The organism is Fictibacillus sp. EA-CB0309 (genome assembly GCF_055814265.1).
On record NZ_CP169271.1, the window covers coordinates 468,530 to 526,065 of the forward strand.

At 42.9% G+C, this 57,536-nt stretch carries 55 protein-coding genes and 10 pseudogenes (1 of these 65 cut by a window edge); 47 read left to right on the forward strand and 18 right to left on the reverse strand.

What is annotated here, in order from left to right; translation table 11 throughout:
- Positions 1–73: 73 nt before the first annotated feature.
- Positions 74–697: an AmiS/UreI family transporter gene (locus ACEWFH_RS02730; protein ID WP_473726007.1), complete on the reverse strand. Its 624-nt coding sequence runs from the start codon at positions 695–697 to the stop codon at positions 74–76.
- A 230-nt stretch (positions 698–927) separates the two neighbouring features.
- On the opposite strand from ACEWFH_RS02730, the gene ACEWFH_RS02735 reads away from it, so the two are divergent.
- The 5 genes from ACEWFH_RS02735 to ACEWFH_RS02755 all read left to right on the forward strand — a co-directional run bounded on the left by ACEWFH_RS02735 (position 928) and on the right by ACEWFH_RS02755 (position 3,694).
- Positions 928–1,851 (forward strand): PAS domain-containing protein, encoded by a 924-nt coding sequence (locus ACEWFH_RS02735; protein ID WP_473726008.1) that lies wholly within the window; start codon positions 928–930, stop codon positions 1,849–1,851.
- Positions 1,800–2,093 carry a PAS domain-containing protein gene (locus ACEWFH_RS02740; protein ID WP_473726009.1) on the forward strand — a complete coding sequence of 98 codons (294 nt, stop codon included), beginning with the start codon at positions 1,800–1,802 and terminating at the stop codon, positions 2,091–2,093. Before ACEWFH_RS02735 ends, ACEWFH_RS02740 begins: the two co-directional genes overlap by 52 nt.
- Positions 2,015–2,677 (forward strand): ATP-binding protein, encoded by a 663-nt coding sequence (locus tag ACEWFH_RS02745; RefSeq protein WP_473726010.1) that lies wholly within the window; start codon positions 2,015–2,017, stop codon positions 2,675–2,677. The genes ACEWFH_RS02740 and ACEWFH_RS02745 overlap by 79 nt, the downstream gene beginning before the upstream one ends.
- A gap of 163 nt (positions 2,678–2,840) precedes the next feature.
- A complete protein-coding gene (locus ACEWFH_RS02750; protein WP_473726011.1) occupies positions 2,841–3,032 on the forward strand; it encodes a hypothetical protein in 192 nt (63 codons plus the stop codon).
- Between the two features lie 50 nt (positions 3,033–3,082).
- Positions 3,083–3,694, forward strand: coding sequence for an STAS domain-containing protein (locus ACEWFH_RS02755; protein ID WP_473726012.1), 612 nt, complete (start codon positions 3,083–3,085; stop codon positions 3,692–3,694).
- A gap of 223 nt (positions 3,695–3,917) precedes the next feature.
- On the opposite strand, the gene ACEWFH_RS02760 is transcribed toward ACEWFH_RS02755, so the two are convergent.
- A complete protein-coding gene (locus ACEWFH_RS02760; RefSeq protein ID WP_473726013.1) occupies positions 3,918–4,934 on the reverse strand; it encodes an NADP-dependent oxidoreductase in 1,017 nt (338 codons plus the stop codon).
- Between the two features lie 216 nt (positions 4,935–5,150).
- Here ACEWFH_RS02760 and ACEWFH_RS02765 point away from each other — a divergent pair, with 216 nt between their 5' ends.
- From ACEWFH_RS02765 to ACEWFH_RS02785, 5 genes and pseudogenes are all read left to right on the forward strand, one after another.
- Positions 5,151–5,591 (forward strand): YwiB family protein, encoded by a 441-nt coding sequence (locus ACEWFH_RS02765; RefSeq protein ID WP_394604491.1) that lies wholly within the window; start codon positions 5,151–5,153, stop codon positions 5,589–5,591.
- Positions 5,588–7,255: pseudogene (gene argS / locus ACEWFH_RS02770) on the forward strand (arginine--tRNA ligase). Before ACEWFH_RS02765 ends, argS begins: the two are co-directional and overlap by 4 nt.
- A gap of 278 nt (positions 7,256–7,533) precedes the next feature.
- A complete protein-coding gene (locus ACEWFH_RS02775) occupies positions 7,534–8,100 on the forward strand; it encodes a DinB family protein (protein WP_473726014.1) in 567 nt (188 codons plus the stop codon).
- Between the two features lie 87 nt (positions 8,101–8,187).
- Entirely contained in the window at positions 8,188–8,358 is a 171-nt protein-coding gene (locus ACEWFH_RS02780; protein WP_289494006.1) for a XapX domain-containing protein, read from the forward strand.
- Positions 8,359–8,365: 7 nt separating this feature from the next.
- Positions 8,366–9,139 (forward strand): alpha/beta fold hydrolase, encoded by a 774-nt coding sequence (locus tag ACEWFH_RS02785; protein ID WP_473726015.1) that lies wholly within the window; start codon positions 8,366–8,368, stop codon positions 9,137–9,139.
- Here ACEWFH_RS02785 and uvsE read toward each other — a convergent pair.
- Positions 9,132–10,088 carry a UV DNA damage repair endonuclease UvsE gene (gene uvsE, locus ACEWFH_RS02790; RefSeq protein ID WP_473726016.1) on the reverse strand — a complete coding sequence of 319 codons (957 nt, stop codon included), beginning with the start codon at positions 10,086–10,088 and terminating at the stop codon, positions 9,132–9,134. The two genes, ACEWFH_RS02785 and uvsE, sit on opposite strands and share 8 nt — an antisense overlap.
- 89 nt (positions 10,089–10,177) lie before the next feature.
- On the opposite strand from uvsE, the gene ACEWFH_RS02795 reads away from it, so the two are divergent.
- Positions 10,178–10,321: a hypothetical protein gene (locus ACEWFH_RS02795; RefSeq protein ID WP_473726017.1), complete on the forward strand. Its 144-nt coding sequence runs from the start codon at positions 10,178–10,180 to the stop codon at positions 10,319–10,321.
- Between the two features lie 119 nt (positions 10,322–10,440).
- Here ACEWFH_RS02795 and ACEWFH_RS02800 read toward each other — a convergent pair whose 3' ends face one another.
- Entirely contained in the window at positions 10,441–11,499 is a 1,059-nt protein-coding gene (locus ACEWFH_RS02800; RefSeq protein ID WP_473726018.1) for a phospholipase D-like domain-containing protein, read from the reverse strand.
- 202 nt (positions 11,500–11,701) lie between these two features.
- Between ACEWFH_RS02800 and ACEWFH_RS02805 the strand changes: the two are divergent.
- The 13 genes and pseudogenes from ACEWFH_RS02805 (at position 11,702) to ACEWFH_RS02865 (ending at position 26,591) form a co-directional block, all read left to right on the forward strand.
- Positions 11,702–13,833 (forward strand): annotated as a pseudogene (locus ACEWFH_RS02805) (4Fe-4S dicluster domain-containing protein).
- Between the two features lie 154 nt (positions 13,834–13,987).
- Positions 13,988–15,172, forward strand: coding sequence for an acetyl-CoA C-acetyltransferase (locus ACEWFH_RS02810; protein ID WP_473726019.1), 1,185 nt, complete (start codon positions 13,988–13,990; stop codon positions 15,170–15,172).
- Positions 15,173–15,187: 15 nt separating this feature from the next.
- Positions 15,188–16,039, forward strand: a complete 852-nt coding sequence (locus tag ACEWFH_RS02815) for a 3-hydroxybutyryl-CoA dehydrogenase (RefSeq protein ID WP_473726020.1) — start codon at positions 15,188–15,190, stop codon at positions 16,037–16,039.
- An 89-nt stretch (positions 16,040–16,128) separates the two neighbouring features.
- Positions 16,129–16,740, forward strand: a complete 612-nt coding sequence (locus ACEWFH_RS02820; protein WP_473726021.1) for an acyl-CoA dehydrogenase family protein — start codon at positions 16,129–16,131, stop codon at positions 16,738–16,740.
- Entirely contained in the window at positions 16,737–16,970 is a 234-nt protein-coding gene (locus ACEWFH_RS02825; RefSeq protein WP_473726022.1) for an acyl-CoA dehydrogenase family protein, read from the forward strand. The genes ACEWFH_RS02820 and ACEWFH_RS02825 overlap by 4 nt, the downstream gene beginning before the upstream one ends.
- Positions 16,872–17,266 (forward strand): annotated as a pseudogene (locus ACEWFH_RS02830) (acyl-CoA dehydrogenase family protein); the annotation flags it as partial. The gene ACEWFH_RS02825 and the pseudogene ACEWFH_RS02830, both read left to right, overlap by 99 nt.
- A 15-nt stretch (positions 17,267–17,281) precedes the next feature.
- Positions 17,282–18,423 (forward strand): annotated as a pseudogene (locus tag ACEWFH_RS02835) (acyl-CoA dehydrogenase).
- Positions 18,424–18,663: 240 nt separating this feature from the next.
- Positions 18,664–19,620 carry a methylmalonyl Co-A mutase-associated GTPase MeaB gene (gene meaB / locus ACEWFH_RS02840; protein ID WP_473726023.1) on the forward strand — a complete coding sequence of 319 codons (957 nt, stop codon included), beginning with the start codon at positions 18,664–18,666 and terminating at the stop codon, positions 19,618–19,620.
- Positions 19,621–19,630: 10 nt separating this feature from the next.
- On the forward strand, positions 19,631–20,254 hold the full coding sequence (locus ACEWFH_RS02845; protein WP_473726024.1) for a TetR/AcrR family transcriptional regulator: 624 nt from the start codon (positions 19,631–19,633) through the stop codon (positions 20,252–20,254).
- A 15-nt stretch (positions 20,255–20,269) separates the two neighbouring features.
- Positions 20,270–23,533, forward strand: coding sequence for a fused isobutyryl-CoA mutase/GTPase IcmF (icmF, locus tag ACEWFH_RS02850; protein ID WP_473727191.1), 3,264 nt, complete (start codon positions 20,270–20,272; stop codon positions 23,531–23,533).
- Between the two features lie 205 nt (positions 23,534–23,738).
- Complete coding sequence (locus ACEWFH_RS02855; protein ID WP_473726025.1) at positions 23,739–23,903, forward strand: hypothetical protein; 165 nt, start codon at positions 23,739–23,741, stop codon at positions 23,901–23,903.
- A 121-nt stretch (positions 23,904–24,024) separates the two neighbouring features.
- A complete protein-coding gene (gene rpoE / locus ACEWFH_RS02860; protein WP_473727192.1) occupies positions 24,025–24,540 on the forward strand; it encodes a DNA-directed RNA polymerase subunit delta in 516 nt (171 codons plus the stop codon).
- A 449-nt stretch (positions 24,541–24,989) separates the two neighbouring features.
- On the forward strand, positions 24,990–26,591 hold the full coding sequence (locus ACEWFH_RS02865; RefSeq protein ID WP_473726026.1) for a CTP synthase: 1,602 nt from the start codon (positions 24,990–24,992) through the stop codon (positions 26,589–26,591).
- 314 nt (positions 26,592–26,905) lie between these two features.
- Here the strand turns inward: ACEWFH_RS02865 and ACEWFH_RS02870 are convergent, their stop codons facing one another.
- The gene (locus ACEWFH_RS02870) at positions 26,906–27,448 is read right to left on the reverse strand and encodes a DUF2529 family protein (protein ID WP_473726027.1); all 543 of its coding nucleotides are present in this window, start codon (positions 27,446–27,448) and stop codon (positions 26,906–26,908) included.
- A 162-nt stretch (positions 27,449–27,610) separates the two neighbouring features.
- Here ACEWFH_RS02870 and ACEWFH_RS02875 point away from each other — a divergent pair, with 162 nt between their 5' ends.
- The 10 genes and pseudogenes from ACEWFH_RS02875 to ACEWFH_RS02920 all read left to right on the forward strand — a co-directional run bounded on the left by ACEWFH_RS02875 (position 27,611) and on the right by ACEWFH_RS02920 (position 36,219).
- Entirely contained in the window at positions 27,611–27,991 is a 381-nt protein-coding gene (locus ACEWFH_RS02875) for a response regulator (protein ID WP_171005594.1), read from the forward strand.
- 154 nt (positions 27,992–28,145) lie between these two features.
- A pseudogene (gene fba, locus ACEWFH_RS02880) lies at positions 28,146–29,104 on the forward strand (class II fructose-1,6-bisphosphate aldolase).
- Positions 29,105–29,329: 225 nt separating this feature from the next.
- Positions 29,330–29,980, forward strand: coding sequence for a fructose-6-phosphate aldolase (gene fsa, locus ACEWFH_RS02885; protein WP_473726028.1), 651 nt, complete (start codon positions 29,330–29,332; stop codon positions 29,978–29,980).
- Positions 29,981–30,053: 73 nt separating this feature from the next.
- Complete coding sequence (locus ACEWFH_RS02890; RefSeq protein WP_473726029.1) at positions 30,054–30,224, forward strand: hypothetical protein; 171 nt, start codon at positions 30,054–30,056, stop codon at positions 30,222–30,224.
- A gap of 67 nt (positions 30,225–30,291) precedes the next feature.
- Positions 30,292–31,581, forward strand: a pseudogene (locus ACEWFH_RS02895) (UDP-N-acetylglucosamine 1-carboxyvinyltransferase).
- Between the two features lie 102 nt (positions 31,582–31,683).
- A pseudogene (gene glpX, locus ACEWFH_RS02900) lies at positions 31,684–32,534 on the forward strand (class II fructose-bisphosphatase); the annotation flags it as partial.
- 440 nt (positions 32,535–32,974) lie between these two features.
- Positions 32,975–34,252: a transcription termination factor Rho gene (gene rho / locus ACEWFH_RS02905; protein ID WP_473726030.1), complete on the forward strand. Its 1,278-nt coding sequence runs from the start codon at positions 32,975–32,977 to the stop codon at positions 34,250–34,252.
- Positions 34,253–34,364: 112 nt separating this feature from the next.
- The gene (locus tag ACEWFH_RS02910) at positions 34,365–34,610 is read left to right on the forward strand and encodes a type B 50S ribosomal protein L31 (RefSeq protein WP_066399025.1); all 246 of its coding nucleotides are present in this window, start codon (positions 34,365–34,367) and stop codon (positions 34,608–34,610) included.
- A 211-nt stretch (positions 34,611–34,821) separates the two neighbouring features.
- A complete protein-coding gene (locus ACEWFH_RS02915; RefSeq protein WP_473726031.1) occupies positions 34,822–35,448 on the forward strand; it encodes a thymidine kinase in 627 nt (208 codons plus the stop codon).
- Positions 35,449–35,748: 300 nt separating this feature from the next.
- Complete coding sequence (locus ACEWFH_RS02920) at positions 35,749–36,219, forward strand: hypothetical protein (RefSeq protein WP_473726032.1); 471 nt, start codon at positions 35,749–35,751, stop codon at positions 36,217–36,219.
- Between the two features lie 43 nt (positions 36,220–36,262).
- Here ACEWFH_RS02920 and ACEWFH_RS02925 read toward each other — a convergent pair whose 3' ends face one another.
- A complete protein-coding gene (locus tag ACEWFH_RS02925; RefSeq protein ID WP_473726033.1) occupies positions 36,263–37,597 on the reverse strand; it encodes an FAD-dependent oxidoreductase in 1,335 nt (444 codons plus the stop codon).
- Positions 37,598–37,749: 152 nt separating this feature from the next.
- Between ACEWFH_RS02925 and ACEWFH_RS02930 the strand changes: the two genes are divergently transcribed.
- The 5 genes and pseudogenes from ACEWFH_RS02930 (at position 37,750) to prmC (ending at position 42,338) form a co-directional block, all read left to right on the forward strand.
- Positions 37,750–38,076: a hypothetical protein gene (locus tag ACEWFH_RS02930; RefSeq protein WP_473726034.1), complete on the forward strand. Its 327-nt coding sequence runs from the start codon at positions 37,750–37,752 to the stop codon at positions 38,074–38,076.
- Positions 38,077–38,118: 42 nt separating this feature from the next.
- On the forward strand, positions 38,119–38,760 hold the full coding sequence (locus tag ACEWFH_RS02935) for an MOSC domain-containing protein (protein WP_473726035.1): 642 nt from the start codon (positions 38,119–38,121) through the stop codon (positions 38,758–38,760).
- Between the two features lie 412 nt (positions 38,761–39,172).
- A pseudogene (locus ACEWFH_RS02940) lies at positions 39,173–40,134 on the forward strand (S8 family peptidase).
- Positions 40,135–40,396: 262 nt separating this feature from the next.
- Positions 40,397–41,470: a peptide chain release factor 1 gene (prfA, locus tag ACEWFH_RS02945; protein ID WP_198768691.1), complete on the forward strand. Its 1,074-nt coding sequence runs from the start codon at positions 40,397–40,399 to the stop codon at positions 41,468–41,470.
- Between the two features lies 1 nt (position 41,471).
- Complete coding sequence (gene prmC, locus ACEWFH_RS02950; RefSeq protein WP_473726036.1) at positions 41,472–42,338, forward strand: peptide chain release factor N(5)-glutamine methyltransferase; 867 nt, start codon at positions 41,472–41,474, stop codon at positions 42,336–42,338.
- A 118-nt stretch (positions 42,339–42,456) separates the two neighbouring features.
- On the opposite strand, the gene rbsB is transcribed toward prmC, so the two are convergent.
- The 7 genes and pseudogenes from rbsB to ACEWFH_RS02985 form a co-directional block, all read right to left on the reverse strand.
- On the reverse strand, positions 42,457–43,374 hold the full coding sequence (gene rbsB / locus ACEWFH_RS02955; protein WP_473726037.1) for a ribose ABC transporter substrate-binding protein RbsB: 918 nt from the start codon (positions 43,372–43,374) through the stop codon (positions 42,457–42,459).
- A gap of 13 nt (positions 43,375–43,387) precedes the next feature.
- A complete protein-coding gene (rbsC, locus tag ACEWFH_RS02960; RefSeq protein ID WP_473726038.1) occupies positions 43,388–44,344 on the reverse strand; it encodes a ribose ABC transporter permease RbsC in 957 nt (318 codons plus the stop codon).
- A 1-nt stretch (position 44,345) separates the two neighbouring features.
- Positions 44,346–45,827, reverse strand: a complete 1,482-nt coding sequence (locus ACEWFH_RS02965; RefSeq protein WP_473726039.1) for a sugar ABC transporter ATP-binding protein — start codon at positions 45,825–45,827, stop codon at positions 44,346–44,348.
- A gap of 15 nt (positions 45,828–45,842) precedes the next feature.
- Positions 45,843–46,238: a D-ribose pyranase gene (gene rbsD / locus ACEWFH_RS02970; protein WP_473726040.1), complete on the reverse strand. Its 396-nt coding sequence runs from the start codon at positions 46,236–46,238 to the stop codon at positions 45,843–45,845.
- Positions 46,235–47,113, reverse strand: a complete 879-nt coding sequence (rbsK, locus tag ACEWFH_RS02975) for a ribokinase (RefSeq protein ID WP_473726041.1) — start codon at positions 47,111–47,113, stop codon at positions 46,235–46,237. The genes rbsD and rbsK overlap by 4 nt, the downstream gene beginning before the upstream one ends.
- Positions 47,106–48,094: pseudogene (locus ACEWFH_RS02980) on the reverse strand (LacI family DNA-binding transcriptional regulator). Before ACEWFH_RS02980 ends, rbsK begins: the two are co-directional and overlap by 8 nt.
- Positions 48,095–48,124: 30 nt before the next feature.
- Entirely contained in the window at positions 48,125–48,310 is a 186-nt protein-coding gene (locus tag ACEWFH_RS02985; RefSeq protein ID WP_473726042.1) for a hypothetical protein, read from the reverse strand.
- Positions 48,311–48,503: 193 nt separating this feature from the next.
- Here ACEWFH_RS02985 and spoIIR point away from each other — a divergent pair, with 193 nt between their 5' ends.
- The 3 genes from spoIIR to ACEWFH_RS03000 all read left to right on the forward strand — a co-directional run bounded on the left by spoIIR (position 48,504) and on the right by ACEWFH_RS03000 (position 50,933).
- Positions 48,504–49,160 (forward strand): stage II sporulation protein R, encoded by a 657-nt coding sequence (gene spoIIR, locus ACEWFH_RS02990; protein WP_473726043.1) that lies wholly within the window; start codon positions 48,504–48,506, stop codon positions 49,158–49,160.
- 155 nt (positions 49,161–49,315) lie between these two features.
- A complete protein-coding gene (locus tag ACEWFH_RS02995) occupies positions 49,316–49,756 on the forward strand; it encodes a GNAT family N-acetyltransferase (protein ID WP_473726044.1) in 441 nt (146 codons plus the stop codon).
- 121 nt (positions 49,757–49,877) lie between these two features.
- The gene (locus ACEWFH_RS03000) at positions 49,878–50,933 is read left to right on the forward strand and encodes an L-threonylcarbamoyladenylate synthase (protein WP_473726045.1); all 1,056 of its coding nucleotides are present in this window, start codon (positions 49,878–49,880) and stop codon (positions 50,931–50,933) included.
- A gap of 296 nt (positions 50,934–51,229) precedes the next feature.
- Here the strand turns inward: ACEWFH_RS03000 and ACEWFH_RS03005 are convergent, their stop codons facing one another.
- From ACEWFH_RS03005 to ACEWFH_RS03020, 4 genes and pseudogenes are all read right to left on the reverse strand, one after another.
- Positions 51,230–52,198 carry a PAS domain-containing sensor histidine kinase gene (locus tag ACEWFH_RS03005; RefSeq protein ID WP_473727193.1) on the reverse strand — a complete coding sequence of 323 codons (969 nt, stop codon included), beginning with the start codon at positions 52,196–52,198 and terminating at the stop codon, positions 51,230–51,232.
- Positions 52,168–52,269 (reverse strand): annotated as a pseudogene (locus ACEWFH_RS03010) (hypothetical protein); the annotation flags it as partial. The pseudogene ACEWFH_RS03010 and the gene ACEWFH_RS03005, both read right to left, overlap by 31 nt.
- 26 nt (positions 52,270–52,295) lie before the next feature.
- Entirely contained in the window at positions 52,296–53,138 is an 843-nt protein-coding gene (locus ACEWFH_RS03015; RefSeq protein WP_473726046.1) for a PAS domain S-box protein, read from the reverse strand.
- A complete protein-coding gene (locus ACEWFH_RS03020; RefSeq protein WP_473726047.1) occupies positions 53,066–53,446 on the reverse strand; it encodes a hypothetical protein in 381 nt (126 codons plus the stop codon). Before ACEWFH_RS03020 ends, ACEWFH_RS03015 begins: the two co-directional genes overlap by 73 nt.
- Before the next feature lie 195 nt (positions 53,447–53,641).
- Between ACEWFH_RS03020 and ACEWFH_RS03025 the strand changes: the two genes are divergently transcribed.
- From ACEWFH_RS03025 to ACEWFH_RS03040, 4 genes are all read left to right on the forward strand, one after another.
- Positions 53,642–54,184: a manganese efflux pump MntP gene (locus ACEWFH_RS03025; RefSeq protein WP_473727194.1), complete on the forward strand. Its 543-nt coding sequence runs from the start codon at positions 53,642–53,644 to the stop codon at positions 54,182–54,184.
- Between the two features lie 114 nt (positions 54,185–54,298).
- The gene (locus tag ACEWFH_RS03030) at positions 54,299–54,907 is read left to right on the forward strand and encodes a low molecular weight protein arginine phosphatase (protein ID WP_473726048.1); all 609 of its coding nucleotides are present in this window, start codon (positions 54,299–54,301) and stop codon (positions 54,905–54,907) included.
- Positions 54,908–55,015: 108 nt separating this feature from the next.
- Positions 55,016–55,456, forward strand: a complete 441-nt coding sequence (rpiB, locus tag ACEWFH_RS03035; protein ID WP_473726049.1) for a ribose 5-phosphate isomerase B — start codon at positions 55,016–55,018, stop codon at positions 55,454–55,456.
- A 42-nt stretch (positions 55,457–55,498) separates the two neighbouring features.
- Entirely contained in the window at positions 55,499–56,071 is a 573-nt protein-coding gene (locus ACEWFH_RS03040) for a TIGR01440 family protein (protein WP_473726050.1), read from the forward strand.
- 247 nt (positions 56,072–56,318) lie between these two features.
- Here the strand turns inward: ACEWFH_RS03040 and ACEWFH_RS03045 are convergent, their stop codons facing one another.
- Positions 56,319–56,786 (reverse strand): GNAT family N-acetyltransferase, encoded by a 468-nt coding sequence (locus tag ACEWFH_RS03045; protein ID WP_473726051.1) that lies wholly within the window; start codon positions 56,784–56,786, stop codon positions 56,319–56,321.
- Between the two features lie 178 nt (positions 56,787–56,964).
- On the opposite strand from ACEWFH_RS03045, the gene ACEWFH_RS03050 reads away from it, so the two are divergent.
- Positions 56,965–57,536 carry the 5' portion of a gluconokinase gene (locus ACEWFH_RS03050; RefSeq protein ID WP_473726052.1) on the forward strand. Its footprint extends 958 nt past the window's final position, so 572 of the gene's 1,530 nt are visible here — the first part of the coding sequence; its start codon is at positions 56,965–56,967; its stop codon lies off the right edge, out of view.

Sequence of the window (57,536 nt, forward strand, 5' to 3'; positions counted from 1 at the left end):
CGTCCTCACAACTCAAACAGCAGAGCCCAACACATAAGAAAACCGGCCTCGAAACCATCGAGACCGGCAATAACTAAGCTAATTCTTCTACTAATTTTTCTTTTTTAACCGATTTAACGAACAAAATAGCTTCCACGACAAAATAAACCATTGATCCGACACATACATACGTCCAGATCTCTTGCAGCTTTGCGATCTGCCACATATCGAGAAGCATGAATAGAGAAGGCAGCGTTAACGTTACCCATGACTGAACAAAAGCGACTCTTCCGATGTACGCTTCGTATGGTTTTTTAAGCGCTGAAGATAAGAAGAACAAAAACCATAGAAACGCCCACATCAGCCAAGTCAAAGCATTAACCACATCGTTCTCTTGAACATAAAAAACGAGTGCATAAACGATCGCCATCATCGCAACCCACAATGAATACCACCCAAGGCCGCTTGAATCAAAGCCTTTTAAAATCGTTACCCCTAAATAGAGGTAGGTGAATCCGAACAAGAAAACGGCTCCGTTATTGAACATGGACCAGTTAGATCCATCAGATATAATGATCAAATAGATCGGAGTGATCACTTGCAATAAACCGACTAATATATTAAAAAACGCGACACTTTTTTCTTCTGCTTTACCTAGCAGCATCAAGCTGTTTAGAAATAAAGCTCCACCTGAAAATAGTAATCCGATAGCACCCATAGTAATTCCCTCATCACTTTTAATTAATATTTTTACAAATCACACAGAAGTCAGACCTCTTACATTAATCAAATATAGTAAATTCCTATGTGTAAAGCAATGGAAACTTAAAGAAAAATAGTAAGTTGGAACTGACTTAAACCGTTTTCCGCTGGATTTGTCGAATTTTGTTATATTGTTCAGACTTTTTTGCTATAGTTACAGTAGAGAATTAGAGGGATAAAGGCGGGATGAATGTAATGACAGCGATTTCAAAAAGTTTGAGGCATGTTCAAAATTTTATAGATCAGCTTTCTGACGCTGTATTACTTGTTGCGTCTAATGAGGAGATAACAGCTGTAAATAAGCACTTTCTGAATCTTACAGAACAAGCAGAATTCACAGCTGCAGGAAAAAATATTGATGAGGTCCTTTTACGCCATGAGAACGGAAGTGAAGGAACACTTCTAGCTGTAAATGGTCTAATAAACGTTACAGTTAGTGAGGGCTTGTTTCCGGTTCATGAAGAATTTTACCGCTATTATATCGTGAAAGAACAGCATGCAGTCGTACATTCTTGTCAGGAACCTCTTTTGAAAACGTTAATGAACATTGTTCCGGATTTTATTGGGATTAAAGACGGGGAAGGCAGATTTATTTTTGCAAACGAGTTTGTAGGTGAACTTTTTGAGATGCCTGGCTTTGATTTCACCGGAAAAAATGATGCTGATTTAGCAGAGATCACACCATTCTTCCGTGATGTATTTCAATATTGTATCGAGACAGATGAACAAGTGTGGCAGGCGAAAGAAATCGTAAGGTGCGAAGAGTTCGTACCTGCACGTGATGGCAGCACACGATTTTTTGACGTATACAAAATTCCTGTTTTTCATCCAGATGGGTCGCGTAAGAACTTGCTTGTATTTGGGCGGGAGATAACGGAAAAGATTGAGTCCCGGATGCTTTTAGAAGAAAGTGAAGCGAGATACAGACTTCTTGCTGAAAACGCGATGGACATGATCACAACGCACAAGGTGGATGGGACGTTTACGTACGTTTCACCTGCGTCTTATGCGTTATTAGGAAAAAACCCGAAGATATTCTTGGAGATACAGGTTACGGGATGCTTCACCCTGATGATGAAGAGATATCAAGAAAAGCACATGACGAATTGATTCAAGGACCTTGCACAAAAACGGTTCCTTTTCGACTTCAGCATAAAGACGGTCATTACATTTGGCTGGAAACGTCGTGTAAAAGTATTACAGATGACACTGGAAAAGTGGTCGAGATCATTGGGGTTACCCGTGACATTTCAGAAAGAAAAAATCAGAAGATATGCTTCGTCAGTCAGACAAGCTTTCCATTGTCGGACAGCTGGCGGCTTCTGTGGCGCATGAAATTAGGAATCCGCTAACTTCCCTTAAAGGGTTTGTTCAGTTTTTACAAGAAAGCAAACAGCTCGACCCATCCAACTATTACAACATTATGGATAAAGAACTTAACAGGATCGATCAGATTATGGGACAGTTGTTATTACTTGCAAAACCACAAGTGAGAACGTATAAAAAGATTTGCTTAAAAGAGATCGTTGAATTTGTTAAATCCCTCCTGCAACCTGAAGCAATCGTTCAAAACATACAGTTCAAAACGGAGATGTCGGAGAGTTTGCCATTGATCCATGCCGAAGAAAACGAACTGAAGCAAGTGTTGATCAATCTTTTGAAAAATGCGATCGATTCGATGGCAAATGGCGGAGAGATTACAATACGTGGAGAAGTGGTAGACGGAAATATTTATGTGTCTGTAAAAGATCAAGGCTGTGGAATTCCGGCAGAGCGTATTCATAAAATGTGTGAGCCTTTTTATACGACAAAAGAAAAAGGCACGGGTCTCGGACTAATGGTCAGTTCAAAAATCATGAAAGAACATAAAGGGAAACTTCATTTTAATAGCATAGAAGGTAAAGGAACGACTGTCTCTATGATCTTACCTCTTTAATTGTTTGAGCTGGCTCTGTCATGGAATCAGCTTATTTTCGTATTGAAAATTTATAACACAGAAGTATTTATCTCTTTTATTTTTACAATATCCAAAATTTACTACATAAAAATGATATACTTGTCTCAAATAAGAAATGCTCTTATTTATAGGAGGGGATATTATGACTGATGAGTACGAAAATGAGATTACGAATTATTATTCGTTAAAGTCTGTTTCCCGCAAAATGTTCGACTTAATTAGCAAACAACTGAATGTCAAAACTACATATGTAACAAGGAAGGGGAAAAGGGCGATTACGGTCCTAAGCTCTTTTAATGAAGAAGAGAAATTATTACAGAGGGTTACAGTGTAGAATATGGAGAAACGTATTGCCGTTTAATCATTATGAACGAAGGCAGTACGATGCATACAAGAAACTTAATGACCGATGCAAGAACACGAGAGTTAGAGGTAACAGGTCAACTGAAAATCAAAGGTTTCTTAGGTGTAACACTAAAAGATTTAAAAGGGAATGTCTTTGGCACTCTTTGCGTGATGGATCGAAAGGAAAGAGAGTTTTCGCAAGATGATGTAAACTATCTTCACTCGATAGCGGGGATACTGTCACACATCATCGAACTCGATGAAACGAAACATCATATGGGATTCTTAAGTGTTCCGATCATCCCGCTGACAGAAGGAGTATCCATTCTTTCCTTGCAAGGCATTGTAGATGAAGTCCGTTCAGAACAAATCATAAGTGATGTTCTTCATAATGCGGCAGAAGGTGAAATTCATTTCTTTATTATTGATTTATCCAAACTTTATGTTCAGGATAACCGTTTTCCAAAAGTGCTGTTTTCTTTGATCAACGCTCTTCATTTGATGGGAGTAGAAACGATCATAACGGGAGTGTCTCCTGCATTTGCTCATGAGCAAGTATATCATTTCGATTTGACGAACGTGAAAACGAAGTATGTAAATAACATTCAATCTGCACTGGATTATATTGGCTATCATTTAGTAGAAAAATAATTTAGGGGGACTGGCTTTCAATTTTGGGGAGTTGGTCTTTTTTGATTTTTTGTCGGTTTTTGTAAACTCGCCGGATTATAACTGTTTCTCGCCGTATTATGTTCCGTATTTCTTGAATTGTTTACAGTTGTAACTCGCCATCTTCATTAAAAGAGGCTTTTCACTAGTTCAGAGTGAAAAGCCACATAATTTACAGGGTTTTTTAGGTTCTCTTTAAAGAATCCTACACATTCTCCGGGTCAGCCACTTTTACAAGCTGTTTCCCAGTGTTTTCACCAGAAAACAGACCTAAGAACGCATCAATCGTTTTCTCGAAGCCGTCCACGATGTTTTCGCTGTAAGAAAGCTTGCCCTCTTTTAGCCATTTCGCAAGTTCGATTGCTCCTTCTTCAAAATGAGCCGCATAATCGCTCACGATAAAGCCTTTCATCAATGCGCTGTTGATTAGCAACTGACTTTGCATGCGTGGACCAACATCCGCTTTTTCAAGATTATAAAGTGCGATTTGTCCACAGACTGGAATGCGTGCGCCTTTGTTGATTAAAGCGAGTACGCTGTCTGAGATCTCGCCGCCAACATTATCAAAATATACATCAACGCCATCCGGGCATGCAGCTTTTAATGCTTTATACACGTTCTCGGTCTTATAATTGATTGCTGCGTCAAAGCCTAATTCATCTTTCAAATAAGAAATTTTTTCATCTGAACCAGCGATTCCGACTACACGCGCACCTTTAATCTTGGCGATCTGGCCAACGATTGTTCCAACTGCACCAGCGGCACCACTTACAACAACAGTTTCACCTTCTTGCGGATTTCCGATATCGAGCAATCCGAAATAGGCGGTTAAACCTGTCATTCCAAGAACACCGAGGTTTGCTGTTAACGGCGCAATAGAAGGATCAAGCTTTCGTACTTCAGCATCGCTCGCGACATTGTATTTTTGCCAGCCAAGGTTTCCGATTACAAAATCACCTTCAGCCAGTTCTCCTGAGCGAGATTCCACAACTTGTCCAACAACGCCTCCAGAGATTGCTTCATTTAATTCAAAAGGAGGTACGTAGGACTTGCGGTCACTCATGCGTCCTCTCATGTAAGGGTCCACAGAAAGATAGATGGTCTTCAGAAGTACCTGATCATTTTCAAGCGCAGGGATCGATGCTTCCTCGTAACGGAAGTCGCTTTTTTGCGGAGTTCCCTTTGGACGATTCACCAATAAGATCTTTTCGTTTTTCATCATAATCCTCCTCAACTAATTTCATCTTCTTCAATGTATAATAAGTCATTACGGTACCTCATTCCAAATCATCCACTCACGAAAACGTGTTTTTAGGCTAATTTTACCTATTAGACCCACGATTTTTTAAAAAGACACCCATAAGGTTGAACGAGAGTAGTGAAATCTTTTATAATAGGTAAGTTAAAGAGGTACACCAAAAAAGGAAGTGTTGTTCGCATGGATCAAGATACGGAATTGTCTGTTGCGCTTACGATAAGTTCAGAAGTTCATTTTAGCGGTGAGAAGGAAAAACATTACACCGAGACAGAAGGTAAGCTTTATAAAAGAGGAGACGTTACTTATCTTCAGTACAAGGAAGAGATAGAAGGTGCAGGTTCTGTCAATAATGTGATTAAGATTACGCACGCTGGAATTCTGATTATCCGCTCAGGCAGTGTATCTATGAAACAGAAATATTTAATCGGCCAGACAACGAAAGGCATGTACGATAGCCCATATGGCCAGCTTTGGATGGAAACGACCACACATGAAATGAATTTCCGATGGAATCAGCAAAATCAGACGGGTGATCTGAAGCTCGCGTACGAGCTGGTTCTGCAGGGTGAACATACAGGAACACATCGAATCAAGATTAATTTTCAGGAGGCAAAAGCATGAATATCCTTGACCAGGTCAAGCATCTGTTAAAAGAAGAGATTGAAGAAGCGGTCGTAAAAGCAGGACTTGCGAAAAAAGAAGAACTGCCGGCAGTCGTTCTTGAAGTGCCGAAAGATAAAGCGAATGGTGACTTCGCTACAAACATGGCGATGCAGTTAGCGCGTATCGCGAAAAAGCACCTCGTATGATCGCTGACGATTTAGTAGCGAATTTTGATAAAAGTAAAGCATCGATTGCAAAGGTTGAGATTGCAGGTCCTGGATTCATCAACTTTTATATGGACAACTCTTACTTAACGGAGCTTGTACCGACTGTTTTAAAAGCAGGCAAGGATTATGGGCGTACTGAGCACGGAAACGGCAAGAAGGTTCAAGTAGAGTTCGTATCTGCGAACCCGACTGGCACCCTTCACTTAGGACATGCCCGTGGTGCGGCTGTTGGTGATACGATCTGCAATATCCTGGATTATGCTGGATATAATGTTTCTCGCGAGTTCTACATCAATGATGCTGGAAATCAAATTAACAACTTAGCTACGTCGATCGAAGCGCGCTACTTCCAAGCATTAGGCAAGGATAAAGATATGCCTGAAGATGGTTATCACGGCGCTGATATTATTCAGTTCGGTAAAGACCTGGCTGAAGAATACGGTGATTCTTGGTTGGAAAAAGAAGAAAGCGAACGCGTTAGCTTTTTCCGTGAATACGGTCTTACTCGTGAATTAGAAAAGCTTAAAGAAGATTTGGCTGAATTCCGCGTGGATTTTGATGTGTGGTTCTCTGAAACTTCTCTTTATAAAAACGGTAAAATTGATGCTGCGCTAGAGAAGTTAAAAGCGAAAGGCGTTGTTTATGAAGAAGAGGAGCAACATGGTTCCGTACAACAGACTACGATGATGACAAGAACCGTGTACTGATTAAGAATGACGGCTCCTACACGTACTTAACACCGGATATCGCGTATCACAACGACAAGTTTGAGCGTGGCTTTGAAAAGCTGATCAACATTTGGGGAGCAGACCACCACGGCTACATTCCTCGTATGAAGGCAGCGATTCAGGCGCTCGGTTATGATAAAGAACAACTGGACGTAATGATTATTCAGCTTGTTTCACTTTTCCAAAATGGAGAAAAAGTTCGTATGAGTAAGCGTACAGGTAAAGCTGTTACGCTTCGTGAACTGATGGAAGAAGTGGGCATCGACGCAACTCGTTATTTCTTCGCGATGCGTTCAAACGATACTCACCTTGATTTTGACATGGATTTAGCCGTTTCTAAATCGAACGAAAATCCTGTGTTTTACGTACAATACGCACACGCGCGCGTATGCAGCATGCTTCGCCAAGGAGAAGAGATGGGTCTTTCTTACGACGGGGACGTAGATTTAAAACAGATTGATTCTGAAAAAGAGTTTGAGCTGTTGAAGAAGATCGGGAATTCCCGGCCGTTATTAATGAAGCGGCTGAAAAACTTCTAACACACCGCGTGACGAACTATGTATTTGAGCTCGCTTCTGCTCTTCATAGCTTCTATAACGCTGAGCGTGTACTGGATCCTGAAAATAAAGAAAAATCAGAAGCTCGTTTTGCTTTAATGAAGGCAACTCAAGTGACGATCGAGAATGCACTGAACATCGTTGGCGTAGAAGCGCCAGAACGTATGTAATAGAGAGATAAAGTAGGGAAAACCTGTCTGCGGACAGGTTTTTTCTTTTTGGGGTGAGGGCTTGGAAGTGGTTTACGAGCGATTCTAGAGGTTTACGAGCGATTCTAGAGATTTAAGAGCGATTCCAGAAGTTTATGAGCGATTCTTGAGATTTACGATCTATTTGAGCAATCTGCCATTCAGCAGAGGTTCGCGAGCTTAGACGAATGACATAAAAGGAATTCCTTACCTTTTCTTGAATTCTAATAATGCACATTATTGCTCAGGAGGTTACACAAATGAACACATCCAACAAAAGCCCTTATTTCATCGGACAGATCGAAGGGTACTCAAAAGAATTTTCTAACTTGATTTCTATGATGGATTACACGAGGGAAACGACGATTTGGGAAGTGCAAAATTTATCCGTAGAAGAACTCGACTTTAGAATCAATGGAACGGGCAATTCGATCGGCATGCTGCTCGCTCATCTTGTAGCGGTGGAGAAAATCTATCAATTTATAACGATTGATGGGAAAGACATGCCTGATGAGGAGATTGATCGTTATGCAGAAACCCTTCAGCCTGCACTCGATTTAGGTGAAGCGGCGACCATTATCAATGGAAATACCGCTGAATTTTATTTAGAAGACTTGAAAAAGACACGAGAGATCACGCTGAAGCATTTTCAAAAACTTTCAGATTCATGGTTATACGAGACAACGCCATGGTGGGATAATGAGCTCGGAAACAACTATTTTAAATGGTTTCATGTTTTCGAAGATGAACTGAGTCATCGCGGCCAGATACGAATCATTAAAAAGCAATATGAACTTGTGAACGCCTCCACCACCCCTCAAGCTTAATTGCAATGAAATAGGGATATTGTAAGGAGATCGTGCCATATTAATAAGAGATAGGTTTGGAAACTCGTTTGAATGAGGGGTACATACATGAAATTGATCTTATTATCATTGATAACAGGCGCCCTCGTAGGCTTTGTTTTTGCCCTGTTAAAATTACCGATTCCAGCGCCGCCTGCATTACCTGGCATCATGGGTATCGTTGGTATCTATTTAGGATATCAAGTGTATATTTGGATGGCAGGAACATTTTTAAAATGAGGATAACATGGCTTTAGCCGGACTGACCTCTGAGTTTCAAATCTACTATGAAAAGTTAGGAACGGGTGCTCCCCTCGTATTTTTACATCCGTCGGGTATGAGTCATCTCGTGTTCAAGTATCAAAAGGAACTATCCCAATACTGCCAAACCATATTTCCAGATGTTCGGGGCCATGGACGTTCATCTGTTAAAGACCCAGAGACGTTTACGATATATGATTTAGCGGATGATGTGGCAAATCTTCTGGACCATCTGTTAATTGACGAGGCGTATATTTGTGGTTATTCTGCAGGAGGCTCGGTCGCACAGGCTTTTGTACAAAAGTATCCGCATCGGACTAAGGGACTTATTTTAAGCGGGGGCTTTTCTCAAGTTTCTACTTTTGCACTTAAAAAGCAGTTCCAAACAGGAATAAGGCTGGCTAAAAATGCACCAGCCCTACTAAAACAGATTCTTGTAAGCACACATTCAAATTCCCTTCAGGATCGAAAAGAGATGCTGTCGTATCATAACCAGTCAGATCCAAAAACGTGGGAACGATTTTATAAAGAAAGCTTTATGTTTCATTGCACAGATCAGTTAAAAGAGTGGCGGTTCCCACTGCTGTTCATTTATGGCGATCAAGCGGAATATATGCACCCTTACAGAAGGATCTATACAAAAAATGTTCACCCTAAGGCAAAGTTCGTCATATTAAACAAAGCTCTGCACCAGCTTCCAATCAAACATTACGAAAGCTTTAATGCGGAGCTAAAAAACTTTATCATTGGGCCTACATAAGGATCGTGCCACCGCTCATCCTTTTAAAGCCGCGTACTTTCTCCAGCTCATCAATCAGCTGAAGGACGGCGCGGTCTTTTTGTTTCGCTTCAATCATGACGTCCAGCTCATCTGTGAAATTAGATATCATCTTAAAAAATGGAAGCACATAGTCGAGGCTCACATAATCGTGGTGACTTCTGTATGCTTTTTCGTCTTTAGGTGATGAGAGGTGAACCTTAGGAGGCCGACCAGTGTTTTTCCAAGTCGCAATAAACCGCGGAAGCAGTTCTTCGAGCGACCCATCGTCATCAGGATTTGCTTTGTAATGGTGGTAATCAAACATGAGCGGAATGCCTTCGTTCTCACAAACCTCAAGTGTCTCTTTTGTAGTAAATGTTTTGTCGTCATTTTCGAGTGTCATTCGGCTTTTTACGTCAGCGGGAAGCATTTTAATATTTTCATAAAATCGTTCTAAAGAGGAGGCTTTGTCCCCATAAGCACCGCCGATATGGATGTTGATATAGCTGCGGTCCTCGATGCCCATTCCTTTAAGAAGGTCATAATGATACTGCATGTCTTTCACCGCGTTAACGGTTACCTCTGGTCGCGGGCTTGTAAACAGTGTGTATTGGTTCGGATGCATGCTCGTTCTAATATTGTACTTTTTAACGAGTTTCTCAATTTCACTGCACTCTTTTTTCGTCTTCTGTAAAAAATCCCAAGCTGCTTCAGGGTGTGTAGCCAAAGGGACGATAGAAGAGGACATCCGATATAACGGAAGTTCGTGCGCGATGCAGTAATGAAGCACACGAAGGGTCCGTTCTAAATTATTTTTCGTGATCGCGAGCAGTTGTGCTTCGCGTTCTTTTTCTTCGCGTTTCTGATACGTTGCGAAGGTCATTGTTTTTGCAGGTGAGGCCTCATATAAGTTGAGAGCCGTTGATACAAAACCAAAAGATGTTAACATGTTTGGCCCCCTGTTGTTTTATTTTTATTGTTTTTTGTAAAAGTTGATGCTGTTAAATTGCTTCGTTGATTGGTTGATTGGAGTGTAAGGTGCGAGACTCCTGCGGGAGAAGCGGTCAGGTGAGACCCTTAAGACGCAAAGCGGCAAGGGGCTCACCGCCTGCCCCGCGGAAAGCGAAGCACCTGGAACGGAAATCAACCACTCTCAAGAGCAACAAAGTTCTAGCTTTATAAAAAAGGCGAAAGGATAAACCCGATCACTTCTTTTAGGCGTACTTTAACAGTTCTCGTCTTTTTGAGCCGTTCGAGCGTCAGTTTCTCAGAACGGGCAAGATCAGACTCAAGCACTTTTTTTACGGCTTGAATAGAATCTTTATCGGTAAAAATACAATTGATCTCGTCGTTATAAAAAAGCTGCGCAGATCAAAGTTTGCGGTACCAATATCGCAGATTGATTCATCGAACATTAATACTTTTGAATGATAAAAACCTTCATGAAATTGATAGATCTCTGCTCCAGCTTCTAAAAGCGGTTTTATGTACCGATAAGACGCTTCTTGTACAAAAGGATGGTCGGGATTCATAGGTACGACTAACTTAACGTTTACACCGCGATCTATTGCAGATAAGAGTTCCTTGTTCATCTTCTTACCCGGAATAAAGTAAGGTGAACCTATAAAGATGCTTTTTTCGGAACGTTTTATTTTTTCATAAAAGAAACGATAGGCCGCATCGCCTTTAGAGGGAAGGAGCATGAATGCCACGTCACGAACATCATCGTGTGGATATGCTAACTGCGTCATCATCTTATCATTCGTCGATCCATTCCAATCATCGATGAATAAACGCTGTAACTCATGTACGACGGCACCTTTTAATTTTAAATGATAATCACGCCAATCCCCAAATCTTGTGACTCTGCCAATATATTCATTTCCCACGTTATATCCGCCGATGTATCCGATCTTGGCATCAATAATGGTAACCTTTCGATGATTTCTGTGGTTGATGCGATATAAAAGGTAAGGAAACTGAGGTTTGTTGCTGTATTCAAAATGAACACCCGCATCTTTTAAGTTTTGAATGGTCTTCTTCTTTACGCCGTGACTTCCCATATAATCGAGAAGAAGCCTAACTTCCACGCCATTCTTTGCTTTTGAGATTAATCTCGTCACCATCTCACTGCCAAGTTCGTCATCACGTAAAATGTAAAATTGTATGTAGATTGACTCTGATGCTTCATCTATATCCTGAAACAGTGAATCGAAAAAATGGGAGCCCGTTGATAGGAGATGCATGCTGCCACTTGTTGTTACAGGAGGTTCTTCCTTTGAAATCGTCTGTTTATGTCCTAAATAAAAATCAATCCACGCTAAAATCCCCACGATTGCAATCGCTAAAACGATCCACATCTTCATCTCCTCCTTCTCCCAAAACTTTTATTTAGTATGCCCTTGCCATTTAAAACGACTAAAAAAATTTTTTGATGAGATGTTGACTGAATGCTCATTCATTTATTTTTTATGATATAATGATGTCAGAAAATTAATTTCATTTAGAATTATTAAAAGAGAAAGAATTAGGGAATAGCAGGAGTGGAAGGGAGAGAAATTGATGAACGGCTTAATGGTAGCAAACTGGCTTGCATTTCTTTTTGTAACCGCTTACGCATTGTTTTTGTTCGTTTATGTGGTGAAAACAAGGTACGAGTTTATCAAGCTCGGCAAAAAAGTGGAGTTCGACCATACGGTACAAGAAAGAATCAAAGCAGTCTTAGTCAACGTATTTGGTCAAAAGAAGCTGTTAAAAGATAAAAAAGCGGAATTATCCACATCATGTTCTTTTATGGATTTATTCTTGTCCAGTTCGGAGCGATCGATTTTATTTGGAAAGGACTCGCACCTGGGTCTCATCTGCCGCTCGGGCCGCTTTATCCAGGGTTCACGTTTTTCCAAGAAATCGTAACGACGATGATTATGATCGCAGTCGTGTGGGCTTTTTACAGAAGATATGTTGAAAAGCTTGTACGTCTGAAGCGAGGCTTTAAGTCAGGATTAGTGCTTCTGTTTATTGGCGGCTTGATGCTCTCGGTACTAGTAGGGAATGGGGCAGAAATCATCTGGCATGATCTCCCTTATGAGTGGACGGCTCCAATTGCATCCGTTATCGCGATGGCTCTTGGTTTCCTAGGTGAAACCGGTGCTGCAGTCGTATTCTTTATCTCTTGGTGGATTCACTTATTGTTCTTATTAACATTCTTAGTGTATGTGCCGCAATCCAAGCACGCTCACTTAATTGCCGGTCCGCTTAACGTTTGGCTTGGCCGCAAAGATAAAGTAGGAAAACTGTCTTCTATTAACTTTGAAGACGAAACACAAGAAGTTTTCGGTGTGAATAAGATTGAAGACTTCAATCAAAAGCAGCTTGTTGATCTCTACGCATGTGTAGAGTGCGGTCGCTGTACGAATGTTTGTCCAGCAACGGGCACAGGTAAGATGCTTTCACCGATGGACATGATCGTTAAGCTTCGTGACCATCTAACGGTAAAAGGGGCAGCTGTTACATCGCGTACACCTTGGATGCCAGCATTTGCGTTCTCGAACACAACAGGCAACCAGATCGCTTTTGAAGCGAGAGGGAAGGGCGCCGAGGAAACAGCTGCTGCAACAGACGGATCATCTGCATTTGCGTATGATGTAGAAATGATCGGTGAAGTTATGACAGAAGAAGAGATCTGGGCTTGTACAACTTGCCGTAACTGTGAAGATCAGTGTCCTGTAATGAACGAACATGTCGATAAGATTATCGACATGCGCCGTTACCTTGTCTTAACAGAAGGTAAGATGGATGCTGAAGCGCAGCGTGCGATTAAGAATATTGAAAAGCAAGGAAACCCTTGGGGAATCTCGAAAAAAGAACGCGAGAACTGGCGTGAACTGAAAGAAGATATCGTGGTTCCGACTGTAAAAGAGAAAGAAAAAGCGGGTGAAGAGTTCGAGTACCTGTTCTGGGTAAGTTCGATGGGTGCTTATGATAACCGTTCACAAAAAATCGCGCTTTCTCTTGCGAAAATCATGAACGAAGCGGGCATCACGTTTGCGATCTTAGGAAACAAAGAGAAGAACTCTGGTGACACGCCTCGTCGTCTTGGAAACGAGTTTTTATTCCAAGAGATGGCGAATGCAAACATCGAACTCTTTGAAAAGCACGATGTTAAGAAAATCATTACGATCGACCCGCATGCATATAACACGTTTAAAAATGAGTATCCTGAGTTTGGTCTAAAAGCGGAAGTCTACCACCATACAGAACTTTTAGCTGAATGGATCAAAGAAGGACGAATTCAGCCTAAATATGAAGTGAATGAAACAATCACGTACCACGATTCTTGTTACCTTGGACGCTATAACGAAGTATACGAGCCGCCTCGCGATATTTTAAAAGCAATTCCTGGCGTAAAAGTGGTCGAGATGGACCGCAACCGTCAAAACGGTATGTGCTGTGGAGCGGGTGGCGGAATGATGTGGATGGAAGAAAAAGCAGGATCGCGTGTAAACGTTGCGCGTACAGAGCAAGCCCTCGCTGTAAATCCAACCATGATCGGAAGCGGATGTCCTTATTGCTTAACGATGTTGAGTGATGGTACGAAAGCGAAAGAAGTAGAAGATACAGTACAAACGTTAGACGTTGTTGAAATCTTAGAAAAATCGATGTTTGGGTCTCAAAAACAAGAGATTCTTCAGTAGTCTGAGCATGTAAATAAGCTGCCCGCGTATGAGCTGGCAGCTTCATGCTTGGGGATTGGTCGACTGAGCGTTCGCTCGGCTCGTCTGCAATAATTTATGTAAGCGTTAACAATAAGTGTTCAGCTTCAACATTTCAAAACAGGAGGTCTTTCACATGACAAAATCAGTAATCGTTAGTGGTGCACGTACACCTGTCGGGAAGTTTGGCGGGGGATTAAGCTCTCTTACGGCATCAGATTTAGGTGGAATCGCCATTAAAGAAGCACTTCAACGAGCAAACGTCGCTCCAGAATCTGTTGATGAAGTCATTTTAGGCTGCGTTCTTCAAGGCGGGCAAGGTCAGATTCCTTCTCGTCAAGCGGCTCAAAAAGCAGGTTTACCTTGGGAGACGAAGACAGAGACGATCAACAAAGTATGTGCTTCAGGTCTTCGAGCAATCACACTAGCAGACCAAATTATCCGTGCGGGTGATGAGGAGATTATCGTTGCTGGCGGAATGGAGTCGATGAGCAACGCACCATACATTTTACCGAAAGCTCGCTGGGGTCTTCGTATGGGTGACAGCTCAGTGAAGGACCTTATGGTGCATGACGGATTAACGTGTACGTTTACAGGAGTTCACATGGGAATCTACGGAAATGACGTGGCAAAAGAGATGGAAATCTCACGTGATCGCCAAGATGAGTGGGCGTACCGCAGTCATAGCCGTGCTGTAGCGTCCATTGATAAGGGTATTTTCGCTGAAGAGATCGTTCCGGTAGAAGTGCCTCAGCGTAAAGGTGATCCGATCGTGGTTTCTCAAGATGAGTCGCCTCGTAAAGATACGTCGGTAGAATCTCTTGCTAAATTAAAACCTGTATTCTCTCAAGACGGGACGATTACAGCAGGGAACGCACCTGGCGTGAACGACGGTGCTGCAGCGGTAGTTGTGATGAGCGAAGAACGTGCTGAAAAAGAAGGAAAAGAAGTGCTCGCAACCATTTTAGGCCACACGGCGATTGCAGTTGAAGCGAAGGATTTCCCGAAGACGCCAGGACTTGTAATCACTGAGCTATTAAAGAAAACAGGAAAATCATTAGAAGAAGTAGATCTTTTTGAAATAAATGAAGCATTCGCGGCTGTTGCGTTAACGAGTGCAGAGCTTGCTGGATTAGATCTTGAAAAAGTGAACGTGAACGGCGGCGCAGTGGCATTAGGTCACCCGATTGGGGCGAGCGGCACGCGCATCGTACTGACGTTAATCCACGAATTAAAAAGACGCGGCGGCGGACTTGGTATTGCATCGATCTGTTCAGGCGGCGGTCAAGGTGACGCGATTTTAGTAGAAGTAAAAGCATAGAGGAGGACGTAACACATGAGCATTCAAAACATTATGGTGATTGGAGCAGGGCAAATGGGTTCAGGGATTGCACAAGTTTGTGCGATGGCTGGCTACTCCGTGGTTTTGCACGATATGAAAGACGAATTCGTACAAAAAGGGATCGGCATCATTCAAATAAACTTAAACCGTTCCGTTGAAAAGGGCCGTATGGATGAGAGTGAAAAAGAAAACATCCTTTCTCGTATAACATCTTCTACTTCTTTAGAGAACGCGTCCAACGCTGACCTTGTGATTGAAGCGGTTGTTGAGAACATGGATGTAAAAACGCAGCTCTTTAAGATGCTTGATCAATATGCGCCAGCACATGCAATTCTAGCTTCAAACACATCATCACTTCCGATTACAGAGATCGCTGCAGCAACCGAGCGTCCTGAAAAAGTGATCGGCATGCATTTCATGAACCCTGTACCGGTTATGAAACTTGTAGAAATCATCCGTGGTCTTCAGACAGCAGATGAGGTGTATGAAACGATCGAGTCTGTATCTAAGAAGCTGCAAAAAGTACCTGTTGAAGTGAACGATTTTCCAGGGTTCATCTCAAACCGAATCCTTATGCCGATGATCAACGAAGCGATTTTCGCGGTGTATGAAGGTGTAGCGACACCAGAAGCAGTGGATGAAATTATGAAACTCGGAATGAATCATCCGATGGGACCGTTAACTCTAGCAGACTTTATCGGACTCGATACATGCCTGTACATCATGGAAACACTGCATGAAGGCTTCGGCGACGATAAGTACCGTCCGTGTCCTTTGCTTAGAAAATACGTGAAGGCAGGCTGGCTAGGAAAGAAATCAGGCAGAGGCTTCTACGAGTACGCCTAGGGGTCTGACCCCACACAAAGACAAAAATTCCATTTTTGTCTTTGTGAGAGAGACACGCATCACAGAGAAAAAGGAAATGGGGAGAGACCATGAACCTCGTGTTTACAGAAGAACAAAAGATGATGCAGAAGATGGTACGGGATTTTGCACAAAAAGAGATAGCACCGGCCATTGAGCATATGGAAGAGACAGAAGAGTTTCCGCGTCATCTGATCACGAAGATGGCTGAACTTGGACTGATGGGCATTCCGATTCCAGAAGAGTATGGCGGAGCGGGAATGGATTTTACGTCGTACATTATCGCGATCAACGAATTATCAAAGGTGAGTGCGACGATCGGTGTGATTTTATCCGTTCATACGAGTGTTGGAACAAATCCAATTCTTTATTTCGGAAATGAAGAACAAAAGAGAAAATACATTCCTAAGTTAGCGAGTGGAGAGTACCTTGGGGCGTTCGGACTTACAGAACCTAGTTCAGGTTCTGATGCAGCAAGTTTAAAAACGAGAGCTGTTAAACAAGGCGATCATTACGTTTTAAATGGCTCGAAGATTTTTATTACAAATGCAGGCGAAGCGGATGTGTATATCGTGTTTGCTTCCACTGCGCCAGACAAAGGCAGCTACGGAATCTCAGCCTTCATCGTAGATAAAGATACACCAGGTTTTTCAGTAGGAAAGAAAGAGAAAAAATGGGGTTGAACGGATCGAACACGTGCGAGATCGTTTTTGAAGATGCACGCGTTCCTGCTGAAAATCTGCTTGGTAAAGAAGGAGAAGGCTTTAAGATTGCGATGAGCAACCTGGATGTGGGCAGGATCGGAATCGCTGCTCAGTCGCTTGGAATTGCCGAAGCGGCATTAGAATATGCGACAAACTATGCAAAGAGAGAAAGCAGTTCGGCAAGCCGATTGGTGCGAATCAAGGGTTAGCATTCAAATTGGCTGATATGGCGACAAACGTTGAAGCCGCAAAACTTTTAACCTATCGTGCGGCAGATTTAAAGACAAACAGCATGTCATGCGGAAAAGAAGCATCGATGGCAAAGCTTTTCGCATCAGAAACGGCGATGAAATCAGCGATCGAAGCGGTGCAAGTGTACGGAGGCTACGGTTATACGAAAGAGTATCCGGTAGAGCGATTGTTCCGAGACGCGAAGGTGTGTCAGATCTATGAGGGAACAAGTGAAATTCAGCGAATGGTGCTCAGCAAACATTTACTAGGATAAGAGGGAGAGATAGAGATGCAATTTATGTTATCTGAAGAACATGAAATGATCCGCAAAATGGTGCGTGATTTTGCACGAAACGAAGTAGAACCAACAGCAGCAGAACGTGACGAAGAGGAGCGCTTTGACCGCGCAATTTTCGACCAAATGGGAGAGCTTGGACTTTGCGGTATTCCTTGGCCAGAAGAGTACGGCGGGATTGGTGGAGACTATCTTGGTTATGTGATCGCAGTAGAAGAACTATCACGCGTCTGTGCGTCAGTCGGTGTAACACTTTCTGCTCACACGTCACTTGCAGGATGGCCCATCTTTAAGTTCGGTAACGAAGAGCAAAAGCAAAAGTTCCTTCGTCCGATGGCAGAAGGAAAGAAGATCGGAGCATACGGTTTAACAGAGCCAGGTTCTGGGTCTGATGCAGGGAATATGAAAACAACGGCTAAAAAAGACGGCGACCATTACATCATCAATGGTTCTAAAATTTTCATCACAAATGCTGGAGACGCTGAGATCTATGTCGTGTTTGCACGCACAGATATTGAAGCAGGAACGAGAGGAGTTTCCGCTTTCATAGTAGAAAAAGGGACACCAGGCTTTTCTTTTGGGAAAAAGAAAAGAAACTCGGAATTCGTTCATCTCCAACACTAGAGATCATTTTCGAAGACTGCCGAGTGCCAGCTGAAAACTTGCTTGGCAAAGAAGGAGAAGGCTTTAAAATTGCGATGATGACACTTGACGGCGGGCGTAACGGAATTGCTGCTCAAGCCGTTGGGATCGCACAAGGCGCACTGGATGCTTCCGTCAATTACGCAAAAGAGCGCAAGCAGTTCGGTAAGCCGATCGGTGTAAACCAAGGAATCGGATTTAAACTCGCTGATATGGCTACAAAAGTTGAAGCAGCAAGACTTTTAACCTATCAAGCTGCATGGAGAGAATCAGAAGGTCTTCCATATGGTAAGGAATCCGCGATGTCGAAGCTTTTCGCAGGAGACATTGCGATGGAAGTGACAACAGATGCGGTTCAAGTATTCGGCGGATACGGCTACACGAAAGAATATCCAGTTGAACGTTATATGCGTGATGCGAAAATTACGCAGATCTATGAAGGTACACAAGAAATTCAGCGTCTCGTTATTTCTAAGATGCTTTTGAAGGATTGATTTGTGAGTTTGTGAGAGGTTGATCTGTGCTCTAGGCGCTTCGCTTTCCGCGGGGCAGGCGGTGAGCCACATTCGTACGTTTTACTCTTAAGTGTCTCACCTGACCGCTTGTCCTAGCCGAGAGTCTCACGCCTTACGCTCCAATCAACTTCATCAATGGAGAACAAAACAAAAGTACAAACCTCTTAGAGATTAACCTTCACAAATAACAATTACAGAAACTAGTTTTAGGAGGAAACCATGCATCCATTAGCACAGCGCATCCAGCAAAAAGATGAACGTGCTCTCGCGAAAGCGATCACACTTGCCGAGAACAACGGTGAAGACAAACTCGAGCTTTTAAAGAGCATCTATCCTCAGCAAAAAGGGGCCCACTGGATCGGTATCACCGGTTCACCTGGTGCTGGGAAAAGCTCGCTCGTTAACCGTCTTATCTCTTTTTTGCGTAAAAAGGAGATGACCGTTGCGGTTGTTGCCGTTGATCCGACGAGTCCTTTTAGCGGTGGCTCTATACTAGGAGATCGAGTCAGGATGGCTGACCATTTTACCGATCCGGGTGTGTTTATCCGAAGCATGGGGACGCGCGGAAGTCTTGGCGGACTCTCTCGTTCTACGAAAGAAACGGTAAGGCTGATGGATGCGTATGGTTTTGATGTGATTTTAATAGAGACAGTAGGAGTGGGGCAGTCAGAACTCGACATTATGAAGCTAGCGGATTCGGTTGCGGTTGTGTTAAACCCGGGCAGCGGGGATGTTGTTCAAGTCTTTAAGGCGGGAATCATGGAAATCGCTGATCTGTTTGTTGTGAACAAAGCAGATATGCCAGGGGTTCCGAAGCTGCTCGCAGAGATTGAAGCGATGCTCGATCTAGTGAAACATGACAGTCCTTATCGCCCTCCAGTCGTTCAGACGGTTTCTACTGAAAATAAAGGATTGCAGAAGTTGTGGGATGCTCTTTGTGAGCACCGTAACTATTTAGATAAAAGCGGTGAAGGAAAAGAACGGAAGCTTTCAAACCTTAAGCGTGAGGTAATGGAAGTGGTTCAGCATGAAATTTATCAGCAAGTGTGGACACACGAACAGAAAAACGGGTTCTCCTGGCTGGCCGACTTAGAATCAGGTAACACAGACCCTTATACAGCTGCAGAACAAATTTTAAAAGAACGTTTGCAGCCGGCTGACGGGAAACAGAAATGAGGGAGGCCAATTGGGTAAGAAAGAAGTGCCGTCGCTCGTAAAAGATGAAAAATTAATTCAAAGGCGACGGGAAGAAATGGTGAAAGCGGCGGTGTCTCTCTTTAAAGAGAATGGATTCCACCGCACGACTACCCGTGAGATCGCAAAAGCTTCAGGCTTTAGCATTGGCACACTTTACGAGTACATCCGTTCAAAAGAAGATATTCTGTATCTTGTTTGCGACAGCATCTATGATGGCGTAAAGCTGAGGCTGCAGCAGGACATAAACGGTGAAGATAGCGGAATAAAAGGTGTTGAACGTGCGATCACAGCTTATTTCAAAGTGATGGACGATATGCAGGATGAAGTGCTCGTCATGTATCAGGAAGCAAAGTCACTTTCTCATGAAGCACTTCCTTATGTGTTGAAAAAAGAGCTGGAGATGACGGCGATCTTTGAAGAACTGCTTTTTAAAGTGGTAAAGCAAGGCGAACTGGATTTATGCGAAAAAGAGATTCAGGCAGCAGCTCACAATATTTTAATCATAGGTCAGATGTGGACGTTCAGACGCTGGGCGCTGCAGAAGATGTATACCTTGGAAGAATATACGCAATTACAGCTTCAACAATTGCTTTATGGCATAAAAGGAGCGTAAGAAAGGATGAATAAAATGACTCAGACCGACATTTACCGGCCGAAAAATCCGGTTCGATTTGTAACCGCTTCCAGTCTTTTCGATGGTCATGATGCTTCCATTAACATTATGAGAAGAATTATACAGTCGAATGGATGTGAAGTGATCCATCTTGGTCATAACCGTTCTGTGGATGAAGTGGTGAGTGCCGCGATCCAAGAGGACGTTCAAGGAATCGCGATTTCTTCTTATCAAGGCGGACACGTTGAATATTTTAAATACATGATCGATCTATTAAAAGAGCGCGGAGCAGGGCATATCAAGGTCTTTGGCGGAGGCGGAGGCGTTATTATCCCGCCTGAAATCAAAGAGCTTCATGCTTATGGTGTTACACGTATTTTCTCACCTGAAGATGGAAGATTGCTAGGACTTCAAGGCATGATCAACTTCATGGTAGAAGAATGTGATTTCCCGACGGTAACCTCTTTAACAGATGAGATTGAAAAAGTGAAAGAAAAAGACGTACGCTCTGTTTCTCGTTTGATCACGTTAGCGGAGAACGCAAAGCAAGCCTCAGAAGAGATCGCGGCAACCGCTGAACAGACGTTGAATGAGTTGAAAAGTCTGCAGAAACAAGTGCCTGTTCTTGGCATCACCGGTACAGGAGGAGCAGGAAAAAGCTCACTGACAGATGAACTTGTACGCCGATTCTTAAACGAGTGTGAAGACAAGACGATCGCAATCATCTCGATCGATCCGACCAAACAAAAGACAGGCGGGGCGCTCTTAGGTGACCGAATCCGTATGAACGCTATCTATCATCCTCGTGTTTATATGCGTTCACTTGCAACGCGCGGATCTCGTTCTGAGCTGTCCGATGCGATTAAGGATGCGATTGCAGTAACGAAAGCAGCTGGATTCGATCTGATTGTTGTAGAGACGAGCGGGATCGGCCAAGGGGATGCTGGAATCTCAGAAATCTCCGATGCTTCCCTATATGTCATGACGAGCGAGTTTGGTGCACCTTCACAATTAGAAAAAATCGATATGATTGATTACGCAGACATTATCGCAATCAATAAGTTTGAGCGTAAAGGGTCTGAAGATGCGCTTCGTGATGTGAAAAAGCAATATCAGCGCTCTCGCAACTGGTTTGATAAAGATCTAGATGACATGCCGGTTTACGGTACGATCGCAAGTCAGTTTAACGACGCGGGCACGAACGTACTCTTTTATCACTTGATGAAGGTGATCGAAGAAAAGTCAGGTATGGATTGGGGCATTCAACCTGCAGCAGAAGCGATGACCGCGAAAAAGAACGTCATCATTCCAGGCGAACGTGCTCAATATTTAAACGAAATCGCACAGACTGTCCGCAAGTATCATGAAACGGTGGACGAACAGGCGAAACTTGCGCGCAAGTCGTTCCAGATTCAAGGTACGCTTGAAACGGTAAGAGAATATGACGCAGCGGGTGAAGAAGTAGAGGCGAGTTTAAACAAAGCGCTTGAAAAAGTAGAAGAAAAACTTTTACCGACGACTTCAAAAATGCTGAAACAGTGGCCAGAGCTAAAAGAAATGTACAGCAAAAAAGAGTTCGTAACGAAGATTCGCGATAAAGAGATCGTGACCGAGCTTACGACGAAAAGTCTTTCGGGCCTTGATATTCCAAAGGTTGCTCTTCCGAAGTTCGAAGACTGGGGAGACATCGTAAAGTGGATCATGAAAGAAAACGTTCCAGGTTCGTTCCCTTATACTGCAGGAGTATTTCCTTTTAAACGTAAAGGAGAAGATCCGAAGCGCCAGTTCGCTGGAGAAGGAACACCTGAAAGAACGAATCGCCGTTTTCACTATCTATCAAAAGATGATGACGCAAAGCGCTTGAGTACAGCGTTTGACTCGGTAACGCTTTACGGAGAAGACCCGGATCACCGACCGGACATCTACGGAAAAGTCGGAGAGAGCGGTGTAAGCATCTGTACGCTCAACGACATGAAGAAGCTATATGACGGCTTTGATCTAATTGCTCCTTCCACGTCTGTTTCCATGACGATCAACGGACCGGCACCGATTATTTTAGCGATGTTCATGAACACAGCGATCGATCAGCAAGTGAAGATTTTTGCTGAAGGAAATGGCAGACAGCCAAATGAAGCGGAGTATGGCGAGATTAAGGCGAAGACGCTTGCATCTGTCCGCGGAACGGTTCAAGCTGATATTTTAAAAGAAGATCAAGGACAGAACACGTGTATCTTCTCTACGGAATTCGCGCTTCGCATGATGGGTGATATTCAGCAATACTTTATCGACCACCAAGTTCGCAACTATTATTCGGTTTCGATTTCTGGTTATCATATTGCAGAAGCTGGTGCGAATCCGATCACGCAGCTCGCGTTTACACTCGCAAACGGCTTTACGTATGTGGAATATTACTTGAGCCGCGGAATGGATATTAACGCATTTGCGCCTAATCTATCGTTCTTCTTCTCAAACGGTCTTGATCCGGAATATAGCGTAATCGGCCGCGTGGCTCGACGAATTTGGGCTACGGTTATGCGCGATAAATACAAAGCGAACGAACGCAGTCAGAAGCTGAAATATCATATCCAAACATCTGGACGTTCACTTCACGCACAAGAGATTGATTTTAACGATATTCGTACGACGCTTCAGGCTTTGATGGCACTCTATGATAACTGTAACTCGCTTCACACGAACTCCTATGACGAAGCGATCACAACGCCAACAGAAGAATCCGTTCGCCGCGCGATGGCAATTCAGATGATCATTACAAAAGAGCTTGGTTTGGCTCGTAACGAGAACTCGCTGCAAGGATCGTTTATCATTGAAGAATTAACTGATTTAGTAGAAGAGATGGTTCTGCAAGAGTTCGAGCGTATGAATACAAGAGGCGGCGTGCTTGGTGCGATGGAAACACAGTATCAGCGCGGAAAGATTCAGGAAGAGTCCATGTATTATGAAATGAAAAAGCATGATGGCTCCCTTCCGATTATCGGCGTGAATACTTACTTAAACCCGAACCCGCCATCAGAAGAAGAGTTCAACATGCAGCTTGCTCGTGCGACGAAGGATGAAAAGGAACAGCAGATTCAGAATCTGAATGCGTTCCAAGAGTCAAGCAAAGATCAAGCGAGTGAAGCTCTGAAACGTCTCAAAAATGTTGCCTTATCCGGCGGAAACATATTCGACGAGCTCATGCATACCGTGAAATTTGCAAGTCTCGGTCAGATTACGAGCGCGCTTTATGAAGTAGGCGGAAAGTATAGAAGAAACATGTAGTGTGAGAAAGGAGAGAGCCGCCAGTTTTAGCGGTTCTCTTTTCTTTGGGAGAGTTTTAAGAGAGTTAATTTCTGCTCTTTGTTCTATTTATAACATTCATGAAAGGTTAGAATAACTCCCATAGAACTTGAAATTTAGTTCGTTTAGAAGGTTTTTGTTTTTAGTTTTCTTATATTCCTCCTATGCAAGTTGATTGGAGCGCAAGGTGCGAGACAAGCGGTCAGGTGAGACACTTAAGGGCGCGAAGCGGCAAGTGGCTCACCGCCTGCCCCGCGGAAAGCGAGCAACCTGGAGCGGAAATCAACCACTTTCAAAAGCAGCGAAGTATAATCCAACACACTTCATAAAACCTTTTATGGAAAAAAGATAGATTACTACTGGCATATCCGTATGGGATTTGTTTATAATGAAGAGTATGATTCTTCTAGAGAATGAGCACAATGTGTTGATATAAATGAGTGTGGAGAAGGAAAGGAAGTGCAGATGTGGCTATGTTGAACACGTATACGAAGGAACAAGTCGTTGAAATGTCTATGGTCGAAATCGCATTTGAAATTTTGCAGAATGCTAAGCAGCCTGTTCAATTCTACGATTTAGTAAAACAGATCGCTGAAATCAAAGGTTTGTCTAAAACTGCAGTTGAAAACCGAATTGCGTATTTTTACACAGATATGAACATTGATGGACGTTTCGTTTCATTAGGAGATAACAAATGGGGACTTAAAACTTGGTACCCAGTAGAAAGCTCTGAAGAAGAACTAGGTGCAACGAACAAACCAACAAAACGTAAAAAAGCTTCTGAAGATGATTATGACTTTGAAGAGGACTTTGATGATGAAGACTTCGATGAGTTAGAAGTTGAAGATGAGTTCGTTGAAGACGACGATCTTGCTGATGACGATGACGATGATGATGACGATGAAGAAGAATTAGACTTCGATGAAGAAGATGAAGACTTTGAAGAAGAGGAAGACGAAGATCTTGAAGAGGAAGACGAAGATCTGTAAGTCGGAGTTTTCGGTATGAGTTGCTTGAAACCAGCGCTATTTTTGTGCTGGTTTTTTGTTTAGGTTGTTTTTAGAAAACTTAGTTGCTATTTTAAGCATGTTTTCACATCAAGATGTTGCGGGTTTTCGAATTAATCCGGATAGCTCCAAGCGGAATCCGGCGAGTTTACAGTAACTACAAAGTGTAAAATTTCCATGTGCAGATCATCTTGACATGTGCTCTGGACTCCGGTAATATTCTTTTTGGGCTATTCCTGTATCTTTTATTTAAAAGATTAATTTTATATGATATCAAAGCAAAAGTGCCCCCTAACCATAGGGGAAGTGTCTTTTGCTTTTTATTTTTTATGGATTGGACTGTGTAAAGTACTTATCACAAACCTCTCCCGATAGTAGAAAAAGCTTTAAACGCACATACTTATTTTAGAAAATTTAGGGGGATTGAACACATGACAAAATATATTTTTGTTACAGGCGGGGTTGTTTCTTCTTTAGGAAAAGGGATTACTGCTGCATCATTAGGCCGTTTATTAAAAAACCGCGGAGTTAAAGTGACAACGCAAAAATTCGATCCTTACATCAACGTGGATCCAGGGACGATGAGCCCTTATCAGCACGGTGAAGTTTTCGTAACAGATGACGGTGCTGAAACGGATTTAGACTTAGGTCACTATGAGCGTTTTATCGATATTAACTTAAACAAATACAGCTCAGTTACGACTGGGAAAATTTATTCTACCGTTCTTAGAAAAGAGCGTCGCGGTGAGTATCTTGGCGGAACTGTTCAGGTTATCCCGCACATTACAAACGAAATCAAAGAGCGTGTTTTCCGTGCTGGTCGCGAAACAAATGCAGATGTTGTAATTACAGAGATTGGCGGAACAGTTGGGGACATCGAGAGCTTGCCGTTCCTAGAAGCGATTCGTCAGATTAAAAGTGATGTAGGTTCTGAAAATGTGATGTACATCCACTGTACATTGATTCCTTACATTCGCGCTGCTGGCGAGCTGAAAACGAAACCGACACAGCACAGTGTAAAAGAGCTTCGCAGCCTTGGTATCCAGCCGAACATCATCGTGGTTCGTACAGAAATGCCGGTTCCTCAGGAAATGAAAGACAAGATCGGTCTATTCTGCGACATCGATCCGAAAGCGGTAATCGAAGCAAGAGATGCAGACACGCTTTACCAAGTGCCGATCGATCTTCAAGAACAAAAGATGGACGAGCTTGTTTGCAAACATCTGAAACTTGAAACACACGAACCAGATATGGCTGAGTGGAAAGAATTGATCAACCGAGTGACAAACCTGAAAGGAAAAGCGAAGATCGCATTAGTCGGAAAATATGTGGCACTTCAAGATGCATATATTTCAGTTGTTGAGGCACTTCGTCATGCTGGTTATCACTTTGATACAGATATCGAGATCGACTGGATCAATTCCGAGATGGTTACAGCTGAAAACGTGAACGAACTTCTGAAAGATGCGGATGGTATCTTAGTTCCTGGCGGATTCGGCGACAGAGGGGTAGAAGGAAAGATTTTAGCTACTCAATTTGCGCGTGAAAACAAAGTACCTTTCTTAGGGATCTGTCTAGGAATGCAACTGGCTTCAGTAGAGTTTGCCCGCAACGTTCTTGGACTAGAAGGAGCTCACTCTGCAGAATTAATGCCTGAAACGCCATTCCCAGTAATCGATTTGCTTCCTGAACAAAAGGACATCGAAGACCTTGGCGGAACGCTTCGTCTTGGATTGTATCCTTGTAAAATTCAAGAAGACACAAAAGCGTTCGCGGCTTATAACGATGAGGTTGTGTACGAAAGACACCGTCACCGTTACGAGTTCAACAATGAGTATCGTGATCAGATGGAAAAAGCAGGCTTTATCTTCTCAGGAACATCTCCTGATGGACGCCTTGTAGAAATCATCGAATTAGAAGATCACCCGTGGTTTGTTGCGTCACAGTTCCACCCGGAATTCACTTCGCGACCAACACGCCCGCAAGCATTATTCCGCGACTTTATCGGTGCGGTAACGCAGTTGAAAAACTAAGAATTTATAGACCGGCAGCTACCTATTCAGAGGGAGCTGCCGGTTTTTTATGAATGTGTTTGTGTTGGCGGGGGTATTTGTTCCTTGGAAATTGTCGAAATAGACCGACTCGCCGATATATGGGAAAAACTCGCCGGAATAATGGTAAAACTCGCGGAAATAACTTCATAATTCGCGGGATTATGGCTGATATTTCTCGAATTAATGGCTTAATTACCCAGGTGGGTATACATCAAAATTGGTTTTTGTCCCAAAAACTCCATCAATTTTATTCAAAAAACAAGAAAAAGCTTGGCACACAGCCAAGCTCATCCTTATTCTTCATCATATTCTTCTAAAATCTCTTCTGTTGTTAAGAAAAGTGCGTAATACACGAATAAAGCGGTCAATCCAGAGGGAAAACCTAGTCGCGTGCCATCATCTAGCGGCACTAGTCCGCGAACGGCCTTCGTATCGATCACGATATCGGCCAAATCATCCAGTTTCACGTCCATCTCGGCATCTTTTCGTCGTCCGCCGATCAAAATGAGGTTGCAATCCGTCGTTTTACGAACTTCTGAACAAAGTGCTACAGCTTCTTCGTCATCTAAAAAGCGGGAAGCCACGACAACACTATCGACTTGCATCAGCTCAGACACCTTTTTATTTGAAAAATTAGCCCCACCTCGAAACGTATTCTCCCCAAATAAAGCTTCACTCACAACAGCTTCCATCTCGCCAAACCCTTTAAAATAAACAGTTCCTTCAGAAAGTATGGACTGCGCCAGCAGACGGGAAGCTTCTTCGATCGATTGCTCTTCTTTATCGGAAATGGATTTTAGCAATCCTGCTACTTGTGTTGAAAATATTTTTAACATGAAATGACTCCTAACTTTTTTCAAATCATCGTGAATTTGTTACTTTATTTAGTATACTGAATTTAACAATACAATTCATGGATATCAGCAGGAAATTGATCTGACTATCTAGAATGATATACAGACAATTGGTTTTGTAAAGAAACTCAGATGAGGTGAGCAATAATGAGCGGAAAAATATTAATTGTAGACGATCAGTATGGTATTAGAATTCTTTTGAACGAAATTTTTCAAAAAGAAGGTTATAAGACGTATCAGGCAGCAAACGGTGTACAAGCTCTTTCTATTGTAGAGAAGGACCGCCCTGATCTTGTCATTTTAGATATGAAAATCCCTGGAATGGATGGCTTGGAAATTCTTCGCCGTGTCAAAAAACACGATGAAACGATTCAGGTAATTATTATGACAGCTTACGGTGAATTGGACATGATTCACGAGGCCATGAAACTCGGAGCGATTACTCATTTTGCAAAACCGTTCGACATTGATGAGATTCGCGCAGCGGTCAGGAAAGAACTTCCATTAAATACTCCATCCTCATAAAAATCTTTTAAATGCAGGCGTGTCGCTGATGATAGCGTTTACACCCCGAAAACGTTGATGTGTTGCGGTTTTCAGGCGATATTGGTATGCTATACTAGAATGAAATATGAGCATTATGAAATGTTTAGCAAGACGCCATGAAAGGTAAACTATAATGGCTTCTTTTTGCTGTGTATGCACATTTCAGCACTATACAATACAAAAATGTAGTTGGTCTGCTCGTGCCAATATCCAAAGGAGGACATATATTATGCCTTTAGTTTCAATGAAAGAAATGCTTGAAAAAGCAAAAGCGGAAAATTATGCAGTTGGTCAATTCAACTTGAACAACCTTGAGTTCACTCAAGCGATCCTTAAAGCTGCACAAGAAGAGAAATCTCCAGTAATTCTTGGTGTTTCTGAAGGTGCTGCTCGTTATATGGGCGGATTCAAGCTTGTCGTTGCTATGGTTAAAGCGCTTATGGAAGAGTACAAAGTAACTGTACCTGTAGCGATTCACCTTGACCACGGTTCTAGCTACCAAAAGTGTGCTGAAGCGATTCATGCAGGTTTCACATCTGTAATGATCGACGGATCTCACCACCCGCTAGAAGAGAATATCGCTCTTACTAAAAAAGTAGTTGAGCTTGCTCACTTCCACGGTGTTTCTGTTGAAGCAGAACTTGGCCGTATTGGTGGACAAGAAGACGATCTAGTTGTTGAAGATGCAGATGCAGCTTACGCTATCCCGTCTGAGTGTGATCAACTTGTTCGTGAAACTGGTGTTGACTGTTTCGCGCCTGCACTAGGATCTGTTCACGGACCTTACAAAGGTGAGCCGAACTTAGGATTCGACCGCATGAAAGAAGTTATGGAACTAACTGGTGTACCTCTTGTACTTCATGGTGGTACTGGTATCCCAACAAAAGATATCCAAAAGCAATTTCTTTAGGAACTGCTAAAATCAACGTAAACACTGAAAACCAAATTGCTTCTCACAAAGCAGTTAAAGAATACATCGGATCTAACCCGGACAAGTATGATCCTCGTAGCTATTTAACTGCAGCTCGTGATGCGATCCAAGCTACTGTAGCTGGAAAAATGCGTGAGTTTGGTTCTTCAAACAAAGCGTAAATTTTCTTAGTTAATAAATCCTAATATGAACCTTTCTTTGAAACCGCCTATACATCATAGGCGGTTTCATTTACACTATAAGAGTGTGAAACTTGGCAAGCTTTTCAGCCGTCTAATGAAGTGATTTCTTAAAATTTGTAAGCGTAATCTCTTCGTGTATGAAGACGCACATGTTATAAAAGAATATAAAAGATAGAAAAACTCAACAAACAGGAGTGATTATTTTTGAAATTCTTTATCGATACTGCCAACATTGATGATATTAAAGAAGCCTATGACCTGGGCATTTTATCTGGAGTAACAACAAACCCGTCTTTAGTTGCTAAAGAAAAAGGCGTTGATTTTCACGAGCGTTTAAAGGAAATCACAAGTCTAGTACCGGGTTCTGTTAGTGCTGAGGTGATCGGAACTTCTTATGAAGAAATGGTTACAGAAGGCCGTGAGTTAGCGAAGATCGCACCAAACATCACAGTAAAAGTTCCAATGACGCTGGATGGACTTAAAGCAGTTAAGACGTTTTCTGATGAAAACATTAAAACAAACGTAACGCTTATTTTTAATGCGAACCAAGCATTGCTTGCTGCCCGTGCTGGTGCAACATATGTTTCACCGTTCTTAGGCCGCTTAGATGATATCGGTCAAGATGGGCTTGAACTAATCTCACAAGTGGCGCAAATTTTTGCGATCCATGAAATTCCAACTGAGATTATTGCAGCATCCATCCGCCACCCTGTTCACGTAACAGAAGCAGCATTACGAGGAGCGCACATCGCAACGATTCCGCCAAACGTAATCAAAGGACTAGTGAAGCATCCATTGACTGATCAAGGGATTGAAAAATTCCTAGCTGACTGGGACGCTGCGAATAAAAAGTAATTTTCTTTCCCTAATAAAAGTTTTTGATTTTAATTTTGTATTATCTTCACTGACTAGTTGATTGAAGTGGAAGGTGCGAGACTCCTGCGGGACAGGTGGGCAGGTGAGACACTTAAGAGTGAAACGTACGAATGTGGCTCACCGCCTGCCCCGCGGAAAGCGAGCACCTGTAACGGAAATCATCCACTTCAAAAGCAACAAAGAAGTGCACAATTTTTTATACATGAAAAGAAAATTTTGGTAAATAATAAAACTATTGAAACTGGTAATGCAATCACAACTTTTGTGACTCTTACTGAAAGGAGTTTACCATGGAAAAACTGATGATTGAAGGGGCTATCCTCTCGAAGGAACGGTCCATATAAGCGGAGCAAAGAATAGTGCGGTGGCATTAATTCCCGCTACGATACTAGCAGAATCTACCGTTACCATTGATGGTTTACCTAACATATCAGACGTTCGTATTCTGCGTGATCTGTTAGAGGAAATCGGAGGGAAGCTTACCTGGATGAGAATCAGACTCTAACGGTTAACCCTGAAAAAATGATTGCGATGCCGCTGCCAAACGGAAAAGTGAAAAAGCTTCGTGCCTCTTACTACTTGATGGGTGCGATGCTCGGCCGTTTTAAAAAAGCTGTAATCGGGTTGCCTGGAGGATGTAACTTAGGTCCTCGCCCGATCGATCAGCACATTAAAGGTTTTGAAGCACTCGGCGCAAAAGTAACGAACGAGCAAGGTGCAATCTATCTTCGTGCGGACGAGCTTGTTGGAGCACGAATCTACTTGGACGTTGTAAGTGTTGGAGCGACCATCAATATTATGCTTGCAGCAGTAAGAGCAAAAGGGCAAACGATCATTGAGAACGCGGCTAAAGAACCTGAAATCATTGATGTTGCCACGCTTTTAACCAGCATGGGTGCAAAGATTAAGGGGCAGGAACAGACGTCATTCGTATCGACGGTGTTGATAAGATGCACGGCTGCCGTCATTCGATTATTCCTGACCGTATCGAAGCAGGAACGTACATGATCTTAGCAGCTTCAATGGGTCAGCAAGTATTACTTGATAATGTTATTCCTTTACACTTAGAGTCTCTCATTGCCAAATTAAGAGAAATGGGTGTCTTCATCGAAACAAAAGATGATCAAGTGCTCGTTTATCGCGGAAAAGACCCTTTAAAGAGCGTTGACATTAAGACACTCGTATACCCAGGGTTTCCGACGGATCTTCAGCAGCCGTTCACTTCGCTTTTAACAAGCTCAGAAGGAACAAGCATTGTAACCGATACGATCTACAGTGCGCGATTTAAACACATCGACGAACTTCGCCGTATGGGAGCGAATGTGAAAGTTGAAGGACGTTCTGCTATAATAAATGGGCCAGCAAAGCTTGAAGGCGCAAAAGTAAAAGCTTCTGACCTTCGTGCAGGAGCAGCGCTTGTTGTTGCCGGGCTAATGGCAGAAGGCGTAACCGAGATCTCTGGCCTGGAGCATATTGACCGCGGCTATGAATCTTTAGTAGACAAGTTAAAAGGACTTGGTGCTAAAGTGTGGCGCGAGAGCATGGGTGCCGAAGAGATGGAAGAGCTTAAGAATTCATAAACAAAAACGAGAAATCACCTTTACCCGGTGATTTTTCTTCAGGATAAAAATGTAAGCGTTTTTAAACTTGGGGAGGGAACACACATGGAGAGAAGTTTATCAATGGAGCTAGTTCGTGTAACCGAAGCGGCAGCTCTTGCATCAGCACGCTGGATGGGTCGAGGAAAGAAAGAAGAAGCGGATGATGCAGCGACAACCGCTATGCGAAATGTTTTTGATACGGTTCCGATGAAAGGAACGGTTGTGATTGGTGAAGGCGAAATGGATGAAGCGCCTATGCTTTATATCGGTGAAAAGCTTGGGACAGGCTATGGTCCGCGAGTAGACGTGGCAGTCGATCCGTTAGAGGGTACAAATATCGTAGCTTCAGGTACATGGAACGCACTTGCTGTTTTAGCGATTGCTGACCATGGCAACCTGCTGCACGCGCCAGATATGTACATGGACAAGATTGCAGTTGGACGTGAGAGCGTTGGAAAAGTTGATATCAATGCACCCGTTATTGATAACTTAAAAGCGGTAGCAGAAGCGAAGAACAAAAACATCGAGGACTTAGTAGCGGTTATTTTAGATCGCCCTCGTCATCAGCAGATTATCCAAGACATCCGTGAAGCGGGTGCCCGTATTAAGCTGATTTCAGACGGTGACGTAGCAGCAGCGATCAATACAGCGTTTGATGATACTGGTGTTGATATCTTATTCGGTTCAGGCGGAGCTCCAGAGGGAGTAATTGCAGCCGTAGCATTAAAATGCCTAGGCGGAGAGCTTCAAGGAAAGCTTCTTCCTCAAAACGACGAAGAATTAGAACGCTGCAAACGTATGGGTATTGATGATGTGAACCGCGTCTTGTACATGGACGACTTAGTAAAAGGCGACGATGCAATTTTGCGGCAACAGGTGTAACAGACGGTGAACTGTTAAAAGGTGTTCGTTTTGACGGATCAACAGGAACAACACAATCTGTAGTTATGCGTGCAAAATCAGGAACGGTAAGATTTATCGATGGAAGACATAGTTTGAAGAAAAAACCAGACCTTGTGATCAAACCATAAGTAACGAGTGAGGCCGGACAATGCGTCCGGTCTTTCCGTTACAATTACATGAATTCATCTCAAATACAGTTGCAAAAGGTTGAGATGTATTGTAAATTCACGTTAGATGGGCTTGTTTACTCGAGTTTCTGCGGCTTGATTAAAGACCGAATTTGTGGTTAAAATAAGAAGTATGATTCATTTTGTTCGTAACATTTTCTTCATACCCACTAAACCCTTACTTTCAAAAGGAACTCCTTCCATTACCAAAACCTAATTTTACAAAACCAAACCAACACAAAAAATCCCATTTCAAAAAACATAAATAAAGTTAGTTATTAATAGAAAAGCGTGGTGTCACTATGGGGATAGATTTAGCAACATTAGAGACAAAGAAGTTAAAAGAGCTTTATGAGCTTGCCAAACAATTTAATATTCAATATTACGGTAAATTAACAAAACGTGAATTAATGTTTTCAATTTTAAAGGCACAGGCAGAACTTGATGGTTATTCATTCATGGAAGGGGTATTGGAGATCATTCCGAACGAAGGATTCGGCTTCTTGCGTCCGATCAACTATTCACCGAGTTCTCAAGATATCTACATTTCTGCATCACAGATCCGCAGATTTGATCTAAGAAACGGAGATAAAGTTTCAGGGAAAGTTCGTCCGCCGAAAGAAAACGAGCGTTATTACGGACTTTTACAGGTTAACGCGGTTAATGGTGAAGATCCTGAAACGGCAAAAGAACGCGTGCATTTCCCTGCACTAACAGCTCTTTATCCGGAAAAGAAAATGGTCATGGAGACAACGGGCAACAATATTTCAACACGAATCATCGATATGATGGCTCCTGTTGGATTTGGTCAGCGTGGTTTGATCGTCGCTCCTCCAAAAGCAGGTAAGACGAGCTTGCTGAAGGAAATCGCACACAGTGTAACGACGAACAACCCGCAAGTGGAACTGATCGTTTTACTTATCGATGAGCGTCCTGAGGAAGTAACGGATATCGAGCGTTCTGTAAAAGGAGACGTTGTAAGTTCCACGTTTGATGAAGTACCAGAAAATCATATTAAAGTAGCAGAGCTTGTGTTAGAACGTGCGATGCGACTCGTTGAGCATAAAAAAGATGTTGTGATCTTGTTGGATAGCATTACGCGTCTAGCTCGTGCATACAACTTGGTGATTCCGCCAAGCGGCCGTACACTATCTGGTGGTATCGACCCGGCAGCGTTCCACCGTCCGAAGCGTTTCTTCGGTGCTGCTCGTAACATCGAAGAAGGTGGTAGCTTAACGATTTTAGCGACTGCTCTTGTTGATACAGGTTCCCGTATGGATGATGTCATCTACGAGGAGTTCAAAGGAACAGGAAACATGGAGCTTCACTTAGACCGCAAGCTGGCTGAGCGCCGTATTTTCCCTGCGATCGACATTCGCCGTTCTGGAACGAGAAAAGAAGAGATGCTTATCGCAAAAGATCATCTTGAGGCACTTTGGTCGATTCGTAAGACGATGGATGACTCGTTCGATTTCGTAGATAAGTTTATGAAGCGCATGCGCAAAACAGAAAACAACGAAGAGTTTTTCGAGCTGTTTGAGAGTGAAAAAAGGGAACGCCAAAAAGAGCTAAACCCGTAACCAACTAACGAAAAAGTATGGTTGCAAATGGGTTTTGTCCCTGTTATACTATTTTTATGTGTTTATAACTCTGTCTCCGCATAGGAAACAGGGCAGAAGGAGTGGAATTAGAATGAAACAAGGAATTCATCCGAATTATAAAAAGGTTATCTTTGTTGACGCTCAAAGCGGATTTAGCTTCCTTTCAGGTTCAACTTTGTCTTCAAGCGAGACAATGAAATGGGAAGACGGTAACGAATATCCAGTAATTAAAGTGGATGTTAGTTCTGACACTCACCCGTTCTACACAGGACGTCAGAAGTTCTCTGATGTTGGTGGACGTGTTGACCGCTTTAAGAAGAAATACAACCTTAAGTAATTTGTTGCAAGTAAAAGGGCAGGAGTCTTTCTTGCCCTTTTTTCTTTTATATAAACAAACATTTTCAGACTCGGTAACTGTATTGATGGACCGGGTTTTTTATACGCCTTAAAAGGAGTAAAGCACTCCTATACCGAACGATTAAGTATGAGAAAACAGAAGCAAAATCGTACATACTAAGGGAAAGATTGTTGCGAAAGGGGAGCAGGCCATGTATGTAATGAAACAAAATGGCTGGATCGAATTGATTTGCGGCAGCATGTTCTCTGGAAAGTCAGAAGAACTCATTCGCCGTGTAAGAAGGGCAACGTATGCCAAGCAAAAAGTACAGGTGTTTAAGCCGCTGATTGATAACCGCTACAGCGAGGAGTCAGTTGTATCTCATAACGGGACAGCTGTAATGGCTGAGCCTGTTGGACGATCTGTTGAGATTTTAAAAAATGTTTTACCTGAAACAGAAGTAGTTGCGATCGATGAAGTGCAATTCTTTGATGAAGATATCATTCCGGTTGCTCAAGAGCTTGCGGATCAAGGACTGCGCGTCATTGTTGCTGGACTTGACCAAGACTTTAAAGGCGAGCCGTTTGGACCTGTTCCAAAGATGATGGCCCTTGCTGAACATGTGACAAAGCTTCAGGCGATCTGCATGGTTTGTGGCTCTCCTGCTAGCCGTACACAGCGTTTAATCGACGGCAGACCCGCTTCTTACGATGATCCCGTGATCTTAGTAGGCGCATCCGAGTCATACGAACCGCGCTGCCGCCATTGTCACGAAGTACCAGGAAAGAAAAGAAACCTCCTTTCAGGCGCAGAGAGCTTAGAAGGTCGGTTGAAATAATTGATTAAGTCTGAAAGCTATGTGCTTTTGGGCTTTTTTGGTTGGTTGAAATAAAAAGGCGTGTCGAGTTTTGCTGTATTTTGTCAACTCGCTTATATAACGTTAAAATTCGCCGTATTATGGCTAAAACTCGCCGTATTACTTCAAATTCTCGCCGGATTATCCATCTATTTTCTTGAATTAACTTGTGCACACTACCTTTAACTTCAAAAAGGTCCAGTTTCACCTAGCGAAACTGCTCACCAAACAACATAAACACCTCCCAATCAGGAAATCCTAACGATATGGGAGGTGTTTATAGTGAAAAAGGCAATTTATGCACCGCTTTTTGCGCTATTGGTAACAACAGCATGTTCACCTATGCAGTCTTTTAAAGAAGAAGGCGCAAAAATTGAGCCTGCAGCTCATGAAGATAAACGGGATGTTCGGGATAACCTGTTTGGTCATGGAATTATAAATTACCACCTAACGAAAAATGAGCCACGTAACAGTTATAGTTTTGACACGAACATGAATCCAAGTGATTATCGGACAATGAATTCAACACGTTTCGATTTGTCTGATGATCAGGATATGATTCGTCAAGCTGTTGTGGATGCGTCTGGTATTAACCCGCAAATGGTAACCATTAACGGGAATTATGCTCACATTCATGTCAATGTGCCGCATGATATGTCCAAAAAGGAACGTGCTGCAACACATCGTAAAATTATGAATGCCGTTGAACGTGCAGTTCCTCGATATAATTTCTCTCTAAAAATAGACCATTAGTGGGAAATAAAACGGGAAATGGGGTCAGACCCCATTTCCCATTTTATTTCCCAAGTCTTCTCGCGGCCTGCTGAATCGGATCCCATGAACCGTTGTAAGGCGGGGCGTATGATAAATCTAAATCCGCCAGCTCCTCGACGTCCATCTCATGATAGAGAGCTGTCGCTAAAACATCGATTCGTTTATCCACGCCTTCTTCTCCGATAATTTGACCACCTAATAGCTTCTTCGTTTCTTTATGATAGGTTAATTTTACTTCTAATTTTTTTGGATCAGGATAATATCCAGCATGACTTTTCGTTGTAATCTTAATCTCATCAAATGGAATGTTGAGTTTTTCTGCTTCTTTGTTCGATAATCCTGTTTTTCCGAGTGTTAAGTCCATAAATTGAATAATGGAGGATCCTACAATTCCTTTAAAATGCTTCTCAACACCGGCCATGTTCAGTCCTGCGATCCGGCCTTGCTTATTAGCGGTCGTTCCAAGCGGGATATGGTCATTGAGTTTTTTTACACGGTGATAATGGGTTGCGCAATCACCAGCCGCATAAACGCCATCCACATTCGTTTCCATACGCTCATTCACAACGATAACTCCCTGCTCGTTTAGAGCCACATTCGTATTTTTCAAAAAGTCTGTGTTCGGTGTCACACCTACAGAAACAATCACTAGGTCTGTTGGATAATCTTTTTTGGCTGTTTTCACAAATTGGACGTGATCATCGCCTTTAAAACCGAGCACTTCTTCCTCTAAGCAAAGTTCGATGCCATGTTTCTCAGCTTCTTCATGAATGAATGGAGCGAAATCTTCATCAAAGATACTGCCAAGCTGATTGCTGCGCTGGATGATTCGTACACTTTTACCGAGTCTGAGCACGTTTTCGGCCATTTCGAGACCGATGTAGCCGCCACCGATAATCGTCACGTTTTGCACATCTTTTAATCCAGCCATTAGTTCCTCAGCGTCAGGAATCGTTTTGAGCGGATAGATGCCTTTTAGATGAACCCCCATCCATTGTTTCGGGATAATCGGCCGCACACCTGTGGCAACCAATAGCTTATCATATTCCACTTCGAACGGTTTCCCTGTTTTCGTATGTATGCCAGAGACCGTTTTGGATACCGTGTTCACCGCATTTACTTCGTGAAACGTACGTGCGTCCATTCCGTATTTTTCACGGAACGTCTCAATACTGCGAGCGATAAGTTTTTCGGTAGAAGGGATGAGCCCGCCTACGACATAAGGAAGTCCGCATTGTCCATAGGAGTAGATCCCGCCTTTTTCAAGAACGGTTATATCTGCGTTTTCTGTGTTCCTGACAATCTGCATCGCGGCACTCATGCCAGCTGCGTCTCCTCCAATAATGCAATATTTCATCTGATCAGCTCCTTACATCTCTCTAACAATATAGTATTCCCATTGTCTTAAAAAAGTAACTTTACGTGTATGATGACACAACTCTCTCGCTTTTGACCAACAAGAAGTATGGACTTAAAACGAACTATGATAGTAGAAAGAGGTGGTGGACTGTGCTAGAAATTAAATCGAACGGAACGGACTGGAATGCACCGGTTCAACCGATTCATACACTGTTAAAAAAATTGGAACAAAAACCATTAGACCCTGTTTATGAAGGTATGGGGAATTTTATTATTAAATATAAACATGAGCATCAGACGGATAATCCCCGTTATGTAGGGTGTACACACTTTCTTGGTCATTTTGCGACGATTCCTTATGTGTTCAATGTGATTACGAATGAAAAAGTAGTCATAGAGGAGTTAACGAAAGCGATTCGAATGAACCAAGAGCGTATCGATTATGAGCAATTACGTCGGAATATTTTTTCCTATTAATTTCCTTTTGTCCTGTGCTATGCTTTTTGTGAGGTGAGGGGAATGAAGGGAAAAGTAGCTTCGTTAAACATAAAGCTTCCTGAACAAGTAGCGACATCGAGCAAGACTTTTTTCACAGCGTACAATAAAATTCCGCAGCAACAGCCGGTCTTTTTACATAAAACGCATTTTGAGGGAGACGGTGTTGGAGATAGAGTTCATCATGGGGGACTGGATCAAGCAGTTTGTGTGTATCCGTTCGAGCATTATGAAAAGTGGAACGCTGAGCTAAAGCTGGAAAACCCGCTTACGATTCCAGCATTCGGAGAAAACATTACACCTATAGGGTTTACAGAAGACGATGTGTGTATTGGTGATGTTTTTCAAATGGGCAGAGCAGTCGTGCAAATTACACAGCCTCGCCAACCATGTAATACATTAGCATCCATTCTTTGCCGTCCTGATATGATCAAAAAGGTTGTAAACACAGGCCGTACCGGATATTACCTTCGTGTTTTACAAGAAGGAATAGTTACAGCATGTGATGAGATGGTGCGAATCGAAAAACACTCCGCTGGGATTTCTGTAACAGAAACCAATCAGATCAAGTATGGATTTGAAAAAGACCCCGAAAAAATTCAGCGTTTGATTGAAGTGAAAGAATTGGCTGAATCGATGAGACAATCTTTATTAAAAAGAACTTAAAACTTTTATTATAACACCTTGTCTAAAAGGAATCATTTGGGAAAATGGTTCTTTTTTTAGGTGCTTTATTTCATTGTATAGAACATCATTTTCCCAATTTTTGATATCGTCATTCATGGTACAATTAATCGGTAATAGTCAAACAATTCTGAATTATACATAGCGGGCCCGGGACCTGACCACCAAGAGCACATGGTTTGATTGTTATAAAATCATGATTGGGGGAAAAGAAATGAAAAAAACTGTATTACGCACGTTTAGTGCTATTCTCAGTTTGTTGTTTGTCCTATCCTTATTGGTAGGAAATCTCCATTTCTCTGCATCAGCAGCAACGGTTGAAAAAGGACCGAAAAACTTCCTCGTTGGTTTTAAATCAGATATTCAAACAGCTCAAGTAAATAACATCAAAAAAATGGGTGGACAGGTTAAGCATCAGTATAAGTTTATGGATACGATGCTTGTTTCAATGCCAGAAGCGGCAGCTGAAGCTTTAAAGAAGAACCCGAATGTTTCTTATGTAGAAGAAGACAGAATCGCGTATAAAACGGCTCAATCTACGCCTTGGGGAATTACACATATTAAAGCAAATCAAGTTCATGCGACTGGAAACACAGGATCAGGTGTTAAAGTAGCGATTTTAGATACGGGAATTGATGCAAGTCATCAAGATTTAAACGTACGTGGCGGTGCTAGCTTTGTACCAAGTGAGCCAAATGCATTAGCTGATGGTGATGGCCATGGCACACACGTTGCAGGTACAGTAGCAGCACTTAATAACACGACAGGTGTTCTTGGTGTAGCTTATTCAGCTGACCTATATGCGGTAAAAGTTTTAGACAGTACTGGAAGCGGAACATACAGCGGCATCATTCAAGGAATTGAGTGGGCTGTTGCTAACAATATGGATGTGATCAACATGAGCTTAGGTGGTAGCTCTGGTTCAACAGCGCTTCAGCAAGCTTGTGATAATGCATATAACTCTGGTGTGCTGGTGGTAGCCGCAGCCGGAAACTCAGGAACAAAGGGAAGAGAAACACGATCGGCTATCCTGCGAAGTATGCTTCAGTAATGGCTGTTGGAGCGGTTGACTCTAACAATGCGCGCGCTTCGTTTTCGAGCGTTGGTACTGAACTTGAAGTGATGGCACCGGGTGTTAGTATTTTAAGTTCTGTGCCAGGCAACCAGTATGCGAGCTACAACGGGACGTCAATGGCTTCACCACACGTGGCTGGGGCGGCGGCACTTATTATGGCTGGCAACCCTGGACTAACAAACGTTCAAGTTCGCCAAAAGCTCGTCAATACAGCGAAACCGCTTGGTGACTCTTTCTATTATGGAAAAGGTGTCATTGATGTGTATGCGGCAACTCGTTAACTAAAATAGAGCTGACACTTCCCCAGATCCAAGGGAATGTGTTGGCTTTTTTGTACTATCAGAAACTATAACTTGTTTCCAAGATGATTTTCGACGTAGCAACAAGTTTAAGACGATAGTATAAGTTCAACTAAATCTGACTTGAAAGGCTTGGCGTCAGCCAAGTTTTCTTTATTGGTTTCCATTACTTTTTGCTTTTGACTGTAAGGAGTCTCTATACTATAATTATACTGTTATGCATATAAAACAGAGGTGAAAAACCATGTTAGAACGTTTAGAGACGATTGAAGCAAGATATGACAAGTTAAATGAATTACTCAGTGACCCTGAGGTTATAAATGATACGAACAAGCTGCGCGATTATTCAAAAGAGCAATCTTCCCTTCAAGAAACGGTAGCGGTTTATCGTGAGTTTAAAGAAGCGAAAGAGCAATTGGATGAAGCTAAAATGATGCTCGAAGATAAGCTTGATGCTGAAATGACTGCGATGGTAAAAGAAGAGATCTCTGGTCTTAACCAACAGATCGAAGAGTTTACCGCTCAGTTAAAGATTCTATTGCTTCCAAAAGATCCGAACGACGACAAGAACGTTATCGTCGAGGTTCGTGGTGCAGCAGGTGGAGACGAGGCAGCTCTTTTTGCAGGCGACCTTTACCGTATGTACACACGCTATGCAGAGATGCAAGGATGGAAGTCCGAAGTAATCGAAGCTTCATACACAGAACTTGGCGGATACAAAGAGATCATCTTTATGATCAATGGTGCTGGGGCTTATTCGAAGCTTAAATATGAAAACGGCGCACACCGTGTTCAGCGTGTCCCTTCAACAGAATCAGGCGGACGTATCCATACGTCTACAGCGACGGTTGCTGTACTTCCAGAGGCTGAGGAAGTTGAAGTTGAGATTCACGAAAAAGACGTTCGTGTTGATACGTTTACATCTTCTGGTCCTGGGGGTCAGTCTGTAAACACGACTCAATCAGCGGTTCGTTTAACACATGTTCCTACAGGTACGGTTGTATCGTGTCAGGATGAGAAATCACAGATCAAGAACAAAGAAAAAGCGATGAAGGTTCTTCGTGCGCGTGTTTATGATAAGATTCAACGAGAAATACAAAAAGAGTACGATGAGACACGTAAGAGTGCGGTAGGATCAGGTGACCGTTCAGAGCGTATTCGTACGTACAACTTCCCGCAAAACCGTGTTACCGATCACCGTATCGGCTTAACGATTCAAAAGCTTGATCAGATCCTTCTTGGTAAGATGGATGAGTTCGTTGAAGCACTCATTACAGAAGACCAAACAAGCAAGATGAAAGCTCAGGCGGACGCGTAAAATGAGTACAAAAGTTCATGAAGCCCTCGCGTGGGCTTCTTCTTTTTTAGCTGAAAACGGACGTGAAGGGTTTGCGGCAGAAATTTTGATGAGGCATGTATTGGGCGATGTGAACCGGACGGAAATGCTGATGCGACTACACGATGTGATGGATGAAGATGTTCATGCTGAACTTAAGACTGCAGTCGAGCGCCATGTTGAAGGGGAACCCGTTCAGTACATTACGGGCAAGGAAGAGTTCTATGGCCGAACGTTTTCTGTGAACGAAGAAGTATTGATTCCACGCCCTGAAACGGAAGAATTGGTCGAGCATATGCTGACGCTAATATCTGAACATTTTGATGATGATGAGCCCGTATCTGTTGCAGATATTGGTACAGGAAGCGGTGCGATCTCGATATCCTTAGCGCTTGAAAACGAGCGATTGGACGTGTATACGGTTGATATTGCTCAGGAGTCAATAGAGGTAGCGAAGGGGAATGCCGACCGGCTCGGTGCAAAAGTTACTTTCCTGCACGGCGACCTGCTGCAGCCTTTTATTGAACGAGGCAAGAAACTGGATGTAGTCGTTTCAAACCCACCTTATATTCCGGATCATGAGATAGCAGTCCTCGAAACCATCGTAAAAGATCGAGAGCCGATGAGAGCATTAAGCGGCGGGGAAGACGGCTATGTGTTTTACAGAAGGTTTATGGAGGAGCTTCCGCTCGTTCTGAAAGAAAAGGCGATTGTTGGCTTTGAAGTTGGAGCAGGGCAGGGTGAGACGGTTGCGGATATGCTGCGTGAAACCTTCCCTAGTGCTGAAGTTTATGTAAAAGAAGATATCAGCGGCAAAGATCGTATGGTTTTTGCGCTGCTTGGGAAATAATGTGGGAAATGGGGTCTGACCCCGGGTCAGACCCCAAACAATTTACACACAATTCAAATCAAAAAAGAAGAGGCCGACTCGGCCTCTTCTTTTTTTCGATTTTTATTACTTCCTCATCTTATTCCTTCACCATCAACTTAAGCGGTGCGGCAATCTTCTTTTCTACTTTCTTTCCAGCTAGTACGTCTGACGCTGCTTTTACAGCGAGTTCACCGATCAGCACAGGCTGTTGAGCGACCGTTGCTGCTAGTTTGCCTTCTTTTACAGCATTCACCGCATCATCATTTCCGTCAAACCCAACGACTAACACATCGCGACCTGAGCTGTTGATCGCTTGCAAAGCACCTAGTGCCATCTCATCGTTATGAGCGAAGACTGCTTTGATGTCTGGATTTCCTTGAAGGACGTTCTCCATAACGTTTAATCCTTTTGTTCGGTCAAAGTCAGCTGATTGTTTGGCAGCGACATCTAGCTTCTGATCTGCCACGTTATGAAATCCTTTTCCGCGTTCACGCGTCGCGGATGCTCCTGGTACACCTTCTAACTCAGCGACTTTTGCCCCTTCACCAAGCTGCTTCACTATAAAATCACCTGCAATTTGGCCGCCTTTTACGTTATCAGAGGCAACGAGTGTTGCTACATCTCCTTTATCCGTTGAACGGTCGAGCGTAACAACCGGAACGCCGATGTTGTTTGCTGATTGAACAGCAGTTGAGATTGCTGCTGAATCTGTAGGGTTGATTAATAGGGCATCAATTCCTTGCTGTAATAGATCTTCAACATCGTTTACTTGTTTAGCAGAGTCATTTTGTGCATCCACGACAACCACTTCAGCACCTTGTTTTTTCGCTTCATCGATAACACCATTTTTCATTGAAACGAAGAACGGATTGTTAAGCGTCGAAACGGATAAACCGATCTTAATCTTTTCTCCGTCTCCTTTTTTGGCTGGCTTCGCCCATGAAGGGGGCTCTAAAGAACAAGCACCTAATAAGAAAACGGACAGAGACATCATAATTAATAAAGCTTTTTTCATCTTTTGAACCCTCCTATGCTGCTTTTTTACGATCAATTAATACGGCGATCAGGATAACGACACCTTTTACGACCATTTGGAAGAATGAAGATACGCCTAGCAAGTTCAGACCGTTGTTCAGCGTTCCAATAATCAAGGCACCAATCAATGTTCCGACAATCAAACCGCGTCCGCCTGATAGGCTTGTCCCGCCTAGAACGACCGCAGCGATCGCATCTAACTCATAAGACGTTCCGGCAGTTGGCTGTGCAGAGTTCAAACGAGATGTTAAAATCGCACCGGCTAATGCCGCAAGAAGTCCAGCTAGAGAATAGATCATCACTTTTACTTTTGTAACTTTAATACCTGAAATGATAGCCGCTTTCTCGTTTCCGCCGATCGCGTATGTTTTACGTCCGAACGGTGTTTTGTGAAGGATCACCCAAAATAATGCGAAAGAAAGAATCATCGTGATCGCTGGGACTGGAATACCTAAGAAATAACCTCGTCCGAACAGTTGGAATAAATAGTTCTCACCAAGACCTGTAATTGGGTTGCCGTCTGTATAAACTAAAGTTAATCCACGGAAAATCGTCATAGTTGCAAGTGTTGCGATAAAAGGAGCCATTTTACCTTTTGTGATCAACAGACCGTTAATTGCGCCCATCACAGCTCCAAGCAAACATCCAATCAAGATGGCGAGCATCGGATCCATTCCGGATACGATCATACCAGCCATTAACGCACTGGAAAGCGCTAGAATCGCACCGACGGATAAGTCGATACCGCCTGTTAAAATAACGAATGTCATACCGAACGCAATAAGTGCATTAATCGCCACTTGGCGAAGCAAGTTTAATAAGTTTAGTGGTTCTAGGAAACTTGGATTCAGGACCGATACAATAACGACAAGGATGATTAAGCCTAAGAATGGTCCAAGCTTCTGCGTGATATTATCTACATGATTCACTTTTGCGGGTGTTGTTTTCATATTACTGTCCTCCCGTTGCATATGTCATAATCTTTTCTTGCGTGGCTTCATTCTTAGGAAGCTCACCATTGACTTTGCCTTCGTGAACGACCAGGATACGGTCGCTCATACCAAGAACTTCTGGCAGTTCGGACGAAACCATGATAATGGCTACACCGCGATCGGTAAGCTCATTCATCAGTTGATAGATTTCACGTTTTGCACCAACATCAACACCTCTTGTCGGTTCGTCCAAAATTAATACCCTTGGTCCGATCCCAACCCATTTGGCGATAACGACTTTTTGCTGGTTACCACCTGATAAGTTTTTCGCGGAGGTTTCACCAGATTCGGTTTTAATCCGCAGACGTTTGATCAGCATTTCTACAAAGTCTGTTTCTGTTTTATAATCGATGACTCCATTTTTCGAAAAACTGGTTAAGTTCGGCAGCGCCATATTTTCACGAATGGAGAAATCCAGAACCAGTCCTTCATTTTTCCGGTCTTCTGTAATAAAACCGATTCCGCGTTTCACCGCCTCAAACGGGCTTTTGATCGACACTTTCTGACCGTTGATCCAAATCTCTCCGGAGTCCAGCTTATCGAGGCCGAACAACGCTCGCATGATCTCTGTTCGACCAGCTCCCATCAGTCCGGCAACTCCAACAATTTCACCAGATTTTACCGAAAAATTCACATCATCAAAAACACCTTGTCTCGTGGCATTCTTAACTTCTAAAACGGTCTGACCAATGTTCGGATTGCGCTCTGGATAACGATCTGTCAGTTCACGGCCTACCATTTTACGAACGACTTCATCAAAGTTGGTTTCTGAGACCGTTTTCGTATCTACCGTTTTACCGTCGCGCATCACCGTGATGCGGTCACAAATTGCGAAGATCTCTTCCATTCGGTGAGAGATATAAACAATCGACACGCCTTCTTTCCGAAGTGCGTTGATCACGTTAAATAACTTTTCTATCTCACGCTCTGTAAGGGCTGCAGTAGGCTCGTCCATAATGATCACTTTTGCATTTGTCATGAGAGCTTTTGCGATTTCAATCATTTGCTGCTCACCGACTGAGCAGAGACCGGCTTCTTTATCGAGCGGGATCGTTACCGCCAGCTTTTCAAATTGCTTTTTTGCCAGCGCTTTCATTTCTTTTGATTTTAAAAGGCCGAACGGTGATCGTAATTCTTTTCCGATAAAAAGGTTATCGAGCACCGTCATGTCAGGCCATACGTTCAGCTCTTGGTGAATAAACGCAATCCCTTGCTGTTCAGCTTTCTTCGGATTATCAAAATAGCGTTCTTCGCCATCAATTACTATTGTTCCAGAATCCCGTTTGTGAAGGCCGGTCAGAATGTTCATCATCGTTGATTTTCCTGCGCCGTTTTCCCCCATTAAGGCATGAACTTCGCCTTCTTGCAGATCAAAGTGAACACCGGTTAATACTTGGTTGGCACCAAATGCCTTATAGATATCTTTCATTTGAATATGCATGACAATCACCTCTTTCTAGAAGATTACACCTGCTTGTAAAATACAGTTTGCGTACGGTGTGACTTCACCTGTGCGAATCACCACTTTTGCATGCTTTGTTTTTTCTTTGAAATCTTCATGCGATATAAAATCAATCTCTGTATTTGAAAAAGTTTTCTTCATGAATTCTTGAGTTTTTTCGTTGTTTTTTTGAATTTCATTCGCTAAAATCACTTTTTCAACAACCATATCGTTATTTACAGCTTGAACGACATCTGCAAAACTCGGGACACCGAGCGTTAAAGCAAGATCGATTCGAGGCACATCACTTGGAATCGGAAGTCCAGCATCAGCAATCACGATAAGATCGGTATGACCAAGGTCACTTAACACTTTTGAGATATGACTGTTTAACATTCCGTGTCGTTTCATAATGTTTCCTCCACTTCTTTTCGAAGCGGCATTCCGCCTTGTGCGCCAAACTTCGTGACCGATAGGGAAGCCGCTCGGTTAGCGAATCGAAGGCTGTCGCTGATGCTTTTGCCCTCCGCTAAAGCCACAGCTAGTGCGGCGTTAAATGTATCACCTGCACCTGTAGTGTCGACAGCTTCAACTGAATAAGAGGGAACGAGCACCTCTTTTTCACCATCATGATATCGAACCCCATCTTTACCCTCTGTAATAAAAACTTTGTTTGGATATTGCTTTAATGCCTCTTCTGTCGATAAACCATTAAACAATATCGCCGCTTCATGTTCATTTGGTGTGATGTAGCTCGCTTTGTCTATCACATTTTGTGAAAGCGGGCGAGCAGGTGCAGGGTTCAGCAGCAATGAAACACCTTGTTCTGTACAAATTTCACTAACGTATTCAACCGTTTCTTCTGGAATCTCTTGCTGAATGAGCACCATATCCGCTTGTTGTATAAGGTCCAGTGACTCTTTCACATAGTGGGGTGTCACAAGATCATTTGCGCCTTTTACAACCACGATGCTGTTGTCACCTTCAGCTAAGATGATATGAGCCGTACCGCTCTCTGTTTCTGTAACCGGTTCCACACTGGTTACATCAACACCGTTTTGTTTGAAGTTCTCTAAGATGCTAGCTCCATAATGATCATCGCCTACACATCCGATCATGGATACGGCTGCGCCTAGACGAGCGGCTGCGACCGCCTGGTTCGCTCCTTTTCCTCCGGGTACGGTTTTAAATGATGATCCTAAAACCGTTTCTCCCGCTCCAGGTCGCTTATCCGATGTAACGACTAAATCCATTGAAGAACTCCCAATGACCACAATTTTAACCATTTGTATCAACCTTTCTTGTTGTGTTTCGATCTATAAACGTAACAGGCATCTGAATATGCTGTTGTTCAATTTTTTCTTTGTTGATGATTTTCACTAGCAGTTGTGCCGCTTCTTTTCCCATTTCATAAGCTGGCTGGCGAATGGTGGATAGGGAAGGGAACAACAAGCTGCTTTGCGGAATATCGTCAAAACCGATAATCTGCAGGTCCTCTGGAATCGTTCTTCCGAGTCGAAGCGCTTCATGTAAAACGGCTGTTGCCACAATATCATTGCTCGCTAGCACACCATCTGTATCAGGGTACGTCGCAAACAGTTCCTTTGCCCATTTCTCTGCGTCTTCAAAAGCAAACGAAGTCGTAGTTATCACATGAAAATCAACGGTTGACTGACTTAACGCTTCTAACGCCCCTTGAAAACGGTCTTGAGCAGGTTGGATGTGCGCCGGACCTTTTAAGAGCGTGATCCGCTTGCTTCCTCTTTTACGATTTCTTCTGCTGCTATTCTGCCGCCTTCTTTGCCGTCCGCATAAACCGACGGATAATCATTCGATGTACGGTCTAGAAAGACAACAGGAATAGAAAGGTCTTTATAATTATTTTTCGTTTTATTATTCGTTGCTGAAATGATTCCGACCACATTGTTTTGGATAAATGTGTTCAAGTAATCCATCTCTTTTTCGGCGTTTTCATCACTGTTTCCAAACAATAAACGGTATCCGCCTTTTTGCATTTCGTCTTCAACACCTCTTGCAAGCTGTGGGAAGAACGGGTTCGTTATGTCTGGCAGCAGTAAACCGATCAGCTTTGATTTCTTTTTAAAAAGGGAACGGGCTACTTCATTAGGGCTGTACTTTAACTCTGCAACGGCAGCCATCACTTTTTTGCGTGTATCGTCATGTACATAACCTGTTTCATTCAGCACACGTGATACGGTCGCAACAGATACGCCCGACTTCTTTGCTACATCACGAATGGTAACCAATTTTTCGCCTCCTCCCAAATATGTAACCGTTTACACATTTAAGTTAACATGAATGAAAGTGTTATGCAAGTTGGTAAATGTTTCTTGTGATTTATGCTTGAAAGTGGTTGATTTCCGCTCCAGGTTGCTCGCTTTCCGCGGGCAGGCGGTGAGCCCCTTGCCGCTTTGCGCCCTTAAGGGTCTCACCTGACCGCTTGTCCCGCAGGAGTCTCGCACCTTGCGCTCCAATCAACTTGTCAATGATGACAAAAAAATAATCCAAAAGCTAACATTATTTAAATTAAAGTAACGAATCGTGAGGAGATTTTCTTTTGTCGAATCAGACAGAACGAATTTTACTAGATTACTAGTATGAAATTTTTGCGTGGTGTCCAAACTGTGGTTAGATACGACGGGGGAGGAAAAAACGATGAAAAAACGCAATCATTTCTTTATTCTTGTTCTTATTTCTTTAGCGGTGATGTTCCTATTTTTTGAAACTCAAACAAAAGTGGCAAACGCAACAATGAATGCCTCTGTTAAGATACCAGATGAGTCGATCAGACTTCGCATACTAGCAAACAGCAACACGGATGCTGATCAAAAGCTTAAGCGCGAGATTCGAGACGAAGTGAACGCGCAGATCACAACTTGGGTAGGCGAGCTATCCACCATTTCAGAAGCACGCGAGATCATTCGTAAACAGCTGCCAGCGATTGAAAAAATCGTTCAAACTAAGCTGGATGAAGCAGGACTGGAAAAGACGTTTTCGGTGGAACTAAACAAGGTCGCTTTTCCTACTAAAATGTATGGCGAGTTCATCTATCCGGCAGGTCAATATGAAGCAGTATTAATCACACTTGGAGAAGGCGAAGGGAAGAACTGGTGGTGTGTTCTTTTTCCTCCATTATGTTTCTTAGATTTTGAAAATGGTGATGCTGTAAAAGAAAACAAAAACAGTAAAGCGGATGTTACGGAAACAGCTTCAGCAGAAGAAACGGATCAAACGGACGAAATCCAGACTAAATTCTTTGTAGTAGAACTATTTCATAGCCTTGTTAGCGCAGTGGGCTCCTTATTCTCTTAAATGTGCATAAGTTCCTCCCTATTTTCATAGATTATAGAAAATGAAGAGGGTAACCGGATGGTGGTTAGCCTTCTTTTTTAATAATGATTCATAACATATGCGTGAAAAACAGCCAAACGAGGCTGAAATCATATAAGGAATAGGGGAGTAGAATTATGACCATTATTTTAAGGCAGGCTATGCAACACGAGGCGAAAGACTTGTTGCAGCTCGTTGGAAAAGCTGGACTTCAGTCAGAAGGAATTAAAGACAGCATTGAAAACTATCTCGTTGTTGTGAATGATGCAGGCGAAACCATTGGGACAGTAGGATTAGAACGGATAGGCAAAGATGGTTTGCTGCGATCTTTCGTGCTGAAACAGAAATATTCGTCTGAAACGCTTCTCCTTAAACTCATTGATAAAATTTTGGTATACTCAAAAGATAAAGGAGTCGAAACTCTTTATTTACTTACAAAAGCCGTGCACATGTTTGAAGCACTTTCTTTTAAAATCATTCCGAAAGATAAAGTGCCTCCTCACATCGAAAGTGCGGATCATGTTAAAAATAATGCATCATCAGGAGCAGAACTTTTAGCGTACGCATTGGATTCTTAGACGTTTGTCAACAAGTTGTCCACAATTTACGACAAATTGTGTATAACTCTGTGGATATAAAAGTTTTGCAGTTCACCTTTTAATGATAAGGTTGGCCTGAGTAGTAGAAAGGATTTAACTCATGAAATCATTCCAAACGGAACGCTGGGCTGTGGATAAAACAGAACAATCACTAACAACTCATCCACATGTTATTCAAGCTTCCTTGTGGATAAATAAGAATGAAGTGATAGCTATACCAACTGAAACGGTTTACGGCCTTGCTGGAAATGCGAGAAGCGATGAGGCGATCTCACGCATTTTTGAAGCGAAAGGAAGACCGAGTGATAATCCGCTCATCGTCCATATTTCGGATCGATCGCAATTAAAGGGGCTTGTTTCTTCTATACCTGCCGCAGCTGAAAAACTAATGGACAGGTTTTGGCCAGGCCCATTAACGATCGTGCTGCCAAAAGGAGAAGAAGTAAGCGAAAAGGTCACAGCTGGGTTATCCACAGTTGCAGTCCGTATGCCTGACCACGAGATTGCTCTTGCGGTGATTGAAGCTTCAGGTGTTCCGCTTGCTGCACCTAGTGCCAACCTATCTGGTAAACCGAGCCCAACAACTGCGGATCACGTTTATGAAGATCTAAAGGGAAGAATTCCTGGAATTGTGGATGGAGGGTCAACAGGGGTTGGCGTTGAATCCACAGTTGTAGAGTGCACGAATGATCTCGTTACGATCTTAAGACCTGGTGGAATCACGTTAGAAGAGCTAGAGAAAGTAGCTGGAGTGGGCCATGTCGTTGTTGATCCTGGTCTGGAGAACGAGCAGTATGCACCAAAGTCACCAGGTATGAAATATACACACTATGCACCGGATGCACCGTTCGTTCTTGTGGATGGAAGTCCTGAGTTCTTGCAGCAGCTTGTGGATAAAGAGCGGACCGCGGGACGGAAAATTGGAATTCTTACGACCGTAGAAAGAATGGATTTTTATAAAGCAGACAGTGTCATTCCAGCGGGGAAGCGGTCTAACCCAGAAACAGTGGCACAGCATCTATATGAAGCATTAAGAGCATTTAATGAAGCAGGAGTTGACCAGATTTTTGGGGAAGTTTTTCCGAAAACGGGAGTCGGCGTTGCAATTATGAATCGTCTCGAAAAATCGGCTGGTGGACATATAGTAAAAGAATAGATAGAAGGGACCTGATCCAATGTATATGCATGGAGAAGGTCCTTTTTATGTAAATTTACTTCTTTTCTGCGAACTAACCGCCAAGAATCCTCACATCTGTCAAATTCCGGGGTCTTGTCAGGCGGTTTTTCTGCAGCTGCTAGGCCAGGATGTTGCTATTTACGAGGTAATTCATTTTATTTACGAGGTAATCCAAAATATATACGTGTATAGCACTCATAAATCCGTAGATAAAATTATTTATCCGATTTTCGACAAATTTCGCTACCTTATCTCATAAAAAAAGCCTGCGTCATTTAAGACACAGGCTTGTTTGTATGGATCGGAAGCAAGATTGAAAAGGTTGTGCCCTCGTCAATCTTGCTGTCGATTAGAATTTTACCGTGATGGTTTTCTACGATCTTATAACAGATCATGAGGCCGAGGCCGGTTCCTTTTTCTTTTGTGGTATAAAAAGGTTCGCCAAGCGTCGGCAGGCGTTCTTCTGGAATGCCGCACCCATGATCGATAAAGGAAGCCATCACATTATTGCCTTGTTTTTGAAGATGAATATGTACGGAACCACCCGTAGGCATCGCTTCAATCGCATTTTTCAGCATGTTCACAAACACTTGCTTAATCTGATTATCGACACACCAAATCTCAGGCAGATCGGGTTCGCTCTCAAAATAGATCTGAACATTTGTTAATATGGCTTGCGTATCAAGAATTGAGATAACGTGTTTTAACAACTGACGGAGATCCGTTTGAGTAAAGTTCATCGCTTGGGGTTTCGCGAGTAGCATGAACTCCCCAACAATGCTGTTGATTCGGTCGATCTCGGAAAGCATGATCTCATAATAATCTTCGTTTTCAGAAGCCCTCGACTGAAGAAGCTGTAAAAAACCGCGAATCGAAGTGAGCGGGTTGCGGATCTCATGCGCAACTCCAGCGGCAAGCTGTCCAAGTACAGACAATTTATCAGACTTTCTGAGCATCTCTTCTGTCTTTTTGCGTTCGGTCAGATCACGTGCGACAACAACGCAAGAATCGGGCTGATCGGTATCGTTCGCGATCGGCGTTGCATTGGCCTCAAGGGTGACCCAGTGCCCGTGGGCATGTTTGCAACGTACTTCAAACTTCACCGGCTTTTGTGTTTGAACCATTTCATTGATGGCCATTCTTACTTTTGGTCTGTCATCGGAATGGAAAAAGCCTTGAATCTTTTTGCCATCGTATAGGGACGGATCAAAGCCTAGTAGCAGGCGGTTAGAAGGGAGACGTATTTTACGTTTCCTTCTAAATCTACAACACCTACTAAATCCGTCGTATTCTCTGCGATGATCCGGTACTTTTCTTCGCTTTCTTTTAATGCTTTTTCCTTTAATTTTTTTCCGTTATATCACGTGAGATGGCAGAAAGAGCGACGACTTCACCGTTTTCGCCATAAATCGGGCTTAAGGAAAGGCTTACATTTAAACGTTTGCCGCATTTCGTTAAGCGAATCGTCTCAACACCTTTGACATAGCCGCCATGTTTAACAATCGTCATCAGTCTCTCTGATTCAGCTGCTTTATCTGCAGGGACAACAGGCAGTATGTGTGAAGTCAGGTTGCTGAGTTCGTCTTGTGACCATCCATAATTGAATTCAAACGCTGGATTCACTTTTACAGAGTAATTCGTTAGATGAACGACTGAAATCGCATCACTAGAATGATAGATGACCGATTCAAGCAAGTCCTTTGTTTCTCGCAGTTCTTTTACTGCTTCTCGTCTTGCGGTTACGTCTTTTGCGATCCCGAACACACCAAGCACTTTGTTTAACACGATGATCGGGGTGAGCGTGAACGTGATCTGGCGGATGCTGCCGTTCTTTTGCCTAATCCGTGTTTCATGCATTTTTGACTTACCTTTTAAAGCGTCGTTAAATTGATCGATCGCAATCGCTTTTCGGTCAGGCATCATGAACGGATCAAAGGTCATGTTTAGCAGTTCGGTTTCACTGTATCCGGTAAGAATAGTACATGCTTTGTTAACGGTCGTAAACTTACCGTCCATATCCAGAGAAAATAAGGCATCGATGTTGTGATCCATCAAGGAACGGAAGCGTTGTTCGCTTTCAGCCAGCTGTGTTTCGATGGATACCCGTTCGCTCAAATCCACACAGAACCCATACACTTCGGTAACAGCACCATCTTTATTATAAATAGGGCTAATCGCAGCCAAAAAGGAATGCCGTTCAACGCTGCTTCGTACGTAAGACTTTCTCCGTTCAGTGCTCTTTCGTACATTTCCTTTTTAAAAGCGACCATTTCTTCCGGAAAGATTTCTTCTATTCTCTTTTGTAATACGTTTTCCCGCTTGAGACCAAACAAGTCAAAAAGTTCGCCTTCGCTCTCGGTCATAATAAGATCTTCATTCTGCTTCATACATCGAAAAGTCATGCTTTTTTGCCGAGATAAACCGGTCTGAAAGGGAGACGACCGCCACATGTCTTTTCCTTTTTCCGTTATGGCCGATGCGTTATGGACCATCCTTGTTCCTCTCCTTTACGTACAGAGTTATATCCTTTTATATACGATATAAATCCCATTATCCCTTCCTCTATAGCGGTAAAGAGTTCATTTTTTCAGGCCTTCAACGGCTTGTATGTTTTTTAGTCTTTTTAAAAGTAGACATGCATAGGTTGGAAGTATGATGGTTAAAGGAGTGGGAACTAGTTGGCAACGATGGGAGAATGGATGACGCTTTTGTTTATGTCTGTTGCGCTAGGTATGGACGCTTTTTCAATTGGCCTGGGCATGGGAATGTTATCACTTCGATTAAAGCAGATTATGAAAATAGGGATTACGATCGGGCTTTTCCATATGCTGATGCCGCTTGCCGGAATGACGATCGGAAAACAAATCTCTCTCCACTTTGGTGATATTGCGGCGATCATTGGCGGAGTTTTGCTCGTCATACTCGGTGTAACGATGATTCGTTCTTCATTTTCAAGTGATGACGAACCGTTCGTACAGCCGATCGGTATCGGTTTATTGGTCTTTGCGCTTAGTGCGTCCTTAGACAGCTTTTCTGTAGGATTGTCATTAGGAATCTATGGTGCAAAAACATGGCTCACCATTCTAATGTTCGGTATGATGAGCATGCTCTTAACATGGGCTGGATTGATTATGGGAAAGAAAGTGCAAAAGTGGCTCGGTTCGTATGGTGAAGCCTTTGGCGGATGTATCCTGCTCGCTTTTGGTGTGAAGATACTGTTTCCGTTTTAATAAAACCCTTATAAACGGTCTCTCTTTTTTTATCAATAAACCGATGATATACTTAATAGAATAACGTTATCCCAGATAAAAATGGGGAAAGATAGAATATGAGGTGAATCCACCATGAATGTGTTATTTATTTGTACAGGCAATACTTGCCGCAGCCCGATGGCAGAGGCGATTTTACGTGAAAAAGGAAAAGGCAAATTCAACGTTAAGTCTGCAGGCGTATTCGCTGGGAACGGTGCGGTGATGAGCTCAAATGCTTCACACGCCCTTTCAGAGAGAAAGATCAAAGAAAGCCACCAGTCACAAGGCGTATCCGATTATCTGATCGAATGGGCGGACCTCATATTGACGATGACAGAAAGCCACAAACACGCTCTTGTCGGACGATGGCCGGATGCAGTGAATAAGACCTACACATTAAAAGAATATGTTCTCGATGAGGAAGATCAAAAGAGAATTGAAGAAATTTATGAGCTATACACAGAAATCGAGATGCTGAAGCTACAATATATGTCCAAGGATTCTGCGGATGAAGAAGTAAGGCAGGCATTTGAGAGAGAAGTAAGGCCACTCGTTGAAAGGCGAATGAAACTGGAGAGTGCTGTTCCATCTCTAGACATTACCGATCCGTTCGGCGGACCTCTTCACCTTTATCAGGAAACGAGAGATGAGATTGAAGCACTTATTGAAAAATTAATGAAAAAAGACGATAGCAAGAAGTAGTAAGACATAATTAAGTAAGGCTGTCCTAAATTGCCGTGAAGTGACATTGTACAGGCGATAAGGACAGAATATAATGGAAAAAAGTATGAGAGAGCAGGTGCACACAACATGAAAGTAGCAATTGGATCAGATCACGCCGGAGTTGAATTAAGAAAAGAAATCATCGCCATGATAGAAGAGCTGGGCATGGAAGTAGAAGATGTTGGCTGTGAATGCGATACTTCTGTAGATTACCCAGACTATGCTATCCCTGTAGCTGAAAAAGTAGCCAACGGTGAAGCGGATCGCGGAATCTTAATCTGCGGTACGGGTATCGGAATGAGTATTGCGGCAAACAAAGTAAAAGGAATCCGCTGCGCGCTTGTTCATGATCTGTTCAGTGCAAAAGCAACAAGACAGCATAACGACAGCAATGTGCTTGCCATGGGTGAACGTGTCATCGGGCCAGGTCTCGCTTTGGAAATTGCAAAAGTATGGCTAACGACAGAATATGAAGGCGGACGCCACGGTCGCCGTGTAGATAAAATCTCTCAATACGAAGGCCAATAGCATTACAGCTATTAACCTATAAAATGAAGGGAAGACCATCTAATGAGCGATGAGCTCCAACAAATTCAAGACCAAGTCCTGAATGTTTTGCAAGATCTGCAAAAGCATGCACAATTAAGACCGTCTCAATTATTAGTAGTAGGCGCAAGCACAAGCGAAGTAATTGGTGAACGAATTGGCACATCAGGCACGATGGATACAGCGGGTGCACTTTACCGAGGTATCGTAGCGTTTCAAGAGGAAACAGGAGTTGCACTTGCCGTGCAGTGCTGTGAGCACTTGAATCGTGCGCTTGTTATGGAGCGTGAAGAAGCAGAAAAACGAGGTTATGAAGAAGTCCGGGTCGTTCCGGCGCGATCTGCCGGCGGTGCATTGGCAACACATGCCTTCCACCACATGAACGAACCCGTGATCGTTGAATATATAAAAGCCGACGCAGGCATCGACATCGGTGACACCTTTATCGGGATGCACCTAAAGCATGTTGCCGTGCCCGTTCGCAGTGAAGTAAAGAAAGTTGGCGCTGCGCATGTAACGTTAGCGAAAACACGTCCGAAACTGATAGGCGGCGAACGCGCAGTGTATCCAAGCAAGGAAGACATACGGTGTTTTTAGTAAGTGGAAAGCCCTCTTGGTGAGGGCTTTTTGTTTTTGTGAGGGTAGCTGGGTGCATTGTGTATGTGCGGCGCGCGAATTTTGTTGAGTTCTGGACTCGCGGATATATAGCAAAAACTCGCGGGAATAATAGTAAATCTAGCAGGAATAATATGGAAACTCGCGGGAATAATCCCAAATCTCACGGGAATATTGCTAGTTTATCCTTTTTTGAGACCGAAAAAAAGCTTGGCACCCGCCAAGCTCCCTAATTATGTTCGATCTCGTAGTGAATCCACTCTGAATTGATATTTTTCCCACCCATTTTCTTATAAAGAGCTTGTGCAGACGTATTATCGATGGCGGTTTGCCACGACATGTACGCATAGCCTTCACTTTTCGTATATTCAAGCACATACAGAAACAACTTTTCTCCTAATCCTGCGCCACGAAACTCAGAATCTACAAATAGATCGTTCAAAATCGCGATTTTTTGCACACGCGTCGTGCTGAATGAAAAGTAAAGTGTCGCGAATGCAGCTAATCGGCCATCCTCGGTTTCCGCGACAAATTGCGTTCCTGCTTCATCCGAATCCAACAAGTGTTTAATATGATCCTGTAGTTTTGTTCCCTCAGGTGTTTTTCCATTATAAAAGTCAACGATATAACGAAGCATTAATCCCTTTAACTGCTCTACATCCTTTAAAACGACTGGACGAATAGTAAAAGTTGTCATGATCTGCATCCCCTTTATCCCGCTTCCATAACGAAAGAAGCGTTCCTTTTACATCTATATTAAGTGATTCTTAGTGCACTGAATAGTATGATGAGTAGGACTATGCAGAATCATTGTGATTGATCGGGAAGGGCATACTAATGCTGCTTCCTTTTTGAACGTGAAAGGAGAGGTTGTTTTGAGAAATTATGCGATCGGCATTGATATAGGAACAACGAGCACAAAGGTCGTCCTTTTTGATGAAAAAGGTGGGGCTATTGCTCATCATGCAAAAAGTTATCAGCTGCTATCTGAAGAGCCGGGAGCAGCGGAACAAAATCCGAATGAAATTTATGAAGCGGTTGTTTATTGCTTAAGAGAAACGGTACGAAAAAGCGGGGACCTTGCTGAACGAATCGGCATTATTTCGTTTAGTACAGCGATGCATTCATTGATTGCCATAGATCATGAAGGAAATCACCTAACAAACAGCATCATTTGGGCTGATACGCGCAGTGAACCGTATGCAGCTTCTTTTAAGTCGAGTGAAGGTGCTACTAATTTTTATAAACGGACAGGTGTTCCATTGCATCCCATGACACCATTTTTTAAATTGCAGTGGCTAAAAAACGAATTCCCTGAAATTTTTCAGAAAGCAGAAAAGTTTGTGGGAATAAAAGAATACATACTATATCGCTGGTTTGGTGAGTGGGTAACGGATTATGCATCAGCGGCGGCGATGGGTCTTTGGAACATGAATACTAGAACATG

Bases quoted from the DNA above. Each gene is read 5' to 3' on its own strand.
- ACEWFH_RS02780 (WP_289494006.1), top strand. From the start codon at position 8,188: ATGAAATTGATCTTATTATCATTGATAACAGGCGCCCTCGTAGGCTTT.
- ACEWFH_RS03025 (WP_473727194.1), top strand. From the start codon at position 53,642: ATGGGAGAATGGATGACGCTTTTGTTTATGTCTGTTGCGCTAGGTATG.
- ACEWFH_RS02910 (WP_066399025.1), top strand. From the start codon at position 34,365: ATGAAACAAGGAATTCATCCGAATTATAAAAAGGTTATCTTTGTTGAC.
- ACEWFH_RS03020 (WP_473726047.1), bottom strand. From the start codon at position 53,446: ATGGTCCATAACGCATCGGCCATAACGGAAAAAGGAAAAGACATGTGG.
- ACEWFH_RS02925 (WP_473726033.1), bottom strand. From the start codon at position 37,597: ATGAAATATTGCATTATTGGAGGAGACGCAGCTGGCATGAGTGCCGCG.
- ACEWFH_RS02775 (WP_473726014.1), top strand. From the start codon at position 7,534: ATGAACACATCCAACAAAAGCCCTTATTTCATCGGACAGATCGAAGGG.
- ACEWFH_RS02935 (WP_473726035.1), top strand. From the start codon at position 38,119: ATGAAGGGAAAAGTAGCTTCGTTAAACATAAAGCTTCCTGAACAAGTA.
- ACEWFH_RS02810 (WP_473726019.1), top strand. From the start codon at position 13,988: ATGACAAAATCAGTAATCGTTAGTGGTGCACGTACACCTGTCGGGAAG.
- ACEWFH_RS02760 (WP_473726013.1), bottom strand. From the start codon at position 4,934: ATGATGAAAAACGAAAAGATCTTATTGGTGAATCGTCCAAAGGGAACT.
- ACEWFH_RS02870 (WP_473726027.1), bottom strand. From the start codon at position 27,448: ATGTTAAAAATATTTTCAACACAAGTAGCAGGATTGCTAAAATCCATT.
- rbsB (WP_473726037.1), bottom strand. From the start codon at position 43,374: ATGAAAAAAGCTTTATTAATTATGATGTCTCTGTCCGTTTTCTTATTA.
- prmC (WP_473726036.1), top strand. From the start codon at position 41,472: ATGAGTACAAAAGTTCATGAAGCCCTCGCGTGGGCTTCTTCTTTTTTA.
- ACEWFH_RS02740 (WP_473726009.1), top strand. From the start codon at position 1,800: ATGCTTCACCCTGATGATGAAGAGATATCAAGAAAAGCACATGACGAA.
- rbsD (WP_473726040.1), bottom strand. From the start codon at position 46,238: ATGAAACGACACGGAATGTTAAACAGTCATATCTCAAAAGTGTTAAGT.
- ACEWFH_RS02965 (WP_473726039.1), bottom strand. From the start codon at position 45,827: ATGCATATTCAAATGAAAGATATCTATAAGGCATTTGGTGCCAACCAA.
- ACEWFH_RS02815 (WP_473726020.1), top strand. From the start codon at position 15,188: ATGAGCATTCAAAACATTATGGTGATTGGAGCAGGGCAAATGGGTTCA.
- rbsC (WP_473726038.1), bottom strand. From the start codon at position 44,344: ATGAAAACAACACCCGCAAAAGTGAATCATGTAGATAATATCACGCAG.
- spoIIR (WP_473726043.1), top strand. From the start codon at position 48,504: ATGAAAAAACGCAATCATTTCTTTATTCTTGTTCTTATTTCTTTAGCG.
- icmF (WP_473727191.1), top strand. From the start codon at position 20,270: ATGACTCAGACCGACATTTACCGGCCGAAAAATCCGGTTCGATTTGTA.
- ACEWFH_RS02820 (WP_473726021.1), top strand. From the start codon at position 16,129: ATGAACCTCGTGTTTACAGAAGAACAAAAGATGATGCAGAAGATGGTA.
- rpiB (WP_473726049.1), top strand. From the start codon at position 55,016: ATGAAAGTAGCAATTGGATCAGATCACGCCGGAGTTGAATTAAGAAAA.
- ACEWFH_RS02800 (WP_473726018.1), bottom strand. From the start codon at position 11,499: ATGTGGATCGTTTTAGCGATTGCAATCGTGGGGATTTTAGCGTGGATT.
- ACEWFH_RS02865 (WP_473726026.1), top strand. From the start codon at position 24,990: ATGACAAAATATATTTTTGTTACAGGCGGGGTTGTTTCTTCTTTAGGA.
- ACEWFH_RS02730 (WP_473726007.1), bottom strand. From the start codon at position 697: ATGGGTGCTATCGGATTACTATTTTCAGGTGGAGCTTTATTTCTAAAC.
- rho (WP_473726030.1), top strand. From the start codon at position 32,975: ATGGGGATAGATTTAGCAACATTAGAGACAAAGAAGTTAAAAGAGCTT.
- ACEWFH_RS02785 (WP_473726015.1), top strand. From the start codon at position 8,366: ATGGCTTTAGCCGGACTGACCTCTGAGTTTCAAATCTACTATGAAAAG.
- ACEWFH_RS02995 (WP_473726044.1), top strand. From the start codon at position 49,316: ATGACCATTATTTTAAGGCAGGCTATGCAACACGAGGCGAAAGACTTG.
- ACEWFH_RS02915 (WP_473726031.1), top strand. From the start codon at position 34,822: ATGTATGTAATGAAACAAAATGGCTGGATCGAATTGATTTGCGGCAGC.
- meaB (WP_473726023.1), top strand. From the start codon at position 18,664: ATGCATCCATTAGCACAGCGCATCCAGCAAAAAGATGAACGTGCTCTC.
- ACEWFH_RS03040 (WP_473726050.1), top strand. From the start codon at position 55,499: ATGAGCGATGAGCTCCAACAAATTCAAGACCAAGTCCTGAATGTTTTG.
- ACEWFH_RS03000 (WP_473726045.1), top strand. From the start codon at position 49,878: ATGAAATCATTCCAAACGGAACGCTGGGCTGTGGATAAAACAGAACAA.
- rpoE (WP_473727192.1), top strand. From the start codon at position 24,025: ATGTTGAACACGTATACGAAGGAACAAGTCGTTGAAATGTCTATGGTC.
- prfA (WP_198768691.1), top strand. From the start codon at position 40,397: ATGTTAGAACGTTTAGAGACGATTGAAGCAAGATATGACAAGTTAAAT.
- ACEWFH_RS03045 (WP_473726051.1), bottom strand. From the start codon at position 56,786: ATGACAACTTTTACTATTCGTCCAGTCGTTTTAAAGGATGTAGAGCAG.
- ACEWFH_RS02755 (WP_473726012.1), top strand. From the start codon at position 3,083: ATGCATACAAGAAACTTAATGACCGATGCAAGAACACGAGAGTTAGAG.
- ACEWFH_RS02735 (WP_473726008.1), top strand. From the start codon at position 928: ATGAATGTAATGACAGCGATTTCAAAAAGTTTGAGGCATGTTCAAAAT.
- ACEWFH_RS02765 (WP_394604491.1), top strand. From the start codon at position 5,151: ATGGATCAAGATACGGAATTGTCTGTTGCGCTTACGATAAGTTCAGAA.
- ACEWFH_RS02745 (WP_473726010.1), top strand. From the start codon at position 2,015: ATGCTTCGTCAGTCAGACAAGCTTTCCATTGTCGGACAGCTGGCGGCT.
- ACEWFH_RS02750 (WP_473726011.1), top strand. From the start codon at position 2,841: ATGACTGATGAGTACGAAAATGAGATTACGAATTATTATTCGTTAAAG.
- ACEWFH_RS03030 (WP_473726048.1), top strand. From the start codon at position 54,299: ATGAATGTGTTATTTATTTGTACAGGCAATACTTGCCGCAGCCCGATG.
- rbsK (WP_473726041.1), bottom strand. From the start codon at position 47,113: ATGGTTAAAATTGTGGTCATTGGGAGTTCTTCAATGGATTTAGTCGTT.
- uvsE (WP_473726016.1), bottom strand. From the start codon at position 10,088: ATGTTAACATCTTTTGGTTTTGTATCAACGGCTCTCAACTTATATGAG.